53 protein-coding genes and 1 tRNA gene (2 of these 54 only partly in view) are annotated in these 56,182 nt (G+C 66.4%); 29 read left to right on the plus strand and 25 right to left on the minus strand.

Features of this window, described 5'->3' with window-relative positions:
• The 6 genes from QX121_RS11035 to QX121_RS11060 all read left to right on the plus strand — a co-directional run.
• A protein-coding gene (locus QX121_RS11035; protein ID WP_315740709.1) for a 2-oxoglutarate dehydrogenase E1 component crosses the window boundary here: on the plus strand, positions 1 to 36 show its end. It extends 2,922 nt beyond the left edge of the window; the window shows 36 of its 2,958 coding nt (coding positions 2,923–2,958); its start codon lies beyond the left edge, outside the window; its stop codon occupies positions 34 to 36.
• A gap of 138 nt (positions 37 to 174) precedes the next feature.
• On the plus strand, positions 175 to 1,413 hold the full coding sequence (gene odhB / locus QX121_RS11040) for a 2-oxoglutarate dehydrogenase complex dihydrolipoyllysine-residue succinyltransferase (protein WP_315781640.1): 1,239 nt from the start codon (positions 175 to 177) through the stop codon (positions 1,411 to 1,413).
• A gap of 12 nt (positions 1,414 to 1,425) precedes the next feature.
• Positions 1,426 to 1,650: a hypothetical protein gene (locus QX121_RS11045; RefSeq protein ID WP_315811920.1), complete on the plus strand. Its 225-nt coding sequence runs from the start codon at positions 1,426 to 1,428 to the stop codon at positions 1,648 to 1,650.
• A gap of 57 nt (positions 1,651 to 1,707) precedes the next feature.
• Entirely contained in the window at positions 1,708 to 2,454 is a 747-nt protein-coding gene (locus QX121_RS11050; RefSeq protein ID WP_315781637.1) for an SDR family oxidoreductase, read from the plus strand.
• 44 nt (positions 2,455 to 2,498) lie between these two features.
• Positions 2,499 to 3,902 (plus strand): dihydrolipoyl dehydrogenase, encoded by a 1,404-nt coding sequence (lpdA, locus tag QX121_RS11055; protein ID WP_315757147.1) that lies wholly within the window; start codon positions 2,499 to 2,501, stop codon positions 3,900 to 3,902.
• A gap of 129 nt (positions 3,903 to 4,031) precedes the next feature.
• On the plus strand, positions 4,032 to 4,562 hold the full coding sequence (locus tag QX121_RS11060) for a hypothetical protein (protein ID WP_315740714.1): 531 nt from the start codon (positions 4,032 to 4,034) through the stop codon (positions 4,560 to 4,562).
• A gap of 41 nt (positions 4,563 to 4,603) precedes the next feature.
• On the opposite strand, the gene QX121_RS11065 is transcribed toward QX121_RS11060, so the two are convergent.
• Together QX121_RS11065 and QX121_RS11070 are read right to left on the minus strand one after the other, a co-directional pair.
• A complete protein-coding gene (locus QX121_RS11065; RefSeq protein ID WP_315740715.1) occupies positions 4,604 to 5,194 on the minus strand; it encodes a DUF4337 domain-containing protein in 591 nt (196 codons plus the stop codon).
• Positions 5,195 to 5,276: 82 nt separating this feature from the next.
• A complete protein-coding gene (locus QX121_RS11070) occupies positions 5,277 to 6,260 on the minus strand; it encodes a tyrosine recombinase XerC (RefSeq protein ID WP_315770677.1) in 984 nt (327 codons plus the stop codon).
• A gap of 117 nt (positions 6,261 to 6,377) precedes the next feature.
• On the opposite strand from QX121_RS11070, the gene QX121_RS11075 reads away from it, so the two are divergent.
• Entirely contained in the window at positions 6,378 to 8,588 is a 2,211-nt protein-coding gene (locus tag QX121_RS11075) for a primosomal protein N' (RefSeq protein WP_315770544.1), read from the plus strand.
• Positions 8,589 to 8,716: 128 nt separating this feature from the next.
• Here QX121_RS11075 and QX121_RS11080 read toward each other — a convergent pair whose 3' ends face one another.
• Entirely contained in the window at positions 8,717 to 9,265 is a 549-nt protein-coding gene (locus QX121_RS11080) for a septal ring lytic transglycosylase RlpA family protein (RefSeq protein WP_315740717.1), read from the minus strand.
• Between the two features lie 650 nt (positions 9,266 to 9,915).
• Between QX121_RS11080 and QX121_RS11085 the strand changes: the two genes are divergently transcribed.
• From QX121_RS11085 to QX121_RS11110, 6 genes are all read left to right on the plus strand, one after another.
• The gene (locus QX121_RS11085; protein ID WP_315715934.1) at positions 9,916 to 10,476 is read left to right on the plus strand and encodes a F0F1 ATP synthase subunit delta; all 561 of its coding nucleotides are present in this window, start codon (positions 9,916 to 9,918) and stop codon (positions 10,474 to 10,476) included.
• Positions 10,476 to 12,008, plus strand: coding sequence for a F0F1 ATP synthase subunit alpha (gene atpA / locus QX121_RS11090; protein WP_315715935.1), 1,533 nt, complete (start codon positions 10,476 to 10,478; stop codon positions 12,006 to 12,008). The genes QX121_RS11085 and atpA overlap by 1 nt, the downstream gene beginning before the upstream one ends.
• A gap of 156 nt (positions 12,009 to 12,164) precedes the next feature.
• Positions 12,165 to 13,043 (plus strand): F0F1 ATP synthase subunit gamma, encoded by an 879-nt coding sequence (locus QX121_RS11095; protein ID WP_315770540.1) that lies wholly within the window; start codon positions 12,165 to 12,167, stop codon positions 13,041 to 13,043.
• A gap of 96 nt (positions 13,044 to 13,139) precedes the next feature.
• Complete coding sequence (gene atpD / locus QX121_RS11100; protein ID WP_315740720.1) at positions 13,140 to 14,582, plus strand: F0F1 ATP synthase subunit beta; 1,443 nt, start codon at positions 13,140 to 13,142, stop codon at positions 14,580 to 14,582.
• Between the two features lie 97 nt (positions 14,583 to 14,679).
• On the plus strand, positions 14,680 to 15,087 hold the full coding sequence (locus QX121_RS11105) for a F0F1 ATP synthase subunit epsilon (protein ID WP_315740721.1): 408 nt from the start codon (positions 14,680 to 14,682) through the stop codon (positions 15,085 to 15,087).
• Between the two features lie 168 nt (positions 15,088 to 15,255).
• Positions 15,256 to 16,938 carry an adenylate/guanylate cyclase domain-containing protein gene (locus QX121_RS11110; protein WP_315811921.1) on the plus strand — a complete coding sequence of 561 codons (1,683 nt, stop codon included), beginning with the start codon at positions 15,256 to 15,258 and terminating at the stop codon, positions 16,936 to 16,938.
• Positions 16,939 to 17,021: 83 nt separating this feature from the next.
• Here QX121_RS11110 and QX121_RS11115 read toward each other — a convergent pair whose 3' ends face one another.
• From QX121_RS11115 to QX121_RS11180, 14 genes are all read right to left on the minus strand, one after another.
• Entirely contained in the window at positions 17,022 to 17,528 is a 507-nt protein-coding gene (locus QX121_RS11115) for an RNA pyrophosphohydrolase (protein ID WP_315740723.1), read from the minus strand.
• A gap of 137 nt (positions 17,529 to 17,665) precedes the next feature.
• Entirely contained in the window at positions 17,666 to 18,172 is a 507-nt protein-coding gene (locus QX121_RS11120; RefSeq protein WP_315740724.1) for an RNA pyrophosphohydrolase, read from the minus strand.
• Positions 18,173 to 18,259: 87 nt separating this feature from the next.
• Positions 18,260 to 19,474 (minus strand): divergent polysaccharide deacetylase family protein, encoded by a 1,215-nt coding sequence (locus QX121_RS11125; protein ID WP_315811922.1) that lies wholly within the window; start codon positions 19,472 to 19,474, stop codon positions 18,260 to 18,262.
• 185 nt (positions 19,475 to 19,659) lie between these two features.
• Entirely contained in the window at positions 19,660 to 21,012 is a 1,353-nt protein-coding gene (locus tag QX121_RS11130) for a S41 family peptidase (protein ID WP_315740726.1), read from the minus strand.
• The gene (locus QX121_RS11135; protein ID WP_315740727.1) at positions 21,009 to 22,379 is read right to left on the minus strand and encodes a murein hydrolase activator EnvC family protein; all 1,371 of its coding nucleotides are present in this window, start codon (positions 22,377 to 22,379) and stop codon (positions 21,009 to 21,011) included. Before QX121_RS11135 ends, QX121_RS11130 begins: the two co-directional genes overlap by 4 nt.
• Before the next feature lie 33 nt (positions 22,380 to 22,412).
• Positions 22,413 to 22,895 (minus strand): 23S rRNA (pseudouridine(1915)-N(3))-methyltransferase RlmH, encoded by a 483-nt coding sequence (gene rlmH / locus QX121_RS11140; RefSeq protein WP_315740728.1) that lies wholly within the window; start codon positions 22,893 to 22,895, stop codon positions 22,413 to 22,415.
• Between the two features lie 56 nt (positions 22,896 to 22,951).
• Entirely contained in the window at positions 22,952 to 23,308 is a 357-nt protein-coding gene (gene rsfS / locus QX121_RS11145) for a ribosome silencing factor (protein ID WP_315740729.1), read from the minus strand.
• Positions 23,309 to 23,615: 307 nt separating this feature from the next.
• Positions 23,616 to 24,239: a nicotinate-nucleotide adenylyltransferase gene (locus tag QX121_RS11150; protein WP_315757270.1), complete on the minus strand. Its 624-nt coding sequence runs from the start codon at positions 24,237 to 24,239 to the stop codon at positions 23,616 to 23,618.
• A 66-nt stretch (positions 24,240 to 24,305) separates the two neighbouring features.
• Complete coding sequence (locus QX121_RS11155; RefSeq protein ID WP_315811923.1) at positions 24,306 to 25,595, minus strand: glutamate-5-semialdehyde dehydrogenase; 1,290 nt, start codon at positions 25,593 to 25,595, stop codon at positions 24,306 to 24,308.
• Positions 25,596 to 25,669: 74 nt separating this feature from the next.
• Entirely contained in the window at positions 25,670 to 26,806 is a 1,137-nt protein-coding gene (gene proB, locus QX121_RS11160; RefSeq protein WP_315811924.1) for a glutamate 5-kinase, read from the minus strand.
• Between the two features lie 326 nt (positions 26,807 to 27,132).
• Entirely contained in the window at positions 27,133 to 28,203 is a 1,071-nt protein-coding gene (gene obgE / locus QX121_RS11165; protein WP_315757162.1) for a GTPase ObgE, read from the minus strand.
• Positions 28,204 to 28,330: 127 nt separating this feature from the next.
• Positions 28,331 to 30,445 carry a hypothetical protein gene (locus tag QX121_RS11170; protein WP_315811925.1) on the minus strand — a complete coding sequence of 705 codons (2,115 nt, stop codon included), beginning with the start codon at positions 30,443 to 30,445 and terminating at the stop codon, positions 28,331 to 28,333.
• A 19-nt stretch (positions 30,446 to 30,464) separates the two neighbouring features.
• On the minus strand, positions 30,465 to 31,655 hold the full coding sequence (locus QX121_RS11175) for a phosphatase PAP2 family protein (RefSeq protein ID WP_315757164.1): 1,191 nt from the start codon (positions 31,653 to 31,655) through the stop codon (positions 30,465 to 30,467).
• Positions 31,656 to 31,772: 117 nt separating this feature from the next.
• A complete protein-coding gene (locus QX121_RS11180) occupies positions 31,773 to 33,695 on the minus strand; it encodes an adenylate/guanylate cyclase domain-containing protein (protein ID WP_315811926.1) in 1,923 nt (640 codons plus the stop codon).
• A gap of 495 nt (positions 33,696 to 34,190) precedes the next feature.
• On the opposite strand from QX121_RS11180, the gene QX121_RS11185 reads away from it, so the two are divergent.
• Positions 34,191 to 35,108, plus strand: a complete 918-nt coding sequence (locus QX121_RS11185; RefSeq protein WP_315811927.1) for a DMT family transporter — start codon at positions 34,191 to 34,193, stop codon at positions 35,106 to 35,108.
• A 172-nt stretch (positions 35,109 to 35,280) separates the two neighbouring features.
• Here the strand turns inward: QX121_RS11185 and QX121_RS11190 are convergent, their stop codons facing one another.
• From QX121_RS11190 to rplU, 3 genes are all read right to left on the minus strand, one after another.
• Positions 35,281 to 35,871 (minus strand): GNAT family N-acetyltransferase, encoded by a 591-nt coding sequence (locus QX121_RS11190; protein WP_315811928.1) that lies wholly within the window; start codon positions 35,869 to 35,871, stop codon positions 35,281 to 35,283.
• Positions 35,872 to 36,011: 140 nt separating this feature from the next.
• A complete protein-coding gene (gene rpmA / locus QX121_RS11195) occupies positions 36,012 to 36,281 on the minus strand; it encodes a 50S ribosomal protein L27 (RefSeq protein ID WP_008961804.1) in 270 nt (89 codons plus the stop codon).
• 132 nt (positions 36,282 to 36,413) lie between these two features.
• Entirely contained in the window at positions 36,414 to 36,797 is a 384-nt protein-coding gene (gene rplU, locus QX121_RS11200) for a 50S ribosomal protein L21 (protein WP_315757168.1), read from the minus strand.
• A 374-nt stretch (positions 36,798 to 37,171) separates the two neighbouring features.
• Here rplU and QX121_RS11205 point away from each other — a divergent pair, with 374 nt between their 5' ends.
• The 4 genes from QX121_RS11205 to QX121_RS11220 all read left to right on the plus strand — a co-directional run bounded on the left by QX121_RS11205 (position 37,172) and on the right by QX121_RS11220 (position 40,595).
• Positions 37,172 to 38,311, plus strand: a complete 1,140-nt coding sequence (locus QX121_RS11205; protein ID WP_315811929.1) for an ROK family protein — start codon at positions 37,172 to 37,174, stop codon at positions 38,309 to 38,311.
• Positions 38,312 to 38,793: 482 nt separating this feature from the next.
• On the plus strand, positions 38,794 to 39,453 hold the full coding sequence (locus tag QX121_RS11210) for an outer membrane protein (protein WP_315811930.1): 660 nt from the start codon (positions 38,794 to 38,796) through the stop codon (positions 39,451 to 39,453).
• Between the two features lie 244 nt (positions 39,454 to 39,697).
• Positions 39,698 to 39,787: transfer RNA gene (locus QX121_RS11215), tRNA-Ser, on the plus strand.
• A gap of 49 nt (positions 39,788 to 39,836) precedes the next feature.
• Positions 39,837 to 40,595, plus strand: coding sequence for a DUF2786 domain-containing protein (locus QX121_RS11220; protein WP_315811931.1), 759 nt, complete (start codon positions 39,837 to 39,839; stop codon positions 40,593 to 40,595).
• Between the two features lie 114 nt (positions 40,596 to 40,709).
• On the opposite strand, the gene QX121_RS11225 is transcribed toward QX121_RS11220, so the two are convergent.
• Positions 40,710 to 41,318, minus strand: a complete 609-nt coding sequence (locus QX121_RS11225; protein ID WP_315811932.1) for a hypothetical protein — start codon at positions 41,316 to 41,318, stop codon at positions 40,710 to 40,712.
• Between the two features lie 190 nt (positions 41,319 to 41,508).
• On the opposite strand from QX121_RS11225, the gene QX121_RS11230 reads away from it, so the two are divergent.
• A complete protein-coding gene (locus QX121_RS11230) occupies positions 41,509 to 41,847 on the plus strand; it encodes an MmcQ/YjbR family DNA-binding protein (RefSeq protein WP_315811933.1) in 339 nt (112 codons plus the stop codon).
• A gap of 41 nt (positions 41,848 to 41,888) precedes the next feature.
• Here QX121_RS11230 and QX121_RS11235 read toward each other — a convergent pair whose 3' ends face one another.
• Entirely contained in the window at positions 41,889 to 42,923 is a 1,035-nt protein-coding gene (locus QX121_RS11235; RefSeq protein WP_315811934.1) for a hypothetical protein, read from the minus strand.
• A gap of 502 nt (positions 42,924 to 43,425) precedes the next feature.
• Between QX121_RS11235 and QX121_RS11240 the strand changes: the two genes are divergently transcribed.
• The 3 genes from QX121_RS11240 (at position 43,426) to QX121_RS11250 (ending at position 47,571) form a co-directional block, all read left to right on the plus strand.
• Positions 43,426 to 43,923 (plus strand): YchJ family protein, encoded by a 498-nt coding sequence (locus tag QX121_RS11240; protein ID WP_315812023.1) that lies wholly within the window; start codon positions 43,426 to 43,428, stop codon positions 43,921 to 43,923.
• A gap of 368 nt (positions 43,924 to 44,291) precedes the next feature.
• Entirely contained in the window at positions 44,292 to 45,800 is a 1,509-nt protein-coding gene (locus QX121_RS11245) for a bifunctional class I SAM-dependent methyltransferase/glycosyltransferase family 2 protein (protein WP_315811935.1), read from the plus strand.
• A 151-nt stretch (positions 45,801 to 45,951) separates the two neighbouring features.
• Positions 45,952 to 47,571, plus strand: coding sequence for a hypothetical protein (locus tag QX121_RS11250; protein WP_315811936.1), 1,620 nt, complete (start codon positions 45,952 to 45,954; stop codon positions 47,569 to 47,571).
• Between the two features lie 19 nt (positions 47,572 to 47,590).
• Here the strand turns inward: QX121_RS11250 and QX121_RS11255 are convergent, their stop codons facing one another.
• A complete protein-coding gene (locus tag QX121_RS11255; RefSeq protein WP_315811937.1) occupies positions 47,591 to 48,331 on the minus strand; it encodes a GntR family transcriptional regulator in 741 nt (246 codons plus the stop codon).
• A gap of 208 nt (positions 48,332 to 48,539) precedes the next feature.
• Between QX121_RS11255 and QX121_RS11260 the strand changes: the two genes are divergently transcribed.
• The 6 genes from QX121_RS11260 to QX121_RS11285 are packed head-to-tail and all read left to right on the plus strand — an operon-like array spanning position 48,540 to position 54,097.
• Entirely contained in the window at positions 48,540 to 49,574 is a 1,035-nt protein-coding gene (locus QX121_RS11260) for an extracellular solute-binding protein (protein ID WP_315797869.1), read from the plus strand.
• The gene (locus QX121_RS11265; protein ID WP_315811938.1) at positions 49,571 to 50,641 is read left to right on the plus strand and encodes an ABC transporter ATP-binding protein; all 1,071 of its coding nucleotides are present in this window, start codon (positions 49,571 to 49,573) and stop codon (positions 50,639 to 50,641) included. The genes QX121_RS11260 and QX121_RS11265 overlap by 4 nt, the downstream gene beginning before the upstream one ends.
• 2 nt (positions 50,642 to 50,643) lie before the next feature.
• Positions 50,644 to 51,510, plus strand: a complete 867-nt coding sequence (locus QX121_RS11270) for an ABC transporter permease (RefSeq protein WP_315811939.1) — start codon at positions 50,644 to 50,646, stop codon at positions 51,508 to 51,510.
• On the plus strand, positions 51,507 to 52,307 hold the full coding sequence (locus QX121_RS11275) for an ABC transporter permease (protein WP_315781570.1): 801 nt from the start codon (positions 51,507 to 51,509) through the stop codon (positions 52,305 to 52,307). The genes QX121_RS11270 and QX121_RS11275 overlap by 4 nt, the downstream gene beginning before the upstream one ends.
• 4 nt (positions 52,308 to 52,311) lie before the next feature.
• The gene (locus QX121_RS11280; RefSeq protein WP_315781566.1) at positions 52,312 to 53,223 is read left to right on the plus strand and encodes a polysaccharide deacetylase family protein; all 912 of its coding nucleotides are present in this window, start codon (positions 52,312 to 52,314) and stop codon (positions 53,221 to 53,223) included.
• 58 nt (positions 53,224 to 53,281) lie between these two features.
• Complete coding sequence (locus QX121_RS11285; protein ID WP_315811940.1) at positions 53,282 to 54,097, plus strand: NAD-dependent protein deacetylase; 816 nt, start codon at positions 53,282 to 53,284, stop codon at positions 54,095 to 54,097.
• Positions 54,098 to 54,223: 126 nt separating this feature from the next.
• On the opposite strand, the gene QX121_RS11290 is transcribed toward QX121_RS11285, so the two are convergent.
• Entirely contained in the window at positions 54,224 to 54,397 is a 174-nt protein-coding gene (locus QX121_RS11290; protein ID WP_315811941.1) for a hypothetical protein, read from the minus strand.
• A gap of 186 nt (positions 54,398 to 54,583) precedes the next feature.
• On the opposite strand from QX121_RS11290, the gene QX121_RS11295 reads away from it, so the two are divergent.
• Positions 54,584 to 54,829: a hypothetical protein gene (locus QX121_RS11295; protein ID WP_315770522.1), complete on the plus strand. Its 246-nt coding sequence runs from the start codon at positions 54,584 to 54,586 to the stop codon at positions 54,827 to 54,829.
• A 60-nt stretch (positions 54,830 to 54,889) separates the two neighbouring features.
• On the opposite strand, the gene QX121_RS11300 is transcribed toward QX121_RS11295, so the two are convergent.
• A protein-coding gene (locus tag QX121_RS11300) for a sorbosone dehydrogenase family protein (RefSeq protein WP_315770520.1) crosses the window boundary here: on the minus strand, positions 54,890 to 56,182 show its 3' portion. The gene runs 9 nt beyond the window's last position; the window shows 1,293 of its 1,302 coding nt (coding positions 10–1,302); its start codon lies off the right edge, out of view; it ends in the stop codon at positions 54,890 to 54,892.

Here is a 56,182-nt window from a genome sequence, read left to right on the forward strand (position 1 = left end):
CAACTGAAGGCGCTGCTCGACGAAGCCCTGAACTGAACCTGCCTATAGAGGCGCCCCGCAAGCCATGCGGGGCGCAAGTACATCGCGTTGATCGTCCGTCCCGCATCGCTTGCTCGCCGCAAGGCGATGGCGGACGGACTTTATGGCCGCACGGGTTATTGAGGATAAAAGACCATGACTGAAATTCGCGTTCCGACGCTGGGTGAATCCGTCACCGAAGCCACCATCGGCCGCTGGTTCAAGAAGGCTGGCGACGCGGTTGCCGTCGACGAGCCCCTCGTCGAGCTCGAGACCGACAAGGTCACGATCGAGGTGCCCGCGCCGTCGGCCGGCACCTTGGGCGAGATCATCGCCAAGGATGGTGAGACGGTCGCCGTCGGCGCGCTGCTCGGCCAGATCACCGATGGCGCCGCGGCTGCCAAGCCGGCCGCTGCTGCTCCGGCTTCGGCAAAGCCCGCTGCCTCCGCGCCGCCGGCTGCGGCACCTGCGCCGGCCAAGGCGCTGCCCGCCGATACGCCGCAAGCCCCGTCGGTGCGCAAGCTCTCGGCCGAGAGCGGCGTCGATGCCACCACCGTGCCCGGCTCGGGCAAGGACGGCCGCGTCACCAAGGGCGACATGCTGGCCGCGATCGAGCGCGCCGCATCGGCGCCGACTCCGGTCAATCAGCCGGCCGCCGCCGTGCAGGTGCGTGCGCCGTCGCCCGCTGACGATGCGGCGCGCGAGGAGCGCGTGAAGATGACCCGGCTGCGCCAGACCATCGCGCGCCGCCTCAAGGACGTCCAGAACACCGCGGCCATGCTCACGACCTTCAACGAGGTCGACATGACCAACGTGATGGCGCTTCGCAGCCAGTACAAGGACGTGTTCGAGAAGAAGCACGGCTCGAAGCTCGGCTTCATGGGCTTCTTCACCAAGGCGGTGGTGCAGGCGCTGAAGGACATTCCGGCGGTCAACGCCGAGATCGACGGCTCGGACCTGATCTACAAGAACTACTATCACATCGGCGTCGCCGTCGGCACCGACAAGGGCCTGGTCGTGCCGGTCGTGCGCGACTGTGACCACAAGTCGATCGCCGACATCGAGAAGGGCATCGCCGATTTCGGCCGCCGCGCCCGTGACGGCCAGCTCAAGATCGACGAGATGCAGGGCGGCACCTTCACGATCACCAATGGCGGCATCTACGGCTCGCTGATGTCGACCCCGATCCTGAACGCGCCGCAGTCCGGCATCCTCGGCATGCACAAGATCCAGGAGCGCCCCGTCGTGGTTGCCGGCAAGATCGAGGTCCGCCCGATGATGTATCTCGCGCTGTCCTACGATCACCGCGTCATCGACGGCAAGGAGGCGGTGACCTTCCTGGTGCGCGTCAAGGAGAGCCTGGAAGATCCGGCGCGGCTTGTGCTGGATCTCTGAGCGGAGGCGACGATGGAGGAGCCGTCACTGGTGCTGTCGTTGATGCCGTTTCTCCTTACGACGGTGATCTTCTTTGTTTTCACCATTCCGATCGCTCGGAGAAAGGGCAGGGGTCTCGGCTTCGCCGCTTTGAGCCTCATACCCTTCGTGACGCCCTTCATCCTGCTTTATCTAGTGAGTCTGACCGACAAGGCTGTTTTCGATCGCCTTGCAGAACTTGAAGCCAAGTCACAGTAGGAATCGGCCAAGTGGCCCGCGCAAGCAGTCCACTTGGCGCACTCAGCGGGGCTCCTCATGACCGACAGGGTTGCAGTAATCACCGGCGGTAGCCGCGGCATCGGCCGCGCCACCGCCATTGCGGCCGCATCGCGCGGCTTCAAGATCGTGGTCGGCTACGCCTCCAACGAGGCGGCGGCGCAGAGCACGGTGGCCGCGATCGAGGCCAAGAACGGCAAGGCCATCGCGGTCAAATGCGACGTCGGCAGCGAGCACGACATCCTCGCTCTGTTCAAGGCGGCCGACAAGTTCGGCACCCTCGGCGCTCTCATCAACAACGCTGGCATCGTCGGCCCCACCACGCGCGTCGACGAGATGAGCGCGGAGCGCATCGAGCGGTTGATGGCGGTCAACGTCACCGGCAGCATCCTGTGCGCACGTGAGGCCGTGAAGCGGATGTCGACGCGGCATGGTGGTCAGGGCGGCGTCATCATCAATTTGTCCTCGGTCGCGGCCAGGCTCGGCTCGCCCAACACCTATGTCGACTACGCCGCCTCGAAAGGCGCGATCGATTCCTTCACCGTCGGCCTCGGTCACGAGGTCGCGAACGAAGGCATCCGCGTCGCGGCGATCCGCCCGGGCCTGATCGACACCGAGATCCATGCCTCCGGCGGCGAGCCCGATCGCGCCCACCGCCTTGCCCCCATGGTGCCGATGAAGCGCGTTGGCACCGCGGAGGAAATCGCCAATGCCATCGTCTGGCTGCTGTCGGACGAGGCCTCCTATGTCACTTCGGCCATTCTCGACGTGTCGGGCGGACGCTGACGACCGTCGTCATCTTTGACTGCAAGCTTACGGAACATTCGATCATGGCATCTTACGATCTCGTCGTCATCGGCACCGGACCCGGTGGGTATGTCTGCGCCATCCGCGCGGCGCAGCTCGGCATGAAGGTGGCCGTGGTCGAGAAGAACGCGACCCTCGGCGGCACCTGCCTCAACGTCGGCTGCATGCCCTCGAAGGCGCTGCTGCATGCCTCCGAGCTGTTCGAGGAGGCCGGGCACTCCTTCGCCAAGATGGGCGTCAAGGTGTCGCAGCCCGAGCTCGATCTGCCGGCGATGATGAACTTCAAGCAGCAGGGCATCGACGGCAACGTCAAGGGCGTCGAGTTCCTGATGAAGAAGAACAAGATCGACGTGCTCGTGGGCAAGGGCAAGATCCTCGGCACCGGCAAGCTGCAGGTGACCGGCAATGACGGCGCGGTGCAGACCGTCGAGACCAAGAACATCGTGATCGCGACCGGCTCGGACATTGCGCGCCTGAAGGGCATCGAGATCGACGAAAAGCGCATCGTCTCGTCGACCGGCGCGCTGTCGCTGGAGAAAGTGCCTTCGAGGCTGCTGGTGGTCGGCGCCGGCGTGATCGGGCTCGAGCTCGGCTCGGTGTGGCGCCGCCTCGGCGCCAAGGTCACCGTGGTCGAATTCCTCGACCGCATCCTGCCCGGCATGGATGGCGAGATCGCGAAACAGTTTCAGCGCATTCTCGAGAAGCAGGGCTTTGCGTTCAAGCTCGGCGCCAAGGTGACCGGCGTCGATACGTCCGGGGCTACGCTCTCGGCGACCATCGAGCCCGCCGCGGGCGGAGCGGCTGAAAAGATCGAAGCCGATGTCGTGCTGGTGGCGATCGGGCGCGTGCCCTACACCGACGGTCTTGGCCTGCAGGAGGCCGGCGTGGTGCTCGACAATCGCGGCCGCGTCCAGATCGATCACCATTTCGCGACCAGCGTGCCGGGCGTCTATGCCATCGGCGACGTCGTCGCCGGGCCCATGCTCGCGCACAAGGCCGAGGACGAGGGTGTTGCGGTCGCCGAGATCATCGCCGGACAGGCCGGCCATGTGAACTACGACGTCATTCCCGGCGTCGTTTACACGACGCCGGAAGTCGCGTCCGTCGGCAAGACCGAGGACGAGCTGAAGCAGGCGGGCGTCGCCTATACCGTCGGCAAGTTTCCGTTTACCGCGAACGGTCGCTCCAAGGTCAATCAGACCACTGACGGCTTCGTGAAGATCCTTGCGGATGCGAAGACGGATCGCGTGCTCGGCGCCCATATCATCGGCCGCGAGGCCGGGGAAATCATTCACGAGGCCGCCGTATTGATGGAGTTCGGTGGCTCTGCCGAGGATCTCGCGCGCACCTGCCACGCGCATCCGACGCGGTCGGAGGCCGTCAAGGAAGCCGCGCTTGCGGTGGGCAAGCGGGCCATCCATATGTGATGGACGCCCGGAGACGTCTTCGGTGGGTGCGACAAAACGCCCGCTGGTGACGCTGAACCGAACGGCAAGGCGCGAGGTCGTATCGTCATAGCGGCCTCAACCCGCGGGGCCTGGCGGAGATGGAGTCCGATGCTGCGCCGCCTGCTTCAGCCGTTCTGGGTTTTGCTTGCGATCATCTTCCTGATCGAGGCTTGGCTGTGGGACCATCTCGAGCCGATCGTGGCGCGCATCGTCGCCGCGATACCGCTGCGTAGCTTCAAGCACTGGCTGGCCGGGCGCATTGAGACGCTGTCGCCGGCGCTGACCCTGATCGTCTTCGTCGTGCCGGTCGTGCTGCTGTTTCCGCTCAAGCTGATCGGCATGTGGCTGCTGATGCACCAGCAGTGGAAGTTTGCGCTGGCCACGATCGTGTTCGGCAAGATCGTCGGCGTCGGCGTCACCGCCTTCATCTTCGATGTGACGCGCAGCAAGCTGCTGCAGATGTCCTGGTTCGCGTGGCTCTACGAGGCCGTGCTCGCGCTGCGCAGGAAAGCCGCGGCGCTGGTCGATCCGATCAAGCAGCGCATCCGCGAGATCATCCGCGGCAATGCCGATGGCTGGTCATCGCGCGTGCTGCGCGTGATCATGCGCTTCCGCAGGAGCGTGCAGCAGGCGCGGTAGCGGTGGTCCCCACGTCGCAAAGCCAGTTGCTGTCGCTGACCTCAGTGCAGATGCAAGAGATGCGGCTGGAACAGGCCGAGCAACGTCATGGCAATACCGATCAGCGCGAGCCCTCCGGACGCCCAGGCCAGCACGAGCATGCCCGTGATGATCGTCGCTGACGCCAGCACGATGCCGATCTGGAAGGCGGCCGACGCGAGCTCATAGTGGTGGTACTTTGCGGTGGCGAGGTCGCGCTCGTGCTCGGCATGCTTGGCGCGTTCGGCCAGCTGCTCGCTGCCTTCGCCGGTCTCCGGCTCCGAGCGATAGCGCGCGGCATTCTTCTGCCAATCGTCGATCTGCTTCTGCAACGCCGCCTTCGCTGCCTCGTCAGGCAGCGCCGGCAAGCTCAGCTTGCCCTGCTCGGCGGCGGTCTGCACCACGGTGCGGCGAACGGTCTTGGCCTGGAAGAAGGCCCAGAGGTTCGAGGCCTCGACGTTCTTGCTGATCGATTCGGTCTGCGCGCCCTTGCCGAGCGTCTCCGAGAGCGCCAGGAACAGGGCTATGACGGCGATCAGCAGCGCGATCTTCTTGTTTTCGCCGGACGCATGCTCGGCATGCTCCGCATGCTCCATGCTCTCATGTGCGCTCATCTGTTCCCCTCCGGATCAAGCAGCCAAGACGATTGCCGGAACCGGGGGGACAGCGCAAGCGAAACGATATGAACGAAAGATGTCACCGCCGCGGATGCGCTGACGCGTACACCTGCAGCAGGCGCTCCGAATCAATGCCGGTATAGACCTGGGTCGTCGACAGCGAGGCGTGGCCGAGCAGCTCCTGGATCGCACGCAGGTCGCCGCCGCGCGACAGCAGATGCGTCGCGAAGGAATGGCGCAGCGCGTGCGGCGTGGCGCTGTCGGGCAGGCCGAGCGCGCCGCGCAGCCGCTCCATCGTCAGCTGGATGATGCGCGGGCTCAACGGGCCGCCCTTGGCGCCGAGGAACATCGGCCCGTCCGCAGACAGCGGATAAGGACAAAGCTTGGCGTACTCGTCGATCAGCTGCAGCACATTCTGCAGCACCGGCACCATGCGGGTCTTGTTGCCCTTGCCGGTCACGACCAGCACGTCGCCTTCGCCCGGCCGTGGCACCTCGCGGCGCTTGAGGCCGAGCGCTTCGGAGATGCGCAGGCCGGAGCCGTAGAGCAGGGCCATCACAGCGGCGTCGCGCGCCAGCACCCAGGTCTCCCGGGTCTCGCCGGCGCGCTCGTCGGCATCGGCGAGCCGCTTGGCGGCATCCATCGGCAGCGGCTTGGGCAGGCTCTTGGCGATCTTTGGCGCGCGGATTCCGGAGAGTGCGCCGACCTTGCCCTTGCCCTCGCGCTCGAGGAAGCGGCCGAACGAGCGCAGGCCCGCCAAGGTTCGCATCAAGGACCGACCCGCGATGTCGTCTGCGCGTCGCATCGCCATGAAGGCGCGGATATCGGCCGCCTCCAGCGCAGCGAAGCGCGCCAGCGTCACCGGCTCGCCCCAATGGGTGCAGAGGAATTGCAGGCACTGCCGCAGGTCACGGGCATAGGCCTCGACCGTCTTCGGCGACAGCCGGCGCTCGCTGCGCAGATGCGCCAGCCACTGCATCATGACCCGTACCACGCCCTCGTCGGCGCCGATGAGGTCGGTGATGTCGGGCGTCTCCGCCGCTGATGTCGTGGTCGCAGCCATCGCGAACAGCTCGATCTCATCTCGTCGAGTCATGTATATCCCACTATCGTCCTTTACCGTTCGCTAACTTTGCCGGGCGGCTTTCGCTTCAGCCAGAGCAAGGCTATCTCCGGCCTCATGGACCGCCCGACCGATCTCTTTCCAGGTGCAGCCAGCGCGACCGGCGTGGTCGACGTGCTGGTTCCGGTCGCGCTGGACCACACCTATTCCTACCGTGTGCCGCGCGGCATGGATCTGAGGGCTGGCGATGTCGTCGGCGTGCCGCTGGGCCCGCGCGAGGTGCTGGCGGTGGTGTGGGCCGAGAATGCCAATCCCGATCCGCGCCTGCACAACCGGCTCAAGGACGTCAGCGAGAAGCTCGATGTGCCGCCGCTCAAGCCGGAGCTGCGGTCCCTGATCGACTGGGTCGCCAATTATACGCTGTCGCCCCGCGGCATGGTGCTGCGGATGTCCCTGCGCATGGGCGAGCATCTCGGCCCGGAGCGCGTTCGCCTCGGCGTCCGGCTGGTCGGCGAGCCGCCGAAGCGGCTGACGCCGTCACGCCGCCGCGTCATCGACGCCGTTTCCGACGGCCTGCTGCACGGCAAGTCGGATCTGGCGCGCGAGGTCGGCGTGTCCGGGGGCGTGATCGACGGCCTGGTCGACGAGGGCACCTTGACGGTGGAGGCGATGCCGCGGACGCTGGCGCCGCCGGCGCCCGATCCCGACTTCGCCCGGCCGGAGTTCTTCGACGCGCAGCAGGCCGGCGTCGAGGCGATGCGGGCGCTGGCCGCGAGCGGCACGTTCCAGGTTGCGCTGCTCGACGGCGTCACTGGGTCAGGCAAGACGGAAGTCTATTTCGAGGCGGTGGCCGAAACGGTCCGCCGCGGCCGGCAGTCGCTGATCCTGATGCCGGAGATCGCGCTGACCGGCCAATTCCTGGAGCGCTTCTCGCGCCGCTTCGGCGTCCGCCCGCTGGAATGGCATTCCGAGCTGACCCCGCGCAACCGTCAGCGCAACTGGGCTTCGATCGCCGCCGGCGAGGCGCCGGTGGTCGTCGGCGCCCGCTCGGCGCTGTTCCTGCCCTATGCCGATCTCGGCCTGATCATCGTCGACGAGGAGCACGACCAGGCCTACAAGCAGGACGAGGGCGCCCATTACCACGCCCGCGACATGGCCGTGGTGCGCGGCCACATCGCCAAGATCCCGGTGGTGCTGGCGTCAGCGACGCCCTCGGTGGAGACCGAGGTCAATGCCCGCAAGGGCCGCTACCAGCGCGTGGCGCTGCCGTCGCGCTTCGGCGGCCAGCACATGCCGCATATCGAGGCCATCGATCTCCGGCGCGAGCCGCCGCCGCGCGGCCGCTACATCTCGCCGCGGCTGGCCGGCGAGATCCGCACCGCGATCGAGCGCGGCGAGCAGGCGCTGCTGTTCCTGAACCGCCGCGGCTATGCGCCGCTCACCCTGTGCCGCGCCTGCGGTCACCGCTTCGCCTGCACCATCTGCGACGCCTGGCTGGTCGATCACCGCTTTCGCCAGCGGCTGGTCTGCCACCATTGCGGCTTCTCGATGCCGCGTCCGCCGAGCTGTCCGCACTGCGCGGCCGAGGAATCGCTGGTCGCGGTGGGACCCGGCGTGGAGAGGTTGCAGGAGGAGGCGGCGGCGCTGTTTCCGGAGGCGCGCAGCATGGTGCTGTCGAGCGATCTGATCACCTCGATCGAGACCATGCGCGCCGAGCTGACGGAGATCGCGGAAGGCCGCGTCGATCTCATCATCGGCACCCAGCTCGTCGCCAAGGGGCATAACTTTCCGCGGCTCAATCTCGTCGGTGTGGTCGATGCCGATCTCGGCCTCGGCAATGGCGATCCGCGCGCCGCCGAGCGCACCTGGCAGCTCCTGAACCAGGTGATCGGCCGCGCCGGCCGTGAGCAGGGGCGAGGCCGAGGCTACCTGCAGACCCACCAGCCCGAGCATCCCGTCATGAAGGCGCTGGTCGCCTGCGACCGCGAGGCCTTCTACACCAGCGAGATCGACGTCCGCGAGCGCACCGGCTATCCGCCGTTCGGGCGGCTCGCGAGCCTGATCATCTCGGCGGGAGACCGGCCCACCGCAGAAGGCTTTGCCCGCCGGCTGGTCGCGTCGGCGCCGCGCGAGGAGGGTGTGCTGCTGCTCGGCCCAGCCGAGGCGCCGCTCGCGGTGATAAAGGGCCGCTACCGCTTTCGGCTGCTGCTCAAGTCGGCACGCAATTTCGACCTGTCGGATTATCTGCGCCACTGGCTGGCGCATGCCGAGAAGCCCAAGGGCAATCTCAAGCTCGAGGTCGACGTCGACCCGCAGAGCTTCCTGTAGCGCTCGGCGCGCTCTCCACCGTCATCGCGAGGAGCGACGCGACGAAGCAATCCAGAGTCCAGACCCGGCCCTGGATTGCTTCGCTGCGCCGCTGCGCTCGCAATGACGCGTAAATAGATTCTGGTGCCTTACGACACGACCTCAGCGGTGACGCGGCCGACGCCGGCGCGGGTCAGGCCGATGGCGCGGGCGGCGCCGGTCGAGAGGTCGAGCACCCGGCCGCGGATGAACGGGCCGCGGTCGTTGACGGTGACGATGACGCTGTTGCCGCCATGGGTCACGCGCAGCTTGGTGCCGAACGGCAGCGAGCGGTGCGCGCAGGTCATGGCGTTGGCGTTCATGCGCTGGCCGGAGGCAGTGCGGCTGCCGGACTCGTTGCCGTAGTACGACGCCATGCCGGAGAAGCTGCGGCCGGTGCCGGACGACGGCGTGACCGCTGCGTTGGAGTTCATCCACGAGGAGCCGTTGGACGACCATCCGTTCGAGAACGAGTCGGCCGCGGGCTGAGCAGCATGGCGCGACATGTGGTGATGGTGGTGGCGAGCGTGGTGCTGGTGGTGCCTGGACCGGGCCGAGGCTTCGGTGGCGCTGCCGCCGACGATCAGCGTCACGGCAACAGCGAGCGCGGTGCGCGAGCCGGCGATTTTGCCAGCCGAGATGTTCTTCAGTTTCAGCATCTATGTCCCTCGAACAGTATTGCCGCGTTCTGCGGCCAGTGAACCCCCGTCAGGTGTTGAGGCGGGCGCCGTTTGGTGGGGCAATGAGGCGTGAATGGGGCAGTAGAAATTGTTTCGCTCTGATCGAAACATCTTGCATCGCGGTCTACTCATCACGGAAAATTCCGTAATCCGTTGCTTTAACGCTTCTTTAACGATCAAATACTTCAAAATACTGTTGATTTAAGTTCTCGCTTAGGACGCCAAGATGTCAGCAAGTAATGTCGATGCGGGCCGGCCGGCGGCCGCCGGGCACCGCCGACGGGAGTCAAGGCCAAACCAGCATGGCGGCCATGCAGCAACAGCTGGAACCTTGTCCGAAGTGATTGGTATTGGGGTCGGGTCGCGTGTTGGGCGCGATCAGCGTGTCCGTTGGACGGGCGCTTTCGCTCCGACCGCGGCGCGGCAACAAGGTGCCGAATAGCGGGCCACCGCTTGTTGCGGCTGCGCGTACGCTATGTTAGCAAAGCGCCGCTTTTCGTGATCAAGCTGCTCCCGCGGCGATCGAAAATCAAAGTCCTGCTTGAATTCCAAGGGCTTAACTGGTTTGCGCCGCAGCGGCGCGCCGGTGTCCCTCTTGTGGGTTGGGCACATATAAAAAGAGCACGTCTGTGGCTGCTGAAGATCCCTCCGTATCCGGTGTGTCCGGTCGTTACGCGACGGCCCTGTTTGAACTGGCCCGTGACGAAAAGTCCGTCGATGCGGTCAAGGCCGATCTCGACAGGTTCAATGCCCTCCTCGATGAGAGCGCCGATCTCAAGCGCCTCGTCCGCAGTCCGGTGTTCGGTGCGGACGTGCAACTCAAGGCGCTGAATGCCGTGCTGGACAAGGCTGGCATCGCCGGCGTCGCCGCCAACGTGCTGCGCGTGCTGACCGCCAACCGCCGCCTGTTCGCGGTGACCGACGTGATCCGCGCCTTCAACGCGCTGGTCGCCAAATACAAGGGAGAGGCCACGGCCGACGTCGTCGTCGCCGAGCCGCTCTCCGACAAGAATCTCGACGCCTTGAAGGCCTCACTGAAGACGGTGACCGGCAAGGACGTCGCGCTCAACGTGAAAGTCGATCCAGCGATTATCGGCGGGCTCGTCGTCAAGCTCGGCAGCCGCATGATCGATAGTTCGCTTCGCACCAAACTCAACTCGATCAAGCACGCGATGAAAGAGGCAGGCTGATGGACATCCGCGCCGCGGAAATTTCCGCGATCCTCAAGGACCAGATCAAGAATTTCGGGCAGGAAGCCGAAGTTACCGAAGTCGGACAGGTGCTGTCCGTCGGTGACGGTATCGCCCGCGTCTACGGTCTCGACAACGTCCAGGCCGGTGAGATGGTCGAGTTCGAGAACGGCACCCGCGGCATGGCGCTGAACCTCGAGACCGACAATGTCGGCGTCGTCATCTTCGGCGCCGACCGCGAGATCAAGGAAGGCCAGACCGTCAAGCGCACCCGCGCCATCGTCGACGCTCCGGTCGGCAAGGGTCTGCTCGGCCGCGTCGTCGACGCGCTCGGCAATCCGATCGACGGCAAGGGCCCGATCCAGGCGACCGAGCGCAAGCGCGTCGACGTCAAGGCCCCCGGCATCATTCCGCGCAAGTCGGTGAACGAGCCGATGTCGACCGGCCTCAAGGCGATCGACGCCCTGATCCCGGTCGGCCGTGGCCAGCGCGAGCTGATCATCGGTGACCGTCAGACCGGCAAGACCGCGATCGCGCTCGACACCATCCTGAACCAGAAGCCGCTCAACGTTGCCGGCGCCCCCGAGAGCCAGAAGCTGTATTGCGTCTACGTCGCGATCGGCCAGAAGCGCTCCACCGTCGCTCAGTTCGTCAAGGTGCTCGAAGAGCAGGGCGCGCTGGAATACTCGATCGTCATCGCCGCCACCGCGTCCGATCCGGCTCCGATGCAGTATCTCGCTCCGTTCACCGGCTGCACCATGGGCGAGTACTTCCGCGACAACGGCATGCACGCCGTCATCATCTATGACGATCTGTCGAAGCAGGCCGTCGCCTATCGCCAGATGTCGCTGCTGCTGCGCCGCCCGCCGGGGCGCGAAGCCTATCCGGGCGACGTGTTCTATCTGCATTCGCGCCTGCTCGAGCGGGCCGCCAAGCTCAGCAAGGACCATGGTCTGGGGTCGCTCACCGCGCTGCCCGTCATCGAGACCCAGGCCAACGACGTGTCGGCCTACATTCCGACCAACGTCATTTCGATCACCGACGGCCAGATCTTCCTGGAGACCGATCTGTTCTTCCAGGGCATCCGTCCTGCCGTGAACGTCGGTCTGTCGGTGTCGCGCGTCGGCTCCTCGGCCCAGACCAAGGCGATGAAGAAGGTCGCCGGTAAGATCAAGGGCGAGCTGGCGCAGTACCGCGAAATGGCGGCGTTCGCGCAGTTCGGCTCCGACTTGGACGCCTCGACCCAGCGCCTGCTCAACCGCGGCGCGCGCCTGACCGAGCTCCTGAAGCAGCCGCAGTTCTCGCCGCTGAAGATGGAAGAGCAGGTCTGCGTGATCTGGGCCGGCACCAACGGCTATCTCGATCCGCTCCCGCTCAACAAGGTGCGCGCGTTCGAGGACGGCCTGCTGTCGCTGCTGCGCGGCAAGAATGCCGACCTGCTGAACGCGATCCGTGACAGCAAGGATCTGTCCGACGACAGCGCCGCCAAGCTGAAGGCGGTGGTCGAAGGCTTCGCCAAGACCTTCGCCTGACGGCAAAGGATGGCCGGACTTCGCCCGGCCATCAACGTCGTCGACGTGGGACAACAAGACATCTCATGTCCGGCACCAGGCCGGGCATGACCAATCTCGAGGGTTGAACGGCAAGGTCCCAAGGGGATCCGGCCGCCGGGGTGAGATCGACGAACAATGGCGTCACTGAAAGACATGCGGGTCCGCATCGCCTCGACCAAGGCGACGCAGAAGATCACCAAGGCCATGCAGATGGTCGCGGCCTCCAAGCTGCGCCGTGCGCAGCTCGCGGCCGAGGCGGCGCGTCCCTATGCCGAGAAGATGGACGCTGTGATCTCCAACATCGCGAGCGCCACCATCGCCTCCGCCGGCGGGCCGAAGCTGCTCGCGGGTACCGGTCGCGACCAGGTGCACCTGCTGCTGGTCTGCACCGGCGAGCGCGGCCTGTCCGGCGCGTTCAACTCCTCGATCGTCCGCCTGGCGCGCGAGCGTGCGCTCGCCCTGATGAACCAGGGCAAGGAGGTGAAGTTCTTCTGCGTCGGCCGCAAAGGTTATGAGCAGCTTCGCCGCCAGTTCGACAAGCAGATCGTCGAGCACATGGACCTGCGCTCGGTGCGCCAGATCGGCTTCGCCAATGCCGACGAGATCGCCAAGAAGGTCATCGCCCGTTTCGATGCCGGCGAGTTCGACGTCTGCACGCTGTTCTATTCGCGCTTCCGCTCGGTGATCGCGCAGATCCCGACCGCCCAGCAGATCATTCCGCTGGTGGTCGAGGCGCGGCCCGCCAACGCGGCGCCGCTGGCGCCTTACGAGTATGAGCCGGAGGAGGACGAGATCCTGGCCGGACTGCTGCCGCGCAATCTCGCGGTGCAGATCTTCCGCGCGCTGCTCGAAAACAACGCCTCGTTCTACGGGGCGCAGATGTCGGCCATGGACAACGCCACCCGCAACGCCGGCGAGATGATCCGCAAGCAGACGCTGATCTACAACCGCACGCGTCAGGCGATGATCACCAAGGAACTGATCGAAATCATTTCGGGCGCCGAGGCGGTCTAACCGGATCGCGTCGCGCCCCGTTGAAGCGCAACCCAAGGACATATCCCGGTCGAGCCGACCGTGGTTTCGTATACGGATCGTAAGGAGAGAAATCCAATGGCTACCGCAGCCAACCAGATCGGTCGCATCACCCAGGTCATCGGCGCCGTCGTCGACGTGCAGTTCGAAGGTCACCTGCCGGCCATTCTCAACTCGCTCGAAACCAAGAACGGCGGCAACCGCCTCGTGCTTGAGGTCGCCCAGCATCTCGGCGAGTCCACCGTGCGCACCATCGCGATGGACACCACCGAGGGCCTGGTTCGCGGCCAGGAAGTCAGCGACACCGGGTCGCCGATCCGGGTGCCGGTCGGCGTCGGCACGCTCGGCCGCATCATGAACGTGATCGGCGAGCCGATCGACGAGGCCGGCCCGGTCGAGGCCGAGGGCCTGCGCCCGATCCACGCGGACGCGCCGAGCTACACCGACCAGTCGACCGAAGCGGAAATCCTCGTCACCGGTATCAAGGTCGTCGACCTCCTGGCGCCCTACGCCAAGGGCGGCAAGATCGGCCTGTTCGGCGGCGCCGGCGTCGGAAAGACCGTGCTGATCCAGGAGCTGATCAACAACGTCGCCAAGGCGCACGGTGGTTATTCGGTGTTCGCCGGCGTCGGCGAGCGTACCCGTGAAGGCAACGACCTCTATCACGAGTTCATCGAATCCAAGGTCAACGCCGATCCGCACAATCCCGATCCGAGCGTCAAGTCGAAGTGCGCGCTGGTGTTCGGCCAGATGAACGAGCCGCCGGGCGCGCGCGCCCGCGTCGGCCTGACCGGCCTGACCGTCGCCGAGCACTTCCGTGACCAGGGCCAGGACGTGCTGTTCTTCGTCGACAACATCTTCCGCTTCACCCAGGCCGGCTCGGAAGTGTCGGCGCTGCTCGGCCGCATCCCCTCGGCGGTGGGTTATCAGCCGACGCTCGCCACCGACATGGGCGCGCTGCAGGAGCGCATCACCACCACCAACAAGGGCTCGATCACCTCGGTGCAGGCGATCTACGTGCCGGCCGACGACTTGACCGACCCGGCGCCGGCGACCTCGTTCGCCCACTTGGACGCCACCACCGTGCTCAACCGCGCGATCTCGGAAAAGGGCATCTACCCGGCCGTGGACCCGCTCGACTCGACCTCGCGCATGCTCTCCCCGCTGGTCGTCGGCGAGGAGCACTATCAGACCGCGCGTCAGGTCCAGCAGATCCTGCAGCGCTACAAGTCGCTGCAGGACATCATCGCCATCCTGGGCATGGACGAGCTGTCGGAAGAGGACAAGCTGACCGTGGCCCGCGCCCGCAAGATCGAGCGCTTCCTGTCGCAGCCGTTCCACGTCGCCGAAATCTTCACGGGATCGCCGGGCAAGTTCGTCGACCTCGCCGACACCATCAAGGGCTTCAAGGGCCTGTGTGAAGGCAAGTACGATCACCTGCCGGAGGCCGCCTTCTACATGGTCGGCAACATCGACGAGGCGGTCGAGAAGGGCAAGAAGCTGGCCGCCGAGGCGGCCTAAGGGCGAATAGGGAGTAGCGAATAGACGAACTGTTCGCTGCTTCCTCCTTCACTACTCGCCATTCGCCATTCGCTATTCGCTATCAGCAGGTTTCCCAATGGCTACTTTCCATTTCGATCTCGTCTCGCCGGAAAAGATCGCCTTCTCGGGCGAGGTCGACCAGGTCGACGTGCCCGGCCAGGAGGGTGATTTCGGCGTGCTCGCCGGCCATGCGCCATTCGTGGCGACGCTGCGGCCGGGTATCCTGACGGTGACCGCTGGCGGCTCGCAGCAGAAGATCATCGTGCTCGGCGGCCTCGCCGAGATCTCGGACAAGGGTCTGACGGTTCTGGCCGACGTCGCGACGTCGCTGAAGGAGCTCGACCAGACCGCTTTCGCGGCCGAGATCGCCGGCATGGAATCCAAGCTGAACGAGAAGCAGGGCAACGAGCTCGATCGCGCGATCGAGCGGCTCGATCACTTCAAGACGATCCAGCAGCAGCTCAACACGACCGCGCTGCATTGATCCAACAGCACGACGTATGAATGAACGTTCATGGCCGGGCTCTGCCCGGCCATTTTCGTCTTCCGGCTCGAACGTCCGGGGCCGGCGGATGACTACTAGCAAGGGATGCCGGTTGCGTGCTCGCCGATCTGACGGCATGCTCCCGGCCGTTCGACTGGGCGTGGTGACATGGCAGGGCAGATCGTGTTGAAGCGCAAGATCGCGGCGATTTTTGCCGCCGATATTGCCGGCTATTCCCGCCTCGTCGCCGAGGATGAAGAGGAGACGCTGCGGCGTCTGGCGGCCTATCGCGAAGTGGTCGACGACTTCATCGCGCGCGCCGGTGGCCGCATTTTCAACACCGCGGGCGATGCCGTACTCGCGGAGTTTCCCAGCGCGGTCGAAGCGGTGCGCTGCGCGATCGACATCCAGGAGAGCCTGCGCACGCGCAACATGGCCTATCCGCCGAACCGGCAGATGAGCTACCGCATCGGCATCACCATCGGCGACGTCGTCGAGCGCGACGGCGATCTGCTCGGTGACGGCGTCAACATTGCAGCCAGGCTGGAGGGGCTCGCCGATGTCGGCGGCATCTGCATCTCGCGCGCGGTGCACGAGCAGGTCGCCAATAAGCTGTCGGTGCAGTTCGCCGACATGGGTGCGCGGGAGGTCAAGAACATCCCGACCCCGGTGCACGCCTATCGGGTCGCGATGCGCCGCGAGGACGGCACCTACGCGCCGCCGGAAGAAAAGAAAGTCGCCCGCGGCGGCGGGCTCCGCCTGATCTGGCGAATTGCGGCCGCCCTGGTTGCGCTCGGAGCCGTCGGGGTCGGGACTGAGCTCTATCTGGACTACCGCGATCCGCATCCTGTGCAGCGCGATGCCGCCAAGGCGGCGGCGGAGGCGCTGGCCCGGCTGTCGGCCACGCCGGCTTCGCCTTCCTCGGCCCCGTCTTCATCTCCGTCCCCCGCGGCGACGCAGTCATCCGTCGCCGTGCAGCCCGCTGCCTCGCCGCAGCCGTCACCGCAACCTTCGTCCGTTGTCGCCGCCGAGAAGTTCGCACCTGAAGCCGTGCCGTTCGTGAGCGAGCGGACCCGCATTGCGCTGGCGCGCGACTACGTGCTGGCACCGGATCACAAGGCGTTCGCGACAACGATCAACGGCGTCAGCGCCTATGTCACCGGACAGGCGAGCGATGAGGCCGCGAAATCGGCTGCGCTGGAGCAGTGCCAGCAGCGCGCGGAAAACGCGAACGGACCGCGCAAATGCGAGCTCTATGCCGTCGGCGACAGCGTCGTCTACGTGCACAGCAAGCCACCGTTGCCGCCGCAGCCCTGGGTGCGCCACGACCCGATGACCGAGCGCGCCTTCAGCGCTGCAGAGATGCCGCTGGTGCGCGATACAGGCCGAGCCCGGCTCGAGGCGAACTACGGCACGGCGCGACGGACCAAGGCCATCGCGCTCGGGCCCGGCGGGCAGTTCTTCTATAGCGTCGGCGGCGACCTCGTCGACGACGTGGTTCGCCGCAATCTCGAAGCCTGCGGTGCCCAGGCGGGGACCGCCTGCATCATCGTTGCGCTCGACGATGCCTTCGTTGTGCCGGTGCCGACGGTGATGAAAGCCACCGGCTTCTTCCGCGCGGTCAACCATCAGGCGATCGCCCCGGAGACGCGCGAGGAGGTGGCGCGGCGCCTCGAGGCCGCGCCGTCGGGCTGGAACGCGATCGCGGTCGGAACGGCTGGCCGTCCCGGCTTCGGCCTCAACGGCGATCGCGAGGAGACCGCGATCGGCGGCGCGCTGGCCGATTGCGCCACGCGCGACAGCGATTGCCGGGTGATCGCGATCGGCCCGTTCACGGTCGAGGACAATTAAGCCGGCGAACTCTCTCGACCTCGTCTTTCCGAGGCGCGGAGCGCGAGGCCGGAATGACGGTGAGCCTCACTCTTCGACGTTGATCAGTCGCCAGCTTTGGCGAGATGCGCAAAGGCCTGCGCCACCGCGCGGTAGACCTCACGGCGGAACGGCACCACCAGATCCGGAATGCGCGCGAGCCGCTCCCAGCGCCAGGCGTCGAACTCGGCCGGCTGGTCGTTGCGCGGCGTCACCGGATCGATGTCGCCCTCGCGTCCGGTAAAACGCATCGCGAACCATTTCTGGCGCTGGCCGCGAAAGCGCGCGAGCCGGTGGTTCGGATCCTCGAATGGGGGAAATTCGTAAGTCAGCCAGTCGGTCTCGCCGAGGATGTCGGCGTCGCGAATGCCGGTTTCCTCCCACAGCTCGCGTCGCGCCGCCGCCTGCAGATCCTCGCCGGGGTCGACGCCGCCTTGCGGCATCTGCCATTCGAGGCCGGGCAGGACGATCTCCGGCCCGTCGTCGCGGAAGCGGCGCCCGAGGAAGACGAGGCCTTCGGCATTGAGCAGCGCGATGCCGACATTCGGCCGGTAGGGTCTGGTTTCGGTCATGCTCATATCCGTGGGGCTTCGTCTCGCATGGCAACGCATTGTGACGGCGTTGTCGCGACGGATCTGCAGAGATTCTTTGCAGTGCGAGCGTATGACACGGTTTCGGCCACGCGTCGCGGTCGGCCCGCGATCGCGAGTCAGCCGCCAGCCAGCGTGGCGAATTCCTTCACCACCCGCTCATAGACCGGCCGCTTGAACGGCACGATCAGCCCCGGCAGGTTCTTCATCGGCTCCCAGCGCCAGCTGACGAATTCCGCCTTGTGGTGGCCGCCGCCGGGCCGCTCGACGTTGATCTCGGCATCGGGCCCGGTGAAACGCAGCGCGAACCATTTCTGGCGCTGGCCGCGATAGCGGCCCTTCCAGGCGCGACCCGCGACCGTGCGCGGGATGTCGTAGGTCAGCCAGTCCCCGACCTCGGCCAGCTTCTCGACGGAGCGCACGCTGGTCTCTTCGTACAGCTCGCGTTTGGCCGCCTCCCAGGCATCCTCGCCGGGATCAACGCCGCCCTGCGGCATCTGCCAGACATGGGTGTCGTCGACATGCTCGATCCCGCCGGCGCGGCGACCGATGAAAACCAGCCCCTCCGAATTGATCAGCATGATGCCGACGCAGGTGCGGTAAGGCAGGTCCTCGTAGCGCGTCATTCCGGTCTCGGCCTTCCTGCGGGACCCTGCGCCTCGCTGCGCAGGCCTCACGCTGTCACGTCGCCAGTCGGGCCGGCGCACGTTCGTTCAGTTCGATTTTGATTTCAGCATCGCGGTTGTCAATGGCACCAGCAGAATGCCCTTGCGGTCGAGCCCCTTGATCCAGGTGCCGATGCGGTCGATCGAGACCGGCAGCGCCGACGCGGTCCCGACGGCGACGCCACGCTCCTTGGCCAGGCTTTCGAGCTTGGCGAGCGCATTGTCGATCTCGACCGGGGTCGGCACCGCGTCGATGGCGACGTCGCCCTTCGCGAACGGCATCGCGCGTCCCGTGGCCAGCGAGGCCGCCACGCTGCGCGGGGCTGCGCCATCGTCGAACAAGGCCAGACCGCGCTTGGCGGCCTCGTTCACGATCGGCTGCATCGCCGCTTCCGTTGCGACGAAGCGCGCGCCCATGAAGTTGCCGATGCCGACGTAACCCTGCAGCCGGCTCATGTGCCAGAACAACCGGTCGATGTTCTGGTCCGGTGCGAGTGTAGCGAGCAGCGTCTGCGGACCCGGATCGTTGTCGGGATAGTCGTAGGGCTCCATCGGGACCTGGAGCAGGATCTCGTGGCGCTGCGCCCGGGCGCGCTCGGCGAGTTTGGTCGGATCGGAGCCATAGGGCGTGAAGGCCAGCGTGACCGCCGGCGGCAGCTTCATGATCGCGTCCACCGTCTTCGCGGCGCCGACGCCGAGACCACCGATCACGATCGCGACGGCCGGCATGCGCGCCGCCTTGGCGCGGTCAGCCTCGGCCGCATAGGCGGTGAACGGCTTCAGCCCGTCGGCCATCACCGGGATCATGCCGTAGCGCGACTTCTCCAGCAGCCGCGGGTCCACGCCGGGCATCTGGATCGCCGGAGCGGCCGATCCAGGCTCCGCCGTCTCGCCACCGGCACCGATCGCGACCTCCTGGCGGGTGCCGCTGGAGCCGTCGATGATGGTGACCGTCTTGCGCTCGCCGCCCTCCTGCTTGGCCGCGGGGGCCGCGCCGTGATCGACCTTTGCCTCAGACTTGCCATCCGGCTTGGCGGCCTTGTCGTCGGCAGGCCTTGCGCCTTCGTTGATCGCGACGCGGGCGACCGGCTCGCCACCGAGCGGATTGTCGTTGAACATCGCAAAGCCGGCGAACACGACCAGGAACAGGCCGAGCAGCATCGCAAGGGCCTGCAGGGCCGTGAAGGGAAGCCGAATGCGGCGCTTGCGACGCGTTTCCGTCTGTCCGAGCGGGGCGCTCAGCTCGTCGGCCGTCTCTGTCATCGAAATTCCCGAATCAATCGGGTCGACGATACCACGGCGAGGATTCGGACGCAGGGCCAGTCTCCCAAAGCCCGTAGATCGGCGGAGCGGGAAAGCAAGAAGCCAAAGAGAAAAGGAAAGGGCGGCCCGGAGGCCGCCCTTCAAACCCGATGCCGTCTGTCGGCTGCCGCCTAGTTCGCAGCCTCTCAGTTCGCAGCCTTGGCCGGCTTGTCGGCTGCGGCCTTCTCGGTCGGCGCCGGCGTGTTGGCGCTGTTCTTGATGCCGTGGAGGAGGTCGGCGGCCATTTTGAGCGCCTTGTCGTCCTTGGCGTCTGGCGGCACGTACGATTGCGAGCCGGTCTTCTCGTCGCCGTCGTTCTTCAGATGGCCGCGCAGCGAAGCCTCGCCCTTGGTGTCGGTGCGCGACTTCAGCTCATCCGGCACGTCCTGCAGCACCTCGATGTCGGGCACGATGCCCTTGGCCTGGATCGACTTGCCCGACGGCGTGTAGTAGCGCGCGGTGGTCAGCCGCAGCGCGCCATTGCCGGCGCCGAGCGGGATGATGGTCTGCACCGAGCCCTTGCCGAACGAGCGGGTGCCGACCAGGGTCGCGCGCTTGTGGTCCTGCAGCGCGCCGGCCACGATCTCCGACGCCGAAGCCGAGCCGCCATTGATCAGCACGATGACCGGCTTGCCCTTGGTGAGGTCGCCGGCATGCGCCGCGCGGCGCTGCGTCTCCTCGGCATTGCGGCCGCGGGTCGAGACGATCTCGCCGCGCTCCAGGAACGCGTCGGAGACGGTGACCGCCTCCTCGAGCAGGCCGCCCGGATTGTTGCGCAGGTCGATGATGTAGCCCTTCAGCTTGTCACCGATCTGGTTCTGCAGGTCGGCGATGCTCTTCTTCAGGCCCTCGGTGGTCTGCTCGTTGAAGGTGGTGATGCGGACATAGGCGATGTCGTCGCTCTCGGTGCGCGAGCGCACCGAGCGGACGCGGATGTTGTCGCGGGTCAGCGTCACGTCGAGCGGATTGTCGGCGCCCTTGCGCACGACCTTCAGCTTGATCTTGGTGCCGACCGGGCCGCGCATCTTCTCGACCGCCTGGTTGAGGGTCAGGCCCTGCACGGCTTCGTCGTCGAGATTGGTGATGATGTCGTTGGCCTGGATGCCCGCCTTCGAGGCCGGCGTATCGTCGATCGGCGACACCACCTTGATCAGGCCGTCTTCCATCGTCACTTCGATGCCGAGGCCGCCGAACTCGCCGCGGGTCTGCACCTGCATGTCGCGGAAGCTCTTCGCATCCATGTAGCTCGAATGCGGATCAAGGCCCGAGAGCATGCCGCTGATCGCGGACTCGACCAGCTTCGAATCGTCGGGCTTCTCGACATAATCGCTGCGCACGCGCTCGAACACGTCGCCGAACAGATTGAGCTGGCGATAGGTATCGGCGGTCGCGGCGCGCGCCGTCGATCCCATCAACACCGCGCGCGGTTGCGAGACGAACAGGGTCAATGCCGCACCGGTGGCCGCGCTCAGGAGAATTACCGAAGTCTTACGCATCATCCGCGTACCTTTTCGCCTTCATTTGCGGCCCACCATGGGCCTGGATCGATTGGAGTGCCGTCCTTACGGAACTCGACATAGAGCACTGGTTGACTCGCGTTGGTAGCGAGAATGGAGGCGACCTGGGACGAGTTACCCATGGTCGCGACCGGTTCTCCCGTCTGAACAAACTGCCCGATGTTGACGGAAATGCGCTCCATCCCGGCGATCAGGACATGATACCCGCCACCGGCGTTGAGGATCAAGAGTTGTCCGTAGCTGCGGAAGGGACCCGCATACACAACCCAGCCATCACACGGGGTTGTGACCTGGGCGCCCGGCCGGGCTGCCAAAGAAATGCCTTTATCGGAGCCTCCGGCGCCGTCCGACGCGCCAAATTCGCGAATCTTGGTGCCGTTGACGGGAAACGTCAGCATGCCCTTGGTCGAGGCGAACGCGATCGCGGGCGCCTTGCGGCCCGGGTTGCGCAGCGCATTCGCGTCCGGCTTGCTGTTGACCGGCACGCCCTGCAGGCTCGCCGTCGACGCGGCCTTGGCGGCGCTCTTGAGATCGAGCTCCATCGTCGTGATCAGCCCTTGCAGCGAGTCGATCTGCTGGGCCAGCACAGCCGCGCGCGCGCTTTCGGCTTCCATGTCCTTCTCGGCCGAGCTCTGCTTGCGCTGGCGTTCCTCCACCAGGGCCGCGAGACGGGTCTGATCGGTACGCAGCCTGTCGCGGTCGCCGGCGAGCTTGTCGCGTTCGCTGGCGATCGTCTTGCGGATGGCGACGAGCTCGCCGAGATCGGTCGAGAGCTTTTCGGCGCGGCCACGCATCTCCGGGATCACAGCGCCGAGCAGCATCGCGGTCCGCAGCGACTGCAGCGCATCCTCGGGACGGACGAGCAGGGCCGGCGGCGTGCGGCGGCCGGCGCGCTGCAGCGCAGCCAGAACCTCGATGATCTCGGTGCGCCGTGCCTCCAGTGAGGTGCGCAGATCCTGCTCGCGGCCGTCGAGCCCGCGCAGCCGCGTTTCGGCCTCGCCAACCCGCACCTCGACGCTGCGCACCTGCGCGGCGACGTCGATCAGCTGCTGATTGAGCTTGCCGCGATCCTCGCCGAGCGCGGCGATGTCGGCCTTCAGGCGCTCCTGGGCCTCTGCGGCGGCCTTCTGGGCCGCGCGGGCGGCCTCGAGCTCCTGCTCGCGCTGCTTCAACTGCTCGGGTGTCGCCGGTGTCGGTGAGGCGGTACCGGCGAGGGAAGGCCGAAGTCCGGTCTGCGCCGTCGCCGGCAGACCGGGAACGACGATCAGCAGCGCGACCAGCGACGCGCGGCACGACCGGCCGCTGCGGACGGTTCTTGAGGAACGGGAGAGGGGCCGCGCAGCGAACATCGAGGTCCTTATTGTGCTCCCATCGTCCCCTATTCAAGCGCGGTGATAGGGGTGACCGGCCAGGATCGTAGCAGTACGGTAAATCTGCTCGAGCAGCAGGACGCGGACGATCTGGTGCGGCCAGGTCGCAGCGCCGAACGCAACCCCAAGCTTGGCTCTGCGCCGTAATTCGGGCGAAAGTCCGTCGGCGCCGCCGATTGCGAAGACGGCGGCCGGAATGCCTTCGTCCCGCCAGCGGCCGAGATAACCCGCAAAGGTTGTGCTGTCGACGTTCTGGCCACGTTCGTCGAGACACACCAGCACGGACTTGTCCGGGATCGCCGCCGACATCGCAGCGGCCTCCTCGGCGATGCGCGTTGCCGCGTCGCGGGCGCGGCTTTCCGGAATCTCATGAATGTCGAGGCCGCGAAAGCCGAGCTTGCGGCCGATGTCATCAAAACGCCCGCGGTAGCGCTCCGCGAGCTCCCGCTCGGGACCCTGCTTCAACCGGCCGATGGCGACCACGATCAGGCGCATGCGCACGGACTAGCACGTGCGCCGCACGATTCGCATCCGGCGCGGCGTGGGGCCGCCTAGACCGTCTTCGCCGGGTTCGGCCCTTGAGTCCACAATCGCTCGAGATTGTAGAACTCGCGAACCTCGGGTCTGAACACGTGCACGATCACGTCGCCGGAATCGATCAGCACCCAATCGCAATTGGGCAGGCCCTCGATGTGGAGTTTCTTGGTGCCGGCTTCCTTCAGGCCCTTGGCGACGTTTTCCGCGATCGACCCGACGTGCCGGTTCGAGCGGCCCGTGGTGATGACCATGTAGTCAGAATACGCCGATTTGCCGTGAAGATTGATCGTGACCGTCTCCTCCGCCTTCATGTCTTCGAGGCGGGAGAGGATGGTGCGCAGGGTCTTGTCGGCGTCGGGTTGCGCCTGCAAGGCCGCATCTCGGGTCGACGTCTTACGCGCTGACTTGGCAGTGGCCGACTTGGTCGTCGTTGCCTTCGTCTTGGGTAAGGCCGACTGGGACAATACAGATGTGGTCAGGGACCATTCCTTTCACTGTATCGCAGGCCGAATCCAACCCGGCCTGCTGACCATACTAGGCATGTGGGGTTAACGGTTTCAACAATCCAGTGCCCCGACTGCCCGGCCCGACATTCTCGACCGGCCGCCCCGCTTCGGACCGTAACGGGACGGCAAGTTCCATGCACATCCGATGCCGCGCGACAGCGAGCGCGGCCGTTCAGAACGACTTCCAACTGCCGTCCGGGTTCCTCAGGCCCGTCGACGACAGGCTGAGCTTGAGGCCGGTGAGGTAGACCCAGGCTGGCGCGGCGCTGTCGGCGAGACGGCTGGCCTGCGCTTCGGGAATGCGATACCGCGCCAGGGCGCGTGCGGCGGGCGCGTTCAGGGCGCGGAAGCTGCGGGGCGGACGATCGACCACGGCCATCGGAACCTGGGCCGCGATGTGCTGCCACTTCTGCCAGCGATGGAACTGCGCGAGATTGTCGGCGCCCATGATCCACACGAAGCGCAAGCGCGATGCACGCCGGCGCAGATAGTCGATCGTGTCGGCAGTGTAGCGGGTGCCAATGACGGATTCGAGACAGCTGATCTCGATGCGCGGATCGGCGGCGACTTTGCGCGCGGCCTCGGCGCGCTCGGCCAGCGCATGCAGCCCGCCATTGTTCTTAAGCGGATTGCCCGGCGTCACCAGCCACCAGACACGGTCGAGCTGCAGCCGCTTCAGCGCGAACAGGCTGATCGCGCGGTGCGCCTGGTGCGGCGGATTGAACGAGCCGCCGAGCAGGCCGATGCGCATGCCGTCGCTGTAGGGCGGCAGCGCCTGGCGGATCGCAGGCCGCATGGCTGTGGCGTTGGTCACGGCGGCCCCCGCCTGCTGCTCGTGTAACTCAACCACAGGATGCGGCGGTCATGGCCGCGTCTGACCACTGCCGTGAATGCGGTATTTGAAGCTCGTCAGCTGCTCGACCCCGACCGGCCCGCGCGCATGGAACTTGCCCGTGGCGATGCCGATCTCGGCGCCAAAACCGAACTCACCGCCGTCGGCGAACTGGGTCGAGGCATTGTGCAAGACGATGGCCGAGTCGACCTCGTTGAGGAACTTGTCGGCCGCGGCATTATCGTCGGTGACGATCGCGTCGGTGTGGTGCGAGCCGTGCGCGTGGATGTGGGCGATCGCGCCCTCCACGCCGTCGACGACCTTGGCGGCGATGATCGCGTCGAGATATTCGGTGTCCCAATCCTCGTTGCTGGCCGGCTTCACCCGCGCATCGGCCGCCCGCACCGCATCGTCGCCCCGCACCTCGCAGCCGGCGCCAATCAGCATGTCGACCAGCGGCTTGATCTTGTCGGCGCTGGCGCGATCGACCAGCAGCGTCTCTGCGGCGCCGCAGACGCCGGTACGTCGCATCTTGGCGTTCAGCACGATCGACTTGGCCATCTCGAGATCGGCGGCGCCATCGACATAGACGTGATTGACGCCTTCGAGATGGGCGAACACCGGCACGCGCGCCTCCGCCTCGACGCGCGCAACCAGGCTCTTGCCGCCGCGCGGCACGATCACGTCAACGCCGCCGTTCAGGCCCGACAGCAGCAGCCCGACGGCCGTCCGGTCACGCGTCGGCACCAGCGTGATCGCGGCCTCCGGCAAGCCCGCCTCGCGCAGCCCCTCGACCATACATTCATGGATCGCCCGGCAGGAGCGGAATGAGTCCGAGCCGCCGCGCAGGATCACCGCATTGCCGGACTTCAGGCACAGCACGCCGGCATCGGCCGCCACATTGGGACGGCTTTCGAAGATCACGGCGATGACGCCGAGCGGCACCCGTACGCGCTCGATGGTCATCCCGTTCGGCCGCTGCCAGCTCTCGGTCACGACGCCAACCGGATCGGCGACGCCGCGTACCACGGCGATGCCGTCGGCCATCGCGGCGACGCGGGCCGGGGTCAGGGTGAGGCGATCGAGGAAGGACGAGGTCATGCCGGCCGCCTTGGCCTCGGCAACGTCCTCGGCATTGGCGGCGATGATCGCTTCAGTGCGGGCGCGGATCCGCCGCTCCATCGCCTCCAGCGCGCGGTTCTTCTGCTCGGCCGGCGCCAGCGACAGCACGCGGGCGGCCGCACGGGCGCGCTTGGCGAGGTCGTTCATCAGGGCGGGCAGATCGGCGCTGCCGTCGATGGCTTTCAAAGGCGCGGTCATGGGCTTTTCAACCTTGAACTAAGGCTCTCCAGTAGCACGGAACGAGGCCGTTTGCGAACGCCGGTGCCTTGGCCTCAGGCTGGGCCGGCGCCCGCCGGGCCGATCACCAGGTCGTCGCGATGAATCATCTCGGCGCGGCCGGAGACGCCGAGGATGACGGCCACGTCCGGCGACGAGCGACCCTTGATCCGCTCGGCATCATCGGCGTCGTAGGCGACGAGGCCGCGGCCGATCTCATGGGTGTCGGGGCCGCGCACCACCACGGCATCGCCGCGGGCGAACTGGCCATCGACACGGATGACGCCGGCGGGCAAGAGGCTCTTGCCCGCCCGCAGCGCGGTCACGGCGCCGGCGTCGATCGTCAGCGTGCCCTTCGGCTCCAGCGAGCCCGCGATCCAGCGTTTGCGCGCGGTGACCGGGTTCGCTGGCGTCAGGAACCAAGTGCAGCGGCCGCCATCGGCGATCGCCCGCAGCGGGTGCTCGATCTTGCCGGACGCAATCAGCATGTGGGTGCCGCCGGTGGTGGCGATCTTGGCGGCCTCGATCTTCGTGCGCATGCCGCCGCGCGAAAACTCCGAGGCGGCGCTGCCGGCCATGGCCTCGATGTCGGCGGTGACGCTCTCGACCACGGGGATCAGCCGGGCGTTGGGATCCTGCGCGGGCGGCGCGGTGTAGAGGCCGTCGATATCGGACAGCAGTACCAGCAGATCGGCGCTCGCCATGGTCGCGACACGGGCGGCGAGGCGATCATTGTCGCCATAGCGGATCTCGGCCGTCGCAACCGTGTCGTTCTCGTTGATGACCGGCACTGCGCGCCATTCCAGCAGCTTGGCGATGGTCGAACGGGCGTTGAGATAGCGCCGCCGTTCCTCGGTGTCCTGCAGCGTCACCAGGATCTGGCCGGCACTGACGCCATGAGCACCGAGCACCTCCGACCAGGTCCGCGCCAGCGCGATCTGGCCGACCGCGGCGGCCGCCTGGCTTTCCTCCAGCTTCAGCGGTCCGCGCGGCAGTTTCAACCGGCTGCGGCCGAGCGCGATCGAGCCTGAGGACACGACCAGCAGCTCGCAGCCGCGGCTGTGCAGCCTGGCGATGTCGGCGGCCAGCGCTGTGAGCCAGGAGGCGCGCACCTCGCCGGCCTCGGAATCGACCAGCAGCGACGAGCCGACCTTGACGACGATGCGGCGGAAATTTTCGAGACGGGGTGCCATGGTGGTGGTTCGGTCTGGGGTCAGCAGCATCGGACAGACGTCGGAAGATCAAGGCATGCCGTCGCCGCGAGGCCGGTGTCCTCCCCTCCCCCTTGCGGGGAGGGGGCGGGGGTGGGGGTCCACACGGCAAGACCGCCGTTGGGGTACCCTCTCCCCAACCCTCCCCCACAAGGGGGGAGGGAGCGCACCGGAATGCGCGGGTGAGAGCTTCCAAAATCCTCGATTGAATGCCCGCCGGCCGCCTTCAAAGGGAGAGACGAGATAGCGAAACGTTGCTGCGACATATGCGCCGGCCGCAGCCTGTGACGCAAGGTTCGGCGTGAGCGTCAGCCCTGCGGTGGCAGCGGCGCGGCCCATGGCTCCTCGGTCGCCGCGCTCTCGGTCGTGCTCTTGGCCTTGAGGGACACCGGCTGTTCGCCGACCACGTCGGCGAGCTTGCGCAGCGCTTCCTTGACGCCCTCGCCGGTGGCGCCGGAGATCAACAGCGGCGTCTTCTTGGCGGCGCGCTTCAGCCGATCCCTCTGCTTCTTCAGCTCGTCCGGGTCGACCGCATCGATCTTGTTCAGCGCGACGATCTCCACCTTGTCGGTCAGCTCGCCGCCATAGGCTTCCAGCTCGTGCCGCACCGTCTTGTAGGCCTTGCCGGCATGCTCGCAGGTGGCGTCGACCAAGTGCAGCAGCACACGGCAGCGCTCGACATGGCCGAGGAAACGGTCGCCGAGGCCGGCGCCCTCATGCGCGCCCTCGATCAGGCCGGGAATGTCGGCCAGCACGAACTCGCGGCCGTCGGCGTTCACGACGCCGAGCTGTGGATGGAGCGTGGTGAACGGATAGTCGGCGATCTTCGGCTTGGCGGCCGAGACCTTGGACAGGAAGGTCGACTTGCCGGCATTGGGCAGGCCGACCAGGCCGGCGTCGGCGATCAGCTTCATGCGCAGCCAGATCCAGCGCTCCTCGCCGGGCTGGCCGGGATTGGCGTGGCGCGGCGCCCGGTTGGTCGGCGACTTGAAATGCGCGTTGCCAAAGCCGCCATTGCCGCCCTGGGCCAGCACGAAGCGCTCGCCGACCGCGGTAAAGTCGTGGATCAGCGTCTCCCGGTCCTCGTCGAAGATCTGGGTGCCGACTGGAACCTTGAGCACCACCGACTTGCCGCCGGCGCCATGACAGTCCTTGCCGGACCCGTTTCCGCCCCTCTGGGCCTTGAAATGCTGCTGGTAGCGGTAGTCGATCAGGGTGTTGAGGCCGTCGACGGCCTCAATCACGACGTCGCCGCCGCGGCCGCCATTGCCGCCGTTCGGGCCGCCGAACTCGATGAACTTCTCGCGCCGGAACGCAACGCAACCGTTGCCGCCGTCGCCGGAGCGCACATAGACCTTGGCTTCATCGAGGAATTTCATAGGGCTCTAGGTAGGCGAGGCGGGCCTCCGGGGCAACTCAAACCGCCGCGGATCGCGCGGAAAAGCTCAAGATTCCCGCCCCGGTCAGGGCCGAAGGCCGCTCGCGCAGCACCGCGACGACCTGCCGCTACGGCGGCTCGAGATCGCCGCCGCCCCTCTTTGCGATCTCCGCGATGTCGTTCGGGGACGGGACGGCGGTGGGCTGAGGCAAAGCCAAGCCGCCGCGCAATCTCGCAAATTGGCGCGCGAGTTGCGGAGCCGCAGTGCTCGTCCCGATCAGGCGCAGGACGGCGCCGCTCCGGTTACCCCCGGCACGGATTCCGGTGAGGGCGTTGTCTTCGTCACAGGGCAGCACGTAATCCGGACCGATGCGGTGGCCGCCGCGGGGCCGGCCCGCCGATGAATAAGGCGTCTTGCGGCCATCCGCCACCACGTACCCGCCTGCAACATGGACCCGGTGCTTCTTGCCGGTTGCGATCCCGTTCAGCGTCCCAAACCGATCCAACAGCGATCCGGTCCGATCGAACTCCCCGTCGATGCGCGTGCAACTGGCCCCAGCCGACCGGGTTTGCTCCCAGTTGGAATCGACAAAATGCGAGCGTTTGGCCCCCGTGCGCGCGCCCATGTTCGGATCGGTGCGCGCCACATAGGCGTGCATTTCGGCGTTTTCGGGAATGCCGTCGACCTTGATGGTCCAGTCGCCGTGCTCGTGGCTGGCCTGATCTTCTGGCCTCACCACGGTCGGGCCGACTTCGAGCAGCCACATCCTGTCTTTGCCCCAGACGATCGGGCCGATCAGCTGAGGGGTGGTGCCGCCCGGCTTCGGAAGCGTTGTTCCGATGACAGCACTGCCTGATGTCAGCTGAACTTTGCCGCTCGGCGACGTCAAGGTGACGGTGACTCCCTGGGCCTCATCGTCCTCCATCCAGATCTCTGCAAAGACCAGCACGGTATTGTCCGGCGGCAAACGCCAGATCCATTCGACGTGCTCGGGCTGCTCGCTGTCGCTGGTGAAGACGACGTGACCGTCGCTGAGATAGGCGTTGCCGGCGGAGAGCACGATGTCGAGCTTCGGCTTGTTGTTCTTGCCGTTGTATTCAGCAACCAGAGCCGACAAGGCGCTCTCGAGTTCTGCCGTGCCGTCATGCGGTCCGGTGGTCGGACCGTAGCTGAGGTTGATGATCACGTTCCTGGTCTTGACCGGGTCTGCAAACGACAGAATGTACTGGATGCCCTGGACGACATAGGTCTTCAGCCACACGCCAGTCGCATCCCGGATACATTCATCGGAGAATTGCACGAACACGACGTCAGCGTCGCACGCAGGATCAGTCGAGGGGCGACCAGGTGTCCAACTCGGCGGATCGCGGCGATCCTTGCCTGGTTTCGACGGGCCGATACGAGAGGAAATCGGAACAGGCCCCGCCAGGACGTCCATGACATGGCCCCCATGCGAGTCCCGGCGTGCGAGGGTCGTGAACCCGGCGGCTGCGTAACAGCCATCCTCGTCGACGCCATCGGTAGCTGTCGCGTGCAGCGAGATCCAATCGTCGAGTCCGATCTGCTGCGGCTCTATGCCGGCGGCGAAATCGCGTCGGTACTCGAGACCGTAGGCAAAGTCGGTGAGCTCCATTCCGAACTTGCGCGTTCCGATCGCGACCGGCTGCTTATTCTGGTTCTGATCCCAGATGGCTCGGACCCGCGTGCTCAGTGGGCCGCTGGTTCTTAGGAAGCGCGCCGCAGAAAACGGGCAGCCATCGTCCAGCATGCCGATCAGAAGCGGTCCTGGCGCCTCCTTACCTTCCTTGAAGCGGTGGCGGATGGGCGCACTCTTTTGGAAGGACTTGGGAGATGACGGTTTGACCGGCAAGGATAACGCGACCCGGTTGACATAATTGCCCCAGACGGACTCGTGCAATGCGCTATCCAGCACCGCACTCGCGCGGCAGCGCATCGTCAGGTACCGCGAGTCTGCCGCATAAGGCGCGAGTTCGATGCCGTACTTTGTCGTGGCGAACTCGGGCTGGGTTGGTTCCAGCTGGCCCGCCACTTTCGCGAAATCTGCGGCCGTTCCAGCCTCTTTCAGCTCGATCAGGAGCAGGAGCCTGTATTTGTCATCGTCGAAACGATCCCATTTTTCCTGGAGGTTTTCCTCGAAGTTCTTGAATTCCGTCGAGATCGCGTATCGGAGATAGGGATCGAAGCATCTCGGATAGTTCTTGGGCGCCCCGGGCTCGGCCATGGCTCGCTCTCCGCATGAATTATGGGTAGCTCGGAACGCCAAATCTGCCCTTCCACTCCGCTTGAGCCTCACACCAGACGTGATGCATCAGAGGGGACTGGGTGACGTTCACGCCGGCAGATTGCGAGAAGTAGAACGGACCCTGGTCGAGATCCTGGGCCGGGACGATCGTGGTGTTGAACGGATTGAAATCCGTCGTCGGGTATTGGTCGATTCCTGCCGCAAGGAAGGTCCGCTTCATGAAGGGCTGGCTCGTCTCGTCCCCATCGCAACGCCCGACAAAGTACTCGCCCAGGGCGACGCCCAGCATGCGTCCCGCCATGCTGTCAGCCGGAAAGTGGACGCCGGCGATGACGCGGTTGGTCGTGATCCGGGCACACACGCGATCGAGCTGATCGATGACCCATTTGTGCCGCGTCGGATCAAGCTTCAGCAACTGCTTCAACACGTAGGTGACCGCATAGGTCTGCGTCGCGTGCCCCATCGGGAAGCTTCCATGCCCCGGGGTCGTGATCATCGGCTGGACCTCGGCGTTGTATTCGACCGGACGGTAGCAGCCCAGCGCGTGCTTGACGCGCATCTCCACGTAGACGCAAAATTGCAGCACCATGTTGATGAGTTCGAATGTGCGCCGCGTCCGCTCGGCATGGAGGTAGACGATCGATGCCCAGAAAGCGAACTGCGGATCGATCTGCGCCAGGATTTCCGTGGCGCGCTCGTTGCGCAGTTCGGCCCAACTGAGGACCAGGGGGATCTGCTGTTCGAAGGTGGTTTGTGCCGGCCGCTGAATTTCGGCGATCAGCGATCTCTGTCCGGATACGGACGACCATATCTGGAAGGCGTCAGAGCTTGACGGTTGAGAGTTTGCCGTGATGCCCTGGAAGGTGATGCCTTGCAGCATCTCTCCGATAGCAACATAGGCGCGAACCCACGCCTCCCAGCGCTCCATTTGGGCGGGGTCATCGATGACCGGGAGCGCCGGCTCATAAAGCACGAGCGGTTTTTCGGTGACGATGCTGCCCTCGCGCACATGGATCAATGCATCGACCATCACCGGATTGGCATAGACATCGCCAAGCGTGCCGAGTACGGCACCGCCCGCGCCGCCGACGCCACCGGCACCACCCGCGCCACCCGCGCCACCCGCGCCACCCGCGCCGCCTGCTCCGCCCGCTCCGCCGGCACCACCTGCGCCGCCCAGTTGGCCCATGTCCGCCTCCTATGATTGAGTCAGCTCACAATGGTAGGGTCGTCCTTTCAGTTGCAGTTCGCCGGGCGATACTCACTCAGCTGTCGACCAGTTCACACGCCCGGATCCTTTTCGTCCTCAATGCCGCTTGGAGTTGCCGTTACCGGATGGCAGGCCGGCTAACGCCAGACAGCGCGCCCATTCCCGACCGGTTTCGAGCTGAGCGTTCGGCATGCGGGCAAGATAGGTTTCGACCGTCAGCGTCGGGTCGACCTCCCGCACCTTCGCTAGTGTCGATCGGGCCTCCTCCATTCGGCTCTGCAGCACGAGCGCAATGGTCAAGGCTCGCCACGTCGAGGGGTGCATGCGGTTGAGTGCCAGCGATGAGCGCGCAAGTCTTTCAGCGGTGGCATAGTCATGAGCGGAAAGTGCAGCCGTCGCGCTGAGCGACTCGAAGTAATAGCGCATCGGATCAAGCGGCGAGAGCTCCATGGCGCGCTGGGTCTCGTGCACTGCAGCGGCACCGTCACCCTTGAATGCGTCGACCGTCCCAAGGAACAGCCAGCCGAGCGCGTGGCTGGGGTTTGCGAGGACGGCCGCCTCGCAACGCCTGCGCGCCATGTCGAGGTCCTTGAACAGATGACAGTAGACGAACCCCTCGGCTGCGAGCGCGAGCGCGTCGGACGGGTCGCGATCAAGCGCGGCATGGGTCGTCGCCAGGGCCTCGGCTGCGTCGCGGGTGCGGTCCTCGGACCAGCCTCGTGTCAGTCGCAGGATGTACCAGTGGCCGAGCCAGGCGCGCGGGGCCGCAATACGGCCGTGCCGGTTGATCAGCTCCTCGAGGATATTGCGTGTCTGGAGAAACTCTTCCCTGGTGGACCTGTGCATGAGCTTGATTGCGCCGAGCAGGAGCGAGTAGCTCTCGAGCGTCGGCAGCGGCTGGGTCAGGATATGGTCGACCTCGGCGTCGAACACGGCGAAGTGTACGGCTCGTGCGATGCGATCGGCCATCTCGCTTTCGGGCCGAAGCAAATCCTCGACGGATCCGCTGAGCCGATCCGTCCAGATCACCTGATCGTCGCGGGCGGCGGAGAGCTCAGCAGTCACCATGATCTGGCTGCCGTTGGCCACATAGGCTCCACTGAGGACGTAGGCCGCACCCAGATGCGCCGAGACCTGGCCAAGGTCGCTGGTCCGACCGCGGAACACGGCGGTCGAAAGCCGCGAGATCACCTTGAGATTCGCAGACTTCGACAGGCGCCAGATCACGCCGTCGGCGATCAGGTTGCCGACGTCCACGAGCCCAGGCGCCTCGGTTCGGGCTGCGAATGGAATCACGGCAATGCTCGGCTGCATCGCCGCTCCGTAGTCGCGCCTCCCGGCGATGGTCGGCTGCGGCCCCGGCGGACCGACGCGGTATGCTCGAACCGGCCTGTCAAAGTGCTTCAAAACGCAGTTGCCGAGATCTTCGCAGACCGCGTCGACGCCATGCGTCAATTCGTCACGCGCGGCGGCGCTCCCGATCGTCTCGCCTGGGCTGGCGAGGCTAGCCAGAGCGGCAGCCAGCTCCTCCTGCGCCGATGCGCTTGCGATCGTCTCGCCGGGTCCGGCCAGAGTTGCCAGCCGTGCCGCAAGGTTGACGCCGGTCCCGTAGATGTCGACGCCATCGCTCCAAGCCATTGCGGCGTTGATGCCCGCACGCAAGTGAAGATGTCGATCATCCGGGAGCCCGGCGTTCTGCGCAGCCGCCGCTCGATGCATCTCGGCAACGGCATTCACGGCATCCCTGACGGTCTCGAAACGAGCAAGCAAGCCGTCGCCAAGGCTTTTCACAAGAGTGCCCTGATGCCGGGGCAATATTTCCGACGCGATCAGGCGGATGAGTTCGGTCCAGCGCTGAACGGTAGCAGCCTCATGCGCGCTCATCAGGCGCACGGATTCGACCACATCGACCAACAGCACCACGGTCTGCTGCAGCACCAGACTTGCCGCAGCATTCCCCATCGCGGGCGGTTCCGCCCGGAGATCCAGCTCGTTCTTGCCCTCTGCATCACTGCTCATATCGGACTCGAAACGGGCGCTCGCCCTGTTTCATGACGCGGCGGCCAGCCGAGATGTCGCGCGGGTGCAAGCGATGCGGTGCCGGCGCTGCCCTGCTGCCGACGAATGTGGGTATGGGGATATGCTGCGTTGGCATGACCAGATACTCGAACCGCTTCTAGAGCCGCCATCGCGCGTCAGATTCGGAGCGCCTCGTCCCAAATGCAACTGCATATGATGGGTTTTGCCGAGCGCCCGAATGGTTCAGCAAAATCGCAGGTTGAAGAACCGGATCGAAAAGAAGCTGCAGTATGAGGCCCGGGCGAGTGTGGTGCGCCGGAACCCCGGCTCGCTTAATCGTGATCTTGTGATCGGCGCCTGTGTTTGCGCATCTTCCCGCCAAGGGCTTGTCGCGCGCGCTCACGACTCCTAAACGAGCCGATGAAGAAGTGAAGGCCGGGATACCGCGACCATATCGCACCCGGGCTTCAGCCAGAACAACCAGCCCATTGCGCAATGACCCTCCTCTCCCGGATCTCCGTCCAAAACGATGTACGATCGGCGCGGCTGGCCGGCATCGGCCTGATGCTGCTGTCGATCGCGATGTTCTCGTTCGGCGATGCCCTGGGCAAGTTCCTGGTGTCGACCTACGCCGTCGGCCAACTGCTGTGGCTGCGCGCCTGTGCGGCGCTGCTGCTGCTCGCGCCGTTCATCTGGCGCAACCGGGTCGCCTTTCTGCAGCTCGAGCGTCCTTGGCTACAGCTGGTGCGCGTGATCCTGTCGACGCTCGAGGTCGCGGCGTTCTTTCTCGCCACCGTCTATCTGCCGCTTGCCGACGTCATCACCTACTATCTCGCAGGTCCCATCTTCGTCACCGCGCTGTCTGCGCTGGTGCTGCGCGAGCATGTCGGCTGGCGACGCTGGACCGCGATCCTGATCGGATTCTGCGGCGTGCTGATCGCGCTGCGGCCCTCGGCGCAGACCTTCAGCCTGCCGGCCCTGATTGCGCTCGGCGGCAGTCTGTCGTTCGCGGTGCTGATGCTGATCACGCGCAGCCTGCGCGCAACGCCGGACATCGTGATGGCGTCGTCGCAATTCGTCGGGACCTTCCTGCTCGGCGCGGCGATGTCCTCGTTCGGCTGGGTGACGCCGACGCCCGGCAGCCTGGTGATGTTCGCGGCCGCCGGCATCATCTCGGTGACCGCGCTGTTCTGCGTCAACCGCTCGCTGAAGCTCGCGCCGGCCTCAGTGGTCGTGCCCTATCAGTACACGATGATCGTCTGGGCCGTGCTGTTCGGCTTCGTCGTGTTCGGCGACGTGCCGCATCCCGCGACGATCGTCGGCGCCACCATCATCATCGGCGCGGGGCTGTACATCTACTTGCGGGAACGAAGCCTGGGGCAGGGACAGGGTGCGGTGAATCCGCCGGCCTGAGATGCCACCCTCCCCTGGAGGGGGAGGGTCGATCGCACGCGAAGCGGGCGAGCGGGGTGGGGTGATCTCTCCGCGGACGCTGGCGCGTGTGGAGGGATCACCCCACCCCGCCTCACGTGTCGCTTCGCTCCGCGTGAGGCGACCCTCCCCCTCCAGGGGAGGGTGGCCCGGCCTAGTTCCGCCGTCCCGCGTTGGCCCAGGCCTTCAGCGACCCCCAGACACCGCGGGTGAGGCGGAAGGCGTCGACCGGGGCGGAGGAGCCGATCACCTCGAAGCGGTGCAGCTCGACGCCGGTCCATTGGAAGCCGCACTTTTCCAGGATGTTGCGCGAGGCTGGGTTGCTGACGCGGGCGTGCCCGATCAGCAAATTGTCCTCGCTCGTCTCGAAGAAATGGTCGATTGCGGCGCGCGCGGCTTCGGTGCCGAAGCCGCGGCCCCAATGCGCAACGCCCAGCCAGTAGCCGAGCTCGGCGCGGCCCGTTGCTGGTCGATTGATCCCGACCATGCCGATCGGCGTGTCCAGATGCTCGATCAGGAAGGCGGTCTCGCCCGTCTGTTCCAGCGCGCGAACGAAGCGAGCGGCATCGACCTCTGAATATGGGTGCGGCAGGCGGCGGGTGTTCTCGGCGATAACACGGTCGTCGGCGAGCCGGGCGATGGCAGTCACGTCCGCGAGCACCGGCGCACGCAGCGTCAGCCGGGGGGTCTCGAGGACGCAAGGTCTCGCCTCGCGCAAGGTGGGAGTCGTGATGTCCTGCAGCATGTCGGGCTCCATCGACGCTTCGGGATCAACTGATCAGCGAAAAAGAAAAGGGGAGGCCGGTTGTCCCGCCTCCCCTGGAGCCATCTGGCGCTCCGCCGGTTCATCAGGACCCGGCGGACGCATGTTGTTCCACCGTTATTCTATTCGGCAGCCTGGGCGGCTACCGGCCGCACCGAAATGAACGTGCGGTTGGCCCGGTCATGGAACTCGACGACGCCCTCGATCTTGGCGAACAGGGTGTGGTCCGTGCCCATGCCGACGTTGAGGCCGGGGTGCCAGGTCGTGCCGCGCTGACGCGCAATGATGTTGCCGGGAATCACGCGCTCGCCGCCGAACGCCTTGATGCCGAGGCGCTTGCCCTTGGAGTCGCGTCCGTTGCGGGATGAACCGCCTGCCTTTTTATGAGCCATCGCTCGTCTCCGATCTCGCGATCACCTTTAGCGCGATTCCGCCAAGGGATCATTCACATTTGCTGGGCGCGGACGAAAAATCCGCGCGATGAGGGTTCAAGCCAATGCGGCGCGGCAATCGCGCCGGCACGCTTACTCGGCGGCGTCGGCCGCCGGGGCTTCCGCCTTGGCCTTCTTCGGCCGCGGGCCCTTGGTCGGCTTGGCGTTGCCGGTCAGGATTTCGCTGACGCGGATCAGCGTCAGCTCGTCCCGGTAGCCGCGCTTGCGGCGCGAATTCTTGCGGCGGCGTTTCTTGAACGCGATGACCTTGGGGCCGCGCTTGTGGTCGAGCACCTCGACGGCCACGGACGCACCGGCCACGGCGGGCACGCCCAGCACCGGGGTGTCGCCACCGACCACCAGCACTTCGTTCAGCTGTACGATCGTACCGGGCTCACCGTCGATCTTGCCAATCTCGAGCACATCATCCGGGGCGACGCGGTATTGCTTGCCGCCGGTCTTGATGACTGCGAACATCGTTCTCATCCTTCGTGTTCGATCCCGGCCTCGAAGCACCATGGCCCCGGGTCGGCTTCTTGTTCAGTCGTTATGGTTCATGAAGTCCGGCCCGATCGGGACCGGCGTCGCGCCCTTGGGCTCAACACCCGCCGGATACGCGCAACGACAAACGGCGCGAGAACACCCGCGCCGGTCGATCGGGTGCTTATAGCCGGGTCGGCTGACGAGTCAAGGGAAAGGGGCGAATAGGGAGTAGCGCGAGTAGGGAACGCAGGTGGCGGCCAACCTCGACCCCTATTCGCTTCTCCCTATTCGCCATTCGCCTCTCCCGCCGCAACCAAACTGTCGCCTGCGCCGTTGTTCGGGCCAACGCACAGCACGGCAGGGATCCGATGGCCGACGACGTCATGACCACCACGGGCATCGCCCGCCACGGCGCGGCGCGGCTGCCGTCGGTCGAGATCGACAGCTTCAACATCGAACTCAAGGACGAGGATGGCTTCCTCGGCGATCGCGCCTCCAAGGGCGCGTTCCGCAAGATCCTCGAGCGCTGGCGCAAGCCGTTGCGCAAATCCGACAAGGACCCGTTCGGTGACGAGGACAGCGACACCATCAGCAAGAAGGCACTGGACGCAATCCTGGTCGGCGACGACACCGAGGCTTCGGCGGTGGTGCATTCGGCGATCGAGGAATTCGCCCAGGAGCTCGCTTATGTGACCCGGCGCTTCCTGCGCACCAAGGCCTGGGCCAAGACCGAATGCATCGTGGTCGGCGGTGGCTTTCGGGATTCCCGGCTCGGCGAGCTCGCCATCGCGCGCACCGAGATCATCCTCAAGGACGAGGGCTTCGGCGTCGAGTTGGAGCCGATCCGCTACCATCCCGACGATGCCGGGCTGATCGGCGCGCTGCATCTGGCGCCGTCGTGGATCTTCGAGGCCCATGACAGCATCCTCGCGGTCGACATCGGCGGCACCAACATCCGCTGCGGCGTCGTCGAGACCGCCCGGAAAAAGGCGCCGGACCTGTCCAAGGCGTCGGTCTGGAAGTCCGATCTGTGGCGCCATGCCGACGACGAGCCGACGCGGGAAGGCGCCGTCAAGCGGCTCGCCAAGATGCTGAAGGGCCTAATCGAGGAGGCCGATACCGAGGGGCTCAGGCTCGCGCCGTTCATCGGCATTGCCTGTCCCGGCGTGATCAGCGAGGACGGCTCGATCGAGAAGGGTGCGCAGAACCTGCCGGGCAATTGGGAGAGCAGCAAGTTCAACCTTCCGGCCAGCCTGGTCGAGGCGATCCCGATGATCGGCGATCACGACACCGCGGTGCTGATGCACAATGACGGCGTCGTCCAGGGCCTGTCCGAGGTGCCGTTCATGCAGGAGTTCGAGCGCTGGGGCGTGCTGACCATCGGCACCGGGCTGGGTAATGCCCGCTTCACCAACCGTCGTAAGGAGAACGGTCGCAAGGACAAGGATGACACGTCGAAGGACGAGAAGGGCGACGACAAGAAGGCGGCCAAGAAGAAGAAGGATTGAGCGTCGGCGCGGCCGCACCACTGTGTCTCTCGGCGGCCCGGAGGGAGCGATGCTGCGTTGCAGCGGGGGGCCTCCCCGGTCCAAGACGTGCGGAAAACCGCCGTGCAACCAATCGGATGGCCTGAAACCCGGTAACCTTGACTGGTTAGGTTAAGGAACGGTTCACATTGCGATGCACGCGCAGATGGCCCAGGGTCGCCGGCGTCGCTCAGGCCGGCCGGATTGACCCCCGTCTCTTCCGTCGGTTTCCCCAAGATGTAGCGACACGGGACCGCCGGTATGTGTCAGCGTACGGCGGTCCCACCCTCTTGCTTGTCCTTTGTCCTTCCGACCTCCGCCAGCCATCGTGGCCTGCAACGACCAAAAAATCCTCGGCATGATGCCAGTCCGTATTTACAAACCGTCTAGTCGGTTTATAAGAGGGCATCCCAAATGGGGTGGGATTTTGACGGCGCGCTCGCGCCCAAACGGAGTATGAGCAGATGACGATCAGAGGCGCGAGATCTTGGCTGGCCGCCCTGGCGGTGACCGCGCTGACCTGCGGCGGGGCGCAGGCGGCGGATCTGCCGGCGACCGCGTACAAGGCGCCGGCTTATGCGGCTGCGCCGGCGCCGTTCTCCTGGACCGGCTTCTATGCCGGCGCCAATGTCGGCGGTGCCTTCACCGGCAATGATGGGTTCGCCAATGCTGCGAGCGGCAATGGCGGCAAGCTGTCCGGGGTCATTGGCGGTCTGCAGGCCGGCTACAACTACCAGCTCTCGCCGCTCGTCGTGGTCGGCATCGAGAACGACCTCGGCTTCACCGGCCTGTCGCGCAAGGGCGACCTGGTCAATCCCGCCATCAGTGCGCCCTGGCTGACCTCCGGCCGCGCCCGCGCCGGCGTCACGCTGCTCGACCAGCGGCTGTTTCTGTACGGCGCTGCGGGCCTCGCGGCCGGCGAGCTGAAGGACGGTCCGATCCACAAGGTGAAGATGGGATGGACCGCGGGCGGCGGTGCCGAATGGGCGTTCCTGCCGAAATGGTCGGCCAAGCTCGAATATCTCTACACCGACCTCAAGCACGACGGTCTGCCGGACTGGCGGGCAGCCAAGATCCACACGGTGCGGGCCGGCGTGAACTACCATTTCGACCTGTTCCGCTGACCGGAGCGCACCAGTATCTACAGTGCTCGAAGGGCCCACGCGTCAGTCTCGGGCCTTCGGGACGCGCGGGTCGGGCGGTATAGCCGACTGACCCGCGCGAGCGGTCCGCCTCCCCGAGCGACCGCAACCGGCCTGCGCGCGCCGCGCGACGGTCCGGGGAAAAATTCGGCCGGCTGCCTTGTCACCCCCTGCATCGTGCCCTAGAACGACGCCCGACCCGGGGGCTCGCCCCTGATTTGCGCCTGGAGAGGTGGCAGAGTGGTTGAATGCACCGCACTCGAAATGCGGCATAGGTGCAAGCCTATCGGGGGTTCGAATCCCTCCCTCTCCGCCAGTTCCCCCGTCCGCCACCTCCCAGCGGGGCTTCATATGAGCCGTGATCGGTGAGCCAGACGTTCGATCCTGCCGCCTCCGATCCTGTTGCGCTCGACAAGCTGAAATCCCGCATTCAGGCTTTGCGCGCGAAGACAATCGCCAATGGCTGCACCGAGGACGAGGCGCTGTCCGCGGCCGCCAAAGTCGCCGAGCTGCTCGATCGCCACGACCTGTCGCTGTCGGACCTCGAGCTGCGGGCGTCGGCGTGCGAGCGCAAGGTCTACGAGACCCATCGCAAGAAGCGCATTCCGCTCGACGACTGCATCGGTGCGATCGCGCATTTCTGCGATTGCCGGGTCTGGCGCGAGAAGAACCCGGCCGGCGAGGCGAGCTATGTGTTCTTCGGTCTCCCCGCGGATGTCGAGGTTGCGCATTATCTGGCGGAATTGATCGACAACGCCGTGCGCGCCGAACTCGGTCGCTTCAAGACCTCGGCCGAGTACCGCCGGTTCCGGCACCAGGACCGGCATCTCGCCAATGCCTCCTTCGCGCTCGGCATGGTGGTGTCGATCGCCGACCGCCTGGTGGCGATGAAGGCGGCCCGGGACCAGGTCAACCAAAGCGGCGGCCGCGGTCTGGTCGTGCTCAAGACCTCGGTGGTCGATGCCGAATTCGGCAAGCTCGATCTGAAGCTGCGGTCGGCGCGCAGCACCAGCCGGATGGTGTCGACGGCGGCCTATGAAGCGGGAGGTGCCGCGGGCACCACGCTCGCGATCAGTCCGGGCGTCAGCGGAGTGCCGCAACGTAATGGACCGAAAGGGAACTGAACTCAGTCCCTAACGGTCGTTGCCCTTATCGCTGGCATGTCCGACCCGATCGGCCGCTGATGGCATTGGCAGGCCACCAGCGTTGGCTGCAGCAATCGTCGGTAGCGCATGCCCTCAGCTCTTCGCGCCCGGCCCCTTCAACGCATTCCAGGCCGCCTGGTTGGCCTGGTCGAACGCCTTGCGGGATTCGTTCAGGGCGGCGCTGAACACCGACCAGGATTCGCTGCCGGTCTGCTTCAGCTTCTCGAGATGGGCGCCGGCCTCCGCCGCGTCGGATTTGAGCTGCTTCAGCACGGCGTCGAGATCGGTGGTGCCGACCGTCGTCACCTTGGCCGCCGCCTCGCGAAACCTGTCGGCCGACTCCCGCCACGCCTTTGCCTGCGCAGCGGCGATGTCCTTGAAGGTCGCCTGCTGCTGCGCGGCCTGCTTGCCGGCGGCGTCGAAATAGGCCTTCATCTGCGCCTCGAATCCGGCCCAGTGCGCGTCCAGCTCGGACTTCGCGCTGGCCATCGCGGCTTCGCCGGCCGCTGCCTGCGTCTTGAGCAGGGCTTCGAGGTCGCTGCGGCGCTTCTTCAAGTCCGCCATGATCTCCTCGGTCTTCACCTTGGATGCTGCTTCGACCTCGACTGCCTTGACCCCTAGCGACTCCAGCGCGGCATCCATCTCGTGGAGGCGCTCCCTGGCCCAGTTCAGGTAGACTTGCATCGTGCTCTGTGCCGGCATGGCTGCTCTCCTCTGATCCATCCTGCGACAAGCCATATAGAAACGGCGTCGTATAGTTTTGACATGCATCAAGGCTCCGGGGTGCCGGGCATCACGTTCGCGTGCAGGGCGGCAGTGCGCCCCGCATGGCGGACCGCCATGGCCGGTGCTAGTCCTATCGTTCGAATATGATCGCACGAGGCGCGTCGAGATGACCGGTGACGAATTTCGTACGCTCGCTTTGTCGCTCGCCGGAACGACCGAGGCGCCTCACTTCGATCGCACTGCGTTCAAGCTGCACCGGACATTTGCGACCTTGGCCGCTGATGGCGCATCCGCCAACGTCCTGCTCACCCCCGACGAGCAGGAGCACTATGCCGGTCTGCTGCCCGGCGTGTTTCGCCGGGTCCCGAACAAATGGGGTGATCAGGGCTGGACCACCGTGTCGCTGGCCGATGTCGACGCCGCCGCTTGCCTGCGCCCCGTGCTCGAGAGCGCGTGGCGCGCCGCGCATCGTGCGCAGGGGTCACGCGGCCGCAGCAGGCGCTGAGCCGCCCCCGCAACGAAATTCGCAGGCCGCGAAAAGGAACCTCACACCCTTCGCCCGACCATCAGCAGGATGCCGCCGATCTGCGGCAGCAGCGCCAGCAGGATCAGGCGGAGCATGATGAAGTCCTCGGCGGAGGGCTTCACCACTCCGCGCGACACCCACGCCACCAGCTTGATCGCCGCCTCGGTCTGCGGGTCGGCGGTCTGGCTCACCGTGGACATCGCCGCGTCCAGCGCCAGCCGGCGTTCGGCGACGGCGGCCTCGCGCTCCCGACAGAACTTGCCGACGCCGCCCTTGCACTCGCGGTCGCGCGCGGTCATGGCATCCGCAAGCGCCGTCTGCGCGGCCTGCACCGCGGGCGTCACCCGCGAGGCGCGCGCCAAGGTGACGTCGCTGATGTTGGTCGAGGCGAAGCCGATGCCGGCGGTGACCGCGAACACGAAGGTCATCAGCCACACCGTCCAGCCGGTCAGTGCCGAGGCGCGATGGCGCCCCTGCCACAGCCGCGCGGCGCAGGTCGGCATCACCAGCGCGACGAGGTCGGCGGTGACCCCGACCGCAAGAAACATCCAGCCGGCCGTGCTGTTCGAGCCGAGCGAATGCGCGAACCAGCCGTTCATCGCCATGCCGACCGCGGCGAGCGCCAGCGCGGCGAGTTGCAGCAGGATCGACGAGGCGGTGAGGCGTCCGCGTGCGACCTTGGCCGGAGTGACCGGCGCGGCGGCCGGAACGACCTCGCCCTCGATCACCGCGGGCGTTTCCCGCGGTGTCATTGTCGTCGGCGCGGTTGCTGCGGGGATCGCCGCGGCGGCCGCGCTCGCGGCGGCCTCCGTCCGTGCCGGCTCGGCCGCCGCCCGGCTCTTCGCCGGCTCGTTCACGAACTCCAGGAAGTCCGGCATGATCAGCGTCTCAGAGGCCAGCATCTCGTCGTCGAGCGCCGCCGTCTTGGCCTTCTCAGCCTTGTCGGCTCGGGGACGCGGACGCGGCTTGACCATCTTTGCCCGCTTCGGACGCGGCTTGGCCGTCTTCGGCTGCTGCCAGGGAATGATGGATGCGACTACGGACTCATCAGCCATCGGGGCTGCTCCAATCGGTGGTGATGGGCGCGACGCTGCGTTTGCACGCAGCGCGTCTCGCGCCGGCATCGGGTGTACGTTTGATCGGGAATCGAGCAGCGGCCCGCCTCGAAGCGGGCTTTCGTTGTTGCGGCCGGGCTGGCGTCGCGCGAAGAAATCGTTGGCGTCTCACGCGCCCTGATCCGCCGATGATGCGGAGGGCTTGCGGTCACAAGCGCCACGTAATGAGGCGGCGCCCGGAAGGTTCTGGTCCGCGCGGGGCCGGGCCGGTCAGCCGTGCGCCCAACACCCTTGTTCTTAACCAATGGTTAACACGGATTCGCCGGTTTCGAAACGGTGCCAGGTCCTCGTTCACATATCGGATGATCGCCAACCGAGAACTGCGTCTTTGCGGTCACAACTGCAAGTGACGCCCTTCTTGTTCAATGGACGAACGCGCGGGTGCCTCGGCCTTGCGGCGCGCTATGGTAGGATCTCGAATGTGGAGCTCCGTCGTCGTCTCATGCAATGTCCCTGCGGCTCAGGCTTTCCCTACGATCGTTGTTGCGGTCGCTATCTCCAAGGTGATGATCGCCCGCCGACGGCCGAAGCTCTGATGCGCTCGCGCTATACGGCCTATACGCGCGGCGACATCGGCTACATCGAATCGACGCTCGCCGCCGACCGTCGCAGCGCGTTCGATGCCGCCGTGGCGAGAACCTGGGCGACGCGCGCGACATGGCTCGGCCTGCGCATCGTCTCGTCGGTCCGCGGCCAGCCCGGCGACGCCGATGGCGTCGTCAGCTTCGTCGCAACCTATCGCGAGGCCGGCAAGACCATCGAGCGCCACGAGGTCTCACAGTTTCGCCGCGACGACGACGGCGCCTGGCGCTTCGTCGAGGGTGACGCGCGAGCCGTCGTCACTCAGCCGAAGCGGGCGGCCGCCACCGCGAAGGTCGGCCGCAATGATCCATGCCCGTGCGGTAGCGGCAAGAAATACAAATTCTGCTGCGGACGGTGAGCGCAGCTGTTGATAGGAGGGGAAGCCGCGACTGCGGGCTCGTCAGGTGCTTCCGTGCCCCGCGAAGGCAGGCGCGCGGGCGCTCAAGCCGTCGGTGCCGGCGCCAATCTGGCAACGACGGTCCAGCGTCGCCGGTCTTCCCGCGCCCGCTTAGTTGCGAGCGCGAATGAGATGCAAAGATCGGAAGTATGCGGTGCGAACGATCGCGGCTGCCTCATTGTGGCTGGCCGATGTCTGCTCGTTTCCGTCGCGCGTCAGAGCTGGGGCGCCACGATGCCAACAGAGCGGAGGACTTCTCTGCCGCCGCCTTGACTCCGCCCAACCGGGCTGGCCTAGAAGGACGTAGTTCCTAACAGGGGTGGTATCAGGTGGCGGAGTTGGACGAGCAGGTCCGGCAGGACGAACGCGAGCGGTCGCAGGTTGCCGCAACCCCGTCGTCGGCAACGAAGGCGCTGTCACCGCGCAAGGCGGCCATCCTCGACCATGCCAACGATTTCGCCGATGCGCGCGCCAGCTGGCGCGACAAGGCGGCGTTCTTTCACAGCGAGGACGCGTGCTATCTGCGCTTCCTGATCCCGCCGGGCAGCCGCGTGCTCGAGATCGGCTGCGGCCTCGGCGACACCCTGGCATCGCTCGCGCCGTCCTACGGCGTCGGCATCGACTTCAGCGAAAAGCAGATCAAGATCGCCCGCAGCCGGCATCCTGAGCTGACCTTCATTCTGGGCGACGCGGAGGATCCGGCCACGCTCGCCGCCGCCAGCGGCCCGTTCGATGTCATTCTGGTGCTCGACACCATCGGTTCGCTCGACGACTGCCAGCAGTTCATCGAGCAGTTGCACCCCTTGTGCACGCGCGAGACGCGCCTCGTCATCGGCTACTTCTCGCACCTCTGGTATCCGCTGCTGAAGGCTGCGGAGGCACTGGGCCTGCGGATGCCGCAGCCGGAGCAGAACGTGCTGTCGCCGGCCGACCTGCGCAATCTCGCGCAGCTTGCCGATTTCGATCCGGTGAAATCCGAGCAGCGCGTGCTGTCGCCGCTGCGGCTCTACGGCCTCGGCCGTTTCGCCAACCGCTTCCTCAGCGTGCTCCCGATTCTGCGCGCCTTGTCGCTGCGGCACTATCTGGTGTCGCGCTCGCTCCGCTGCGTGAGCGATGACGTCCGCTCGGCGACCGTCGTGATCCCCGCGCGCAACGAGCGCGGCAACATCGAGCCCGCGGTGCAGCGCATCGCCGCGTTCTGCCCGGACATCGAGATCATCTTCATCGAGGGCCACAGCAGGGACGGCACCTATGAGGAGATGGAGCGGGTGCGCCAGGCGTTCCCGGACCACGACATCAAGCTGATGCGGCAGCCCGGCAAGGGCAAGGCCGACGCGGTGTTCACGGCCTTCGACGCGGCACGCGGCGACGTGCTGATGATTTTGGACGCCGACCTCACCATGCCGCCGGAGCAGTTGCCGAAGTTTTTCGAGGCGCTGCGCTCGGGCAAGGGCGAGTTCATCAACGGCTCGCGCCTGGTCTATCCGATGGACGAGGGCGCGATGCGCTTCCTCAACCTCATCGCCAACAAGACCTTCTCCTATCTGTTCTCGTGGCTCTTGAACCAGCGCTACACCGATACGCTCTGCGGCACCAAGGTGCTCCGCCGCAGCGACTATGTCAGGCTCAAGGCCGGCAAGGCCTATTTCGGCGATTTCGATCCGTTCGGCGATTTCGACCTGATCTTCGGCGCCTCCAAGCTGAACCTGAAATCGATCGACCTGCCGATCCGCTACGCCGCGCGCAGCTATGGCGAGACTCAGATCTCCCGCTTCCGCCACGGCTGGATGCTGCTCAAGATGGTCGTGTTCGCGTTCTTCAAGATCAAGGCGATCTGAGGATGACGGGAGTTCGCGGTGTCCAGCCTCAGAGGAGGCTGCGCCGATCGTTTGCCAATCGGACTACGTCGTCAAGGCCGGGCTTGACCCAGCCTTCCACGCCTTCCTTCGCCGAGGAAGGACGACGTGGACGCGCGGGACAAGCCCGCGCATGACGAAGAAAACGATACCGAAAACATCGAATCCGCCTCGTGACGCCTTCGATCGCCTGACGCGCTTCGGCTGGCACGGCGGCGTCGCGGTCGCGCTGCTGCTGTCGCTCGTGTCGTTCCTGGCCGTCGGCTATTTCACCGTCTATTGGCGCAATGCCGACATGGACTTCATGATGATCTACAACGCGCTCGCCATGAACGATGGCGGCGCGCAGGCCTTCTTCGATCACCCGGCCTATCTCACCATCCTGTCGGTCGAGACCTGGTTCGCGCTGCTGCATCGGCTCGGCCTGCTCGACGCCTGGACATTGTCGGCGATCCCCGCCGATCGCGCCGCCTTCGATGTCGCGATGACCGGCGCCGTTCATGCCGGACGCGTCGCCGCGCTGCTGACGGCCGCCGGCATCATCCTCGCCTTTGCTTGGGCCGCGCGCCGGCTGGTGTCGGACTGGCGCATCGCCATGCTCGCCGTCACGGCCTTCGTATTCTCCGGCGGCGCGCAGATGCATCTGCGCATCCTGCGCAGCGAGATGATGGCGGCGTCGTTCTGCATCCTCGCGCTGATGATCCTGATCGTGGCGGCGCGCCGCGCCAGCCTCGCGCGTCCGCTTGCGATCGGGCTCGCCGCCACGCTCTGCACGCTCGGTCTGGAGAACAAGGTCCATGCGATCCTGTTAATCGCCGCGATCCCCGTGCTGGTGCTGCCGTTCGGCACGGCGACGAGCCGAAGCGTTGCGTTCTGGCAATCGCCGCGCGCCTGGGCGGCCGTGCTGGTCGCCGGGATCGCTGCGCTGCTCGCCATGAGCGCTGCCTGGCCCCTGATCGTCGCCGGCTTCGATCCTGTCAACGCAACGGCTGCCGGCCTCAAACCCATGCTGTTGGGCCGCTTCGGCGTCTATCAGCTCGCGCTGCTCGGCCTGATCGCGGCCTGCATGGTCGTCTTCGCGTGGCTGTGGCGCGTGAGCGCGGCCGAAACTGTTGCGGCGCTACTGGCGATGGTCGCCGGCGCCGTCATCGGCCTGCTCGCGCTGGATCTGAGCTACGACGTCAACGATGTCGTCGTCGTGCTCAATCCGCTGGAGAAGATGATCACCTTTGTCGACGCGCCAGATGCCGCCGGTAGCCTGAGCGGTGCGATCGGGCTGTTGTTGTCCGGGCTGTTCGGGGTCATCAGGCGCTACACCTTCGTGCTGCAAACATCGGCGCGGCCCACGGTGTTCCTGACCTGGCTGATCATCCCCGGCATCGTCATGGCCTGGCGCCGCGGTGAGCGGCAGGCGGCCATCCAGGCCATTCTCCTGATGCTCGCTGCTGTCGGCATCGATACGCTCGGTGTCCGCCGCGGGCTGAAGGTCGAGTACTTCGTCTTCACCGATCCCCTGATCATCATTGCCGGCATGGTCCTGCTCGATCATCTGGCGGACCTGCGCTTCTCCCGCTTCGCCTATCCGATCGGCGCGGCGCTGCTCGCGCTCCATGTCGGCATCAGCCAGGCCGAGCCGGTCAAGATGGCGCTCAAGCGCAGGGGGCCTGAGGAGGTCTGCGCGTGGAGCGGCCACTACATGCCACGGATGGCGCTGCCCTGGTGCGCGCCGCCGAACAGCCCGCCGAGGACGTGACGGCCGACGCTCAGGAGCGTCAAGACGATCCTGAGCGCACCCTGCGGCGTGGCTTGACCGGCGCAAAGATCGCCGCGAGATCCACGCCGTCGGGCGCCGGGGACTCGTCGAGACGCAGCCGGCCCTCGACATGCAGGAAGTGCTCGCGCGACAGCGCGATCGCCCGCATCAGGTCGCGGTCGCGCAGCGCCGCGACGATGGCGCCATGCTCGTCGACCGCGCAGATCGACTGCGCCGCCGGCTCGTACACCGACACCATCACCGAGGAGCGGCTGAGTAGGTCGCCGAGCATGCGCGACAATTCCGGATTGCCGATGGAATCGACGAGGTGGACGTGGAAGGCGCCGGACAGCCGCACCGAGGTCGCGCGATCGCCGCGCCGCGCCGCCGCGCGCTCCTCCGCCAGATGCGCGTCGAGCCGGGCGAGCAAACCATCGTCGATCCGCAGCACCAACTGGCTGAGCACGCCGGCCTCGAGCACGCGATGCGCCTCATAGACCCGTCTGATATCATCAAGCGTCGGCCGCGGCACCCGCGCGCCGCGGTTCGGAATCATCTCCAGCCGCCGCTCGGCGCCGAGCCGGTGCAGCACCTTGCGGATGCGCTCGCGCGACACGCCGAAGACCGCGGCCAGCGGCGTCTCGGCGAGCTTGGTGCCGGCCTTGAGCTTGCCTTCCAGCAGCGCGCGCAGAATGGCCTGATACACCGCCTCGTCCTCGGCGGGATTGGCCTTCCCGATTCGCTGCGCTCGCATCGCCATGCTCCGTAGCTAGGCCCAAAGCCGCGGCAGGTCACCTCCAAAAAATGTGCACATTATGCTCGCGGCCGGGGAGGAGGTCGGTCGAGAAGCGGATCGAGGAAGAGCTCAGAGCAATGATCTCGTTGATGAATCCAAAAATGTGCACATTTGGCACGGCGCTTGCTGATCCTCGTGACACGTCACGCGACAGCTCACACGGGATCCTCTCATGCACCCCTTCTCCCGCCGCAGCCTCCTGAAAACCGGTGCGGCCTTCGCCGCCACCCTTGCCGCGCCCGCGCTGGTGCGCGCCGCCCCCAAAGAGATCGTGATCGGCGGCCCCGCCGGTGCCGCCAAATATTTCAACGCCGATCTGTTTCCGGTGCTGGAGAAGAAGCTCGACTGCAAGGTGCTCTACGAGGGGACGAACTCGCTGACCAATCTGCAGAAGATGCAGGCCGACAAGGCCAGCCCGAAGATCTCCGTCGTGATCATGGACGATCCGGTGATGCTGCCGGCCGCGGCCGAAGGGCTGATCACCAGGATGTCGTCGTCGGCGATTCCCAATCTCGGCAAGCTCGTCGACGACGCCGTGCACCAGGACGGGATGTGGGCCAACTACCAGAAGCCGTGGGTCGGCATCGCCTATTCCACCAGGCGCATGAAGACGGCACCTGGCAGCTGGGCCGAGCTGTGGGATGCGAAATACGACTCCAAGATCGTCGTGCCGTCGTTGTCCAACACCGAAGGATTCTGGACGCTGCTCGCCGCCGCGCATCTCGAGACCGGCAAGCCCTACAAGGAAGCGCAATACGAGATCGATGCCGGATTCAAGAAGATCAAGAGCCTGAAGGCCAATCTGCTGAACGTCTATACGAACGCACCGCAGGCCATCAATCTGCTGGAGCAGGGCGAGGCCTGGATGATCGGCGGCCAGTTCTCGGCCTATACCTTGATCCGCAAGGCCGACGGCTCGCCGGTCGATCTCGCGATCCCCAGGGATGGCGGCTTCTCGATGCCGTCGGGCATCGCCAAGGTCGCAGGCGCGCCGGCCGGCGATCTCGCCGACGCCGTGATCGACTTCTATCTCAGCCCGGATGCGCAGACCATCCTGGCCAAGACGGCCTTCATCGCACCGACCAGCAAGGCGACGCCGCTGCCGGCCGGCTATCCGGATCCGGCCTCGCTGTTCGCGCCCGACTGGGCCTTCATCGCCAAGAACCGCGCCGGCTGGGTCGATCGCTGGAGCAAGGAGATGACATGACCGCCGCGCCGCATCTCGTCATCAGCGGAGTCTCCAAGCGCTTCGGTGCGGCGACCGTGCTCGATCGCGTCGATCTCACCATCCGGCGCGGCGAGCTGGTCACCCTGCTCGGCCCGTCCGGCTGCGGCAAGACCACCTTGCTGCGTGCCATCGCCGGCCTGGCGCCACCGGACACCGGCACGGTTTCGCTCGCCGGGCGCGACGTCACCCATGTGCCGCCGCATCGACGCAATGTCGGCGTCGTGTTCCAGAGCTACGCGTTGTTCCCGCATCTCACCGTCGCCGGCAACGTTGCTTTCGGCCTGAAGGTGCGCGGCACGCCGAAGGCCGAGATCGATCGCGCGGTGGAGCGCGCGCTTTCGCTGGTCAAGCTCGGCCATCTCGGCGGCCGCCGCATCTCGGCGCTGTCGGGCGGCCAGCAGCAGCGCGTGGCGCTGGCGCGCGCGATCGCGGTCGAGCCCGACGTGCTGCTGTTCGATGAGGCGCTGTCGGCGCTCGATCGCAAGCTGCGCGAGGAGATGCAGGTCGAGCTGCGCCGTCTGCTGCAGGAGGTCAAGGCGACCGCGATCTTCGTCACCCACGACCAGGACGAGGCGCTGACCATGTCGGACCGCGTCGCGGTCATGAACAGGGGCCGCATCGAGCAGCTCGCCGCGCCGCGCGAGCTCTATGCCCGGCCTGCGAGCTTGTTCGCGCTCAACTTCGTCGGACTGTCGACGCGCATCGCGGGCCAGGTGGTCGGCGCGCATGACGGCACGGTGGACGTCGTGACGCCGGTCGGCCGTCTGTCGGCGCGCGGCGCGTTTCAGCCCGGCGCCTCGGTGATCGTGGCGACGCGGCCGGAGCAATTGCGTCTCGGCGCCGGAGACGGTGCCAACTCCGCGGCCGGACGGGTGCGCTCCGTCGTGTTTCAGGGCTCGCGGACTCTCGTGGATGTCGATGCCGGCGCCGGCGCGAGCCTGCTCGCCGAGCTGTCGGGGCGCGAGGCCGAGCTGCCGCGCGTGCACGACGAGGTCCGCTTCGCATGGCCGGTGTCGGAGACCTTCGCCTTCGCCGCCGAGGCTTGACCATGACCGACGCCGTGTTGCCAGCACCGATTGTCAAGCCCGCGCCCGATCGCGAGCGGCTCGCCGCGTTCGGCTTCGTCGCGCCATCGGCGCTGATCATCGCGCTGGTGTTCGTGCTGCCCTTGGCGCTGCTGCTCGGCGTCAGCGTGCTCGATGGCAAAGGCGGCATCACGTCGGCGAACTACACGCGGCTGCTCGGTACGCCCTATTATCTCGGAATCATCTGGAATTCGCTGCGGCTCGGCCTGCTGACGACGCTGATCGCCTTCCTCATCTCCTATCCCGCAGCGTTCGCGCTCGCCCGCGCCCTCGGCGCGTTGCGCTCGGTCCTGCTGGCGACCCTGTTCCTGCCGCTCGCAGCCTCTGTCATCGTCAAGGCGTTCGCCTGGACCATCCTGTTGCGCAGCGACGGCCTCATCAACACAGTGCTGATCACGCTCGGGATCATCGAGGATCCGATCCGCATGATCTTCACCCAGACCGCGCTGATAACAGGTGCCGTCAACATCTTCCTGCCGTTCATGGTGCTGCCGATCTACGCGGTGGTGGCGCAGCTCGACGGCCGCTACGCGGAAGCCGCGGCGACGCTCGGTGCCTCGCCGCTCGTGGTGTTCTTCCGCGTCATCCTGCCGCTGACCCTGCCCGGCATCATCGCCGGCGTGGCGCTGGTGTTCTCGCTGGCGGTGTCGGCCTATGTGGTGCCGACGCTTCTGATCGGCGAGAAATATCCGACGCTCGCCACCACCATCGCCAAGGCCTATCTGCTGGCGCGCGAACCCGGCTTCGGCGCCGCCGCCGGCGTCGTGCTGTTGGCGATTGCGGTCATCGTCGTCGCGCTCAGCACGCTGCCGTCGCGCGAGCCGACATGATGACGCGCGTCGCCATCATCATCTGCTGGCTGCTCGCGATTGGCCTCGCGCTGTTCCTGGTGCTGCCGCTTGTGGTGATCGCGGCCGCGTCAATCTCGCCGACGCCCGTGTTCGACCTGCCGCTGTCGGGCGCCTCGCTGCGCTGGTATGGCCGCATCGGGCGGCTCGACGGTTTCTGGCCGTCGTTATTTCTGTCGCTGCAGATCGCCGTGCTGTCGACCGTGCTCTCGCTGGTCGCCGGCACGCTTGCCGCGATCGCGATCGCCCGGGGCAGACTGCCGGGTGCAACCGCGATCGGGACGCTGCTCGTATCGCCTTTGATGATGCCGGGTCTCGTGCTCGGCATCGCGCTGTTGCAGTATTTCCGCATGATCGGTTTCACCGCGACCTGGAGCGCGCTGCTGGTAGCCCATCTCGTGGTGACCTTGCCCTATGTCGCCCGCACGATGATCGCAGGCCTCTCGCGCTTCGACTTCACCCTCATCGAAGCCGCGCGCACGCTCGGCTGCACCTATTCCGGCAGCGTGCTGCGCGTGATGGTGCCGGCGCTGGCGCCGTCGTTCCTGATCTCCGGCCTGTTCAGCCTGTTGGCCTCGTTCGACAACTATCCCGTCTCGATCTTTCTCACCGACGTGCGCTCGAAAACGCTGCCGATCCGCATGCTGCAATATATCGAGGAGGCGCCCGATCCGACGCTCGCGGCGCTGTCCACCCTCATTCTCGCCGGCACCCTGGTGCTGCTGCTGATCAGCGACCGCCTGGTCGGCCTGCACCGCATGGCTGGAACCGCGGATTGACACGATGACCCCACAGCCTGCTTTCCGCCGCGATCTCACGGGCTATGCCGGCAGGCCGCCGCATCCGCGCTGGCCCGACGACGCACGCGTCGCGGTGTCGCTGGTGGTGAATTTCGAGGAGGGCTCGGAATTCTCGGTGTGCGACGGCGATCCGAGCAACGAGGCGATCTACGAGGTCGTGCATCGGCTGGACGGCCCCGACCCCTGTATCGACAGCCATTTCGAATACGGCACGCGCGCGGCGTGGTGGCGTATCATGGACCTGTTCGACGCCCACGGCGTCAAGGTCACCGTCAGCGCCTGCGGCCGCGCCGTCGAGCGCTCGCCGGAGCTGGCACGGGATGCCGTGGCGCGCGGCCACGAGGTGTCGGCGCATGGCTGGCGCTGGCAGAGCCACGCCGGCATGGGCGAGACCGAGGAGCGCCGGGTGATCGCGCGCACGGTGGAGACGATCCAGCGCGTCACCGGAAAGCGTCCGCTCGGCTGGCATACGCGCTCGGCGGCGTCAGCGAACACGCGCCGGCTGCTGGTCGAGCAGGGCGGCTTCCTCTATGACAGCGACGCCTACAATGACGACCTGCCGTACTATGTCGCCGTCGCCGGCCGGCCGCATCTGGTGCTGCCCTACGCCTTCGACAGCAACGACATGCAGTTCTTCAACGGCTCGCGCTTCCGCGGCGCCGACTTCGCCGACTACGTCATCGACGCCTTCGACTGGCTCGCGCGTGAGGGCGCGACGGCGCCGAAGATGCTGTCGATCGGTCTGCATCTGCGCATGATCGGCCGCCCCGGCCGGATCGGCGCGCTCGACCGCATCCTGTCCCACGTCACCGGCAGCGGCGTGGCCTGGATCGCGCCGCGCGCCGACATCGCCCGGCACTGGCTGGCGACCGTGCCGCCACCCGGCACGACCTGACGGACCTTGGCCTGGTGACGGACTGGCGCGGCCCGGCCTGGCCGCCTACATCTGCGCCATGATCGATCCTCTCGCGCTAAAATCCTTCATCGACAGCCACCACCGGATCGTCGTGCTCACCGGCGCCGGCTGCAGCACAAATTCCGGCATTCCCGATTATCGCGACAATGACGGGCAGTGGAAGCGCACGCCGCCGGTGACCTATCAGGCCTTCATGGGCAGTGAGGAGACGCGCCGGCGCTACTGGGCGCGCAGCATGGTCGGCTGGCGGCGCTTCGGCCGCGCCCAGCCGAACGGCGCGCACCATGCGCTGGCGCGGCTGGAGGCGCAGGGCCGCTGCTCGCTCCTGGTGACGCAGAACGTCGACCGGCTGCACCAGGCCGCGGGCACCAGCAATGTCATCGACCTGCACGGCCGGCTGGACCGCGTCCGCTGCATGGGCTGCGGCGCGACGCTGTTGCGGGCCCAGTTTCAGGACGAGCTGGCGGACGCCAATCCGCGCTGGCTGGCGCATGATGCCGCCGATGCGCCCGATGGCGACGCCGATCTCGACGGTGTCGATTTCGCTGAGTTCACCGTGCCGGCCTGTCACGCCTGCGGCGGCGTCCTCAAGCCCGACGTCGTGTTCTTCGGCGAGACCGTGCCGCGCGACGTCGTCGCCACGGCGCGCGGGCATGTCGATCAGGCCGACGCCATGCTCGTGGTCGGCACCTCGCTCATGGTCTATTCCGGCTTCCGCTTCGTCCGCGCTGCCGCCGACCGCGCCATCCCCATCGCCGCCGTCAATCTCGGCCGCACCCGCGCAGATGAGCTGTTGTCGCTGAAGGTCGAGGCGCCGTGTGATGCAGCGCTGGCGTTTCTGCTTGAGGGATAGGGTCGGCGGTCCTCTCTCCGCCGTCATGGCCGGGCTTGACCCGGCCATCCAGCTGCTTTGTCGCGGTAGCGATGGATGCCCGGGTCAAGCCCGGGCATGACGAGAAATCAAGTCCAGGGGGCCGCCTCACCGCGACTGCGGCTTCTCGCGGTTCTGGATGCGGTCCTTGTTGTTGACCTGCTCGCTCTCGGGCTTGCCGACCTCGACCGTCTTGCCGGCCTGGTTGCCTGGATTGTAGTGGAACTTGCCTTCGCGATGCTCGCCCGGCTGCTTCCGATCGGGATTGACATTGTCGGCCATGGAACTCTCCTGTCGCTGTGCCGGACAACGTCGCGGGCGTGATGCTTGTTCCGCGGCGGAGCGCCGCGGCGCCGTCCATGCGGCATCATCCCTCTCTGTGCGGACCGTCACGGAAGCAGCGCGCCCTGACCGTCATGATCCTCGCATGGGCTGCAGGGGCAGCCTCAAGCAACGAGGGACAAGGTCATGACTTCCAGCATTCGTCTTTTCGCCGCCGCCATCGTCGCGGGCGCGAGCCTGCTCGCGTCAGCATCGACATCGCCGGCGTCTGCCGGCTGGGAATGGCTCGGCAACAAGAACTACGTCAACTGCCTGCAGCTGTTTGCGAGCGGCAACTTCCTGATCCCGGCAAACGCCACCCCGGCCCAGCGTGCGGCGAAGCACGAAGCCGGCCGCCGCTACTGCAATCGCCAGTACTACGGCCACGACTGAGCATGGCGGCACATGCGCAAGGCCGAGGCCGATCACGGCCTCGGCCTTCGCTTGCGAGGCTCACGCCCCCGTCACGCGCCAAATGCAGTTGCCGACGTCGTCGGCGACCAGCAGCGATCCGTCCGGCCCGATGACGACACCGACCGGACGGCCATAGGAGAAGCTCTCGTCCGGCGCCAGGAAGCCGGAGAGAATGTCGCGCGCCGGGCCCGACGGCTTGCCGTTCTCGAACGGAATGAACACGACCCTGTAGCCGGACAGCTTGCTGCGATTCCATGAGCCGTGCTGGCCGATCACCATGCCCTCGGGGAAGCCGGGCAAGGTGCCCGCCGGCAGCCAGCACAGGCCGAGCGAGGCGGTGTGGCCGCCGAGCGCGTAGTCCGGCGTCAGCGCGGTCGCGACCAGGCTCGCATCCTGCGGCACCCGGTCGTCGACCGTCCTGCCCCAGTAGCAATAGGGCCAGCCATAGAAGCCGCCCTCGCGCACCGAGGTGAGATAGTCCGGCGGCGTCTCGTCGCCGAGCCCGTCGCGCTCGTTGACGACGGTCCACAGCACCCGCGTCTGTGGCTCGAACGCCAGCCCCACCGCGTTGCGCAGGCCACCTGCGAAGATGCGGCTCGCGCCGCTCGCGATGTCCAGCTCATAGATGCAGGCGCGGCCCTGTTCGACCTCGAAGCCCAGTTCGGCGATGTTGGTGAGCGAGCCGACACCGGCATAGAGCTTGGTGCCGTCGGGGCTGACCAAAAGACTGCGCGTCCAATGGCCGCCGGGCTTGAACGTGGTGAGGCGCTTGCCCTGCGCCGTGATGCGCTCCGCGCCCGCGGCATAGGGGAAGGCGACGATGCCGTCGGTGTTGCCGACATAGAAGGTGTTGCCGACCAGCGCCATGCCGAACGGCTGGCTGAGATTTTCCATGAAGGCATTGCTGATCTCGGCGGTGCCGTCGCCATCGGCATCGACCAGCCGGGTGATGCGGTTGGCGCTGACGCCGAGCGCTGCGGCGCGGCGCATCGTCGCCTGCATCGCATAGCCGAACATGTTGCGCACCGGGCTCGGAATCTGGGTGGCCTCGGCGATCAGCACCGACTTGTCCGGCATCACATAGATCCACCGCGGATGATCGAGCCCGGTGGCAAACGCATTCACCTTCAGCCCCGCCGCCGCCACCGGCTTCTCGCCGTCGCGCCAGCCCCGCGCCGTCGGCATCTTCAGGGTCGGCAGCAGACCCTGCGGCTTCGCCACCGGGATCTGCGGCTGCGCCCCCCACGCCGGCTGCGGCGTCTCGCCCTGCAGCTTGCGCCACTGCAGCGCCGCATTGCCAACCAGCGCGACACCGCGCGCGACGATGGAGGA

The sequence above is a fragment of the Bradyrhizobium sp. SZCCHNR2028 genome (assembly GCF_032380995.1).
GTDB lineage: Bacteria > Pseudomonadota > Alphaproteobacteria > Rhizobiales > Xanthobacteraceae > Bradyrhizobium.

Excerpts from the sequence above, each read along its gene's own strand:
- QX121_RS11210 (WP_315811930.1), top strand. The coding sequence starts at position 38,794 with ATGACGATCAGAGGCGCGAGATCTTGGCTGGCCGCCCTGGCGGTGACC.
- QX121_RS11230 (WP_315811933.1), top strand. The coding sequence starts at position 41,509 with ATGACCGGTGACGAATTTCGTACGCTCGCTTTGTCGCTCGCCGGAACG.
- QX121_RS11060 (WP_315740714.1), top strand. The coding sequence starts at position 4,032 with ATGCTGCGCCGCCTGCTTCAGCCGTTCTGGGTTTTGCTTGCGATCATC.
- QX121_RS11155 (WP_315811923.1), bottom strand. The coding sequence starts at position 25,595 with ATGACCGCGCCTTTGAAAGCCATCGACGGCAGCGCCGATCTGCCCGCC.
- QX121_RS11250 (WP_315811936.1), top strand. The coding sequence starts at position 45,952 with ATGACGAAGAAAACGATACCGAAAACATCGAATCCGCCTCGTGACGCC.
- QX121_RS11130 (WP_315740726.1), bottom strand. The coding sequence starts at position 21,012 with ATGATGCGTAAGACTTCGGTAATTCTCCTGAGCGCGGCCACCGGTGCG.
- QX121_RS11180 (WP_315811926.1), bottom strand. The coding sequence starts at position 33,695 with ATGAGCAGTGATGCAGAGGGCAAGAACGAGCTGGATCTCCGGGCGGAA.
- QX121_RS11260 (WP_315797869.1), top strand. The coding sequence starts at position 48,540 with ATGCACCCCTTCTCCCGCCGCAGCCTCCTGAAAACCGGTGCGGCCTTC.
- rplU (WP_315757168.1), bottom strand. The coding sequence starts at position 36,797 with ATGTTCGCAGTCATCAAGACCGGCGGCAAGCAATACCGCGTCGCCCCG.
- QX121_RS11255 (WP_315811937.1), bottom strand. The coding sequence starts at position 48,331 with ATGGCGATGCGAGCGCAGCGAATCGGGAAGGCCAATCCCGCCGAGGAC.
- rlmH (WP_315740728.1), bottom strand. The coding sequence starts at position 22,895 with ATGCGCCTGATCGTGGTCGCCATCGGCCGGTTGAAGCAGGGTCCCGAG.
- QX121_RS11190 (WP_315811928.1), bottom strand. The coding sequence starts at position 35,871 with ATGCTGCAGGACATCACGACTCCCACCTTGCGCGAGGCGAGACCTTGC.
- QX121_RS11225 (WP_315811932.1), bottom strand. The coding sequence starts at position 41,318 with ATGCCGGCACAGAGCACGATGCAAGTCTACCTGAACTGGGCCAGGGAG.
- QX121_RS11075 (WP_315770544.1), top strand. The coding sequence starts at position 6,378 with ATGGACCGCCCGACCGATCTCTTTCCAGGTGCAGCCAGCGCGACCGGC.
- QX121_RS11170 (WP_315811925.1), bottom strand. The coding sequence starts at position 30,445 with ATGGCCGAGCCCGGGGCGCCCAAGAACTATCCGAGATGCTTCGATCCC.
- QX121_RS11135 (WP_315740727.1), bottom strand. The coding sequence starts at position 22,379 with ATGTTCGCTGCGCGGCCCCTCTCCCGTTCCTCAAGAACCGTCCGCAGC.
- QX121_RS11045 (WP_315811920.1), top strand. The coding sequence starts at position 1,426 with ATGGAGGAGCCGTCACTGGTGCTGTCGTTGATGCCGTTTCTCCTTACG.
- QX121_RS11175 (WP_315757164.1), bottom strand. The coding sequence starts at position 31,655 with ATGGGCCAACTGGGCGGCGCAGGTGGTGCCGGCGGAGCGGGCGGAGCA.
- QX121_RS11205 (WP_315811929.1), top strand. The coding sequence starts at position 37,172 with ATGGCCGACGACGTCATGACCACCACGGGCATCGCCCGCCACGGCGCG.
- QX121_RS11185 (WP_315811927.1), top strand. The coding sequence starts at position 34,191 with ATGACCCTCCTCTCCCGGATCTCCGTCCAAAACGATGTACGATCGGCG.
- QX121_RS11280 (WP_315781566.1), top strand. The coding sequence starts at position 52,312 with ATGACCCCACAGCCTGCTTTCCGCCGCGATCTCACGGGCTATGCCGGC.
- QX121_RS11265 (WP_315811938.1), top strand. The coding sequence starts at position 49,571 with ATGACCGCCGCGCCGCATCTCGTCATCAGCGGAGTCTCCAAGCGCTTC.
- lpdA (WP_315757147.1), top strand. The coding sequence starts at position 2,499 with ATGGCATCTTACGATCTCGTCGTCATCGGCACCGGACCCGGTGGGTAT.
- QX121_RS11065 (WP_315740715.1), bottom strand. The coding sequence starts at position 5,194 with ATGAGCGCACATGAGAGCATGGAGCATGCGGAGCATGCCGAGCATGCG.
- QX121_RS11150 (WP_315757270.1), bottom strand. The coding sequence starts at position 24,239 with ATGCGGCCTGCGATCCGCCAGGCGCTGCCGCCCTACAGCGACGGCATG.
- QX121_RS11120 (WP_315740724.1), bottom strand. The coding sequence starts at position 18,172 with ATGACGCGCTACGAGGACCTGCCTTACCGCACCTGCGTCGGCATCATG.
- QX121_RS11110 (WP_315811921.1), top strand. The coding sequence starts at position 15,256 with ATGGCAGGGCAGATCGTGTTGAAGCGCAAGATCGCGGCGATTTTTGCC.
- rpmA (WP_008961804.1), bottom strand. The coding sequence starts at position 36,281 with ATGGCTCATAAAAAGGCAGGCGGTTCATCCCGCAACGGACGCGACTCC.
- QX121_RS11105 (WP_315740721.1), top strand. The coding sequence starts at position 14,680 with ATGGCTACTTTCCATTTCGATCTCGTCTCGCCGGAAAAGATCGCCTTC.
- atpD (WP_315740720.1), top strand. The coding sequence starts at position 13,140 with ATGGCTACCGCAGCCAACCAGATCGGTCGCATCACCCAGGTCATCGGC.
- QX121_RS11270 (WP_315811939.1), top strand. The coding sequence starts at position 50,644 with ATGACCGACGCCGTGTTGCCAGCACCGATTGTCAAGCCCGCGCCCGAT.
- QX121_RS11050 (WP_315781637.1), top strand. The coding sequence starts at position 1,708 with ATGACCGACAGGGTTGCAGTAATCACCGGCGGTAGCCGCGGCATCGGC.
- QX121_RS11285 (WP_315811940.1), top strand. The coding sequence starts at position 53,282 with ATGATCGATCCTCTCGCGCTAAAATCCTTCATCGACAGCCACCACCGG.
- QX121_RS11125 (WP_315811922.1), bottom strand. The coding sequence starts at position 19,474 with ATGACAGAGACGGCCGACGAGCTGAGCGCCCCGCTCGGACAGACGGAA.
- QX121_RS11235 (WP_315811934.1), bottom strand. The coding sequence starts at position 42,923 with ATGGCTGATGAGTCCGTAGTCGCATCCATCATTCCCTGGCAGCAGCCG.
- QX121_RS11080 (WP_315740717.1), bottom strand. The coding sequence starts at position 9,265 with ATGCTGAAACTGAAGAACATCTCGGCTGGCAAAATCGCCGGCTCGCGC.
- QX121_RS11095 (WP_315770540.1), top strand. The coding sequence starts at position 12,165 with ATGGCGTCACTGAAAGACATGCGGGTCCGCATCGCCTCGACCAAGGCG.
- QX121_RS11070 (WP_315770677.1), bottom strand. The coding sequence starts at position 6,260 with ATGGCTGCGACCACGACATCAGCGGCGGAGACGCCCGACATCACCGAC.
- atpA (WP_315715935.1), top strand. The coding sequence starts at position 10,476 with ATGGACATCCGCGCCGCGGAAATTTCCGCGATCCTCAAGGACCAGATC.
- obgE (WP_315757162.1), bottom strand. The coding sequence starts at position 28,203 with ATGAAATTCCTCGATGAAGCCAAGGTCTATGTGCGCTCCGGCGACGGC.
- QX121_RS11290 (WP_315811941.1), bottom strand. The coding sequence starts at position 54,397 with ATGGCCGACAATGTCAATCCCGATCGGAAGCAGCCGGGCGAGCATCGC.
- QX121_RS11275 (WP_315781570.1), top strand. The coding sequence starts at position 51,507 with ATGATGACGCGCGTCGCCATCATCATCTGCTGGCTGCTCGCGATTGGC.
- QX121_RS11115 (WP_315740723.1), bottom strand. The coding sequence starts at position 17,528 with ATGACCGAAACCAGACCCTACCGGCCGAATGTCGGCATCGCGCTGCTC.
- QX121_RS11295 (WP_315770522.1), top strand. The coding sequence starts at position 54,584 with ATGACTTCCAGCATTCGTCTTTTCGCCGCCGCCATCGTCGCGGGCGCG.
- odhB (WP_315781640.1), top strand. The coding sequence starts at position 175 with ATGACTGAAATTCGCGTTCCGACGCTGGGTGAATCCGTCACCGAAGCC.
- QX121_RS11240 (WP_315812023.1), top strand. The coding sequence starts at position 43,426 with ATGCAATGTCCCTGCGGCTCAGGCTTTCCCTACGATCGTTGTTGCGGT.
- proB (WP_315811924.1), bottom strand. The coding sequence starts at position 26,806 with ATGGCACCCCGTCTCGAAAATTTCCGCCGCATCGTCGTCAAGGTCGGC.